This window comes from Pseudomonas sp. XWY-1 (assembly GCF_002953115.1).
Lineage (GTDB): Bacteria > Pseudomonadota > Gammaproteobacteria > Pseudomonadales > Pseudomonadaceae > Aquipseudomonas > Aquipseudomonas alloputida.
This window is the reverse complement of sequence record NZ_CP026332.1, coordinates 3,135,757-3,190,259: the sequence shown is the minus strand read 5'-3', so window position 1 is coordinate 3,190,259 and position 54,503 is coordinate 3,135,757. Positions and strand designations below refer to the sequence as shown.

Here is a 54,503-nt window from a genome sequence, read left to right as displayed (position 1 = left end):
GGGTGTGCGGCGGAATCCAGACAGTGTCGCCCGGCCGGATTTCCTGTCGCGGGCCGCCCTCTTGCTGCACGTAGCCGACGCCGGCGGTGACGATCAGCGTTTGCCCCAGCGGGTGGGTGTGCCACGCCGTGCGTGCGCCGGGCTCGAAGGTCACCGTGCCGCCGCCGATGCGCGCCGGCGCATCACCGTTGAACAAGCCATCAACGCGCACCGTGCCGGTAAAGTTTTGAGCAGCGCCCTTGACCGAGGGCTGCGAGCCGTTCGGCGTAACGCGGATTTCGCTGGCGGCCTGGGATTCTGCCGCCATGAATGACAAAGCAACGAGTGGTGCAATCAATCGGTTCATCGGGTCAACTCCGTTCAGACGCGAAAGTGGCGCCGCACGTGGCGCCGCGTTGGGCAGACTCAGAGTCCGGTCATCTTCAGTGCCGATTCCGGCAGGCGTTCACCGTGCACTTGAATCTGCGCCATCTGTTGGTTGATCTCGCGCAGATCGTCACCGGTCAATTGCAGTTCGACTGCGCCCAGGTTCTCTTCCAGTCGATGGGGTTTGGTCGTGCCTGGGATCGGCACAATCCACGGTCTCTGTGCGAGCAACCAGGCCAGCGCCACTTGCGCCGGCGTGGCGTGTTTGCGTTGCGCGACGGCTTTCACCACCTCGACCAATGCCAGATTGGCCTTGCGCGCTTCAGGGGAAAAACGCGGGACGAAGTTGCGGAAATCGCTGGCATCGAACTGCGTGTGCTCATCGATCTGGCCGGTGAGGAAACCGGCTCCGAGGGGACTGAACGGTACGAAACCGATTCCCAGTTCTTCCAGTACGGCCAGCAGCTCCAACTCCGGGCCTCGCCAGAACAGCGAATATTCGCTCTGCACCGCCGTGACCGCTTGCACCGCGTGCGCCCGGCGAATGGTTTGCACACCCGCCTCAGATAGGCCGAAATGCTTGACCTTGCCCTCAGCGATCAGATCCTTGACGGTGCCGGCGACGTCTTCGATGGGGACCTGCGGATCGACGCGGTGCTGATAAAACAGGTCGATGCAATCGGTGCGCAGACGCTTCAACGACGCCTCGGCCACGGCGCGTATATGTTCCGGGCGGCTGTTGGTTCCACCGCCGCGTGCACCGGTGATCAGGTCGATATCGAAGCCGAACTTGGTGGCGATGACGACCTGCTCGCGGATCGGCTGCAAGGCCTCGCCCAGCAGTTCTTCATTGGCGAACGGGCCATACGCTTCGGCGGTGTCGAACAAAGTGATGCCTTGCTCGTGGGCCGAACGAATCAGCTTGATCATGCCGGCTTTGTCGGCAGCCGGCCCATAGGCCGAGGTCATGCTCATGCAGCCAAGGCCCAGTGCAGACACTTCCAGGCCATTGCCCAACGTGCGGATTTTCATGATGTCACTCCGTACAGAATTCGATTAACGCGTGCTGGGTTGATTGCTCAACCAGCCGTTCACGCGTTCCATGGTCTTGCGCTCCTGCTCACTCTCCATCACAAAACCTTCGAGAACCCTAACCTTCGGCGCGTGCTCGACCAGCACGCTGCGGCTGTTGCCCAAGCCATAACCACCGTGGGTATTGAAGGGGATGAGGGTCTTGCCGGTCAGGTCGTGGGCGCTGAGAAAGGCGCGCACGATGGGCGGGGCGGTTTCACCCCAGATCGGAAAGCCGAGATAGATCGTGTCGTAGTCGCTGAGGGCGTGAACCTTGTTTTGCAGCTCGGGCTCGAAGCCGCTGTCACGCTCCTGACGCGCTTGCTCCACGGTTTGCAGATAGTCCTCAGGGTAGGCGTGGGCCGGGCGAATCTCGAAGAGATCGGCACCCAGTCCACGCTGGATCAGCCCGGCGACCACGCGGGTATTGCCCGAGCGCGAGAAGTACGCGACCAGAATCCGCGAGCCTGAACGCGGTGTTTGACGGACGCCTTGCGTGTCGGCGAGCGACAGCAGCGGGGCGCTGGCCAGTGCGGCGATCACCGTGCGCCGCAGCGGGTCGTGATCGTTGCTCATCGACCGACGCGCGCCTTAAGGGCCTCGGGATAACGCTCGCCTTCGATGCGAATCTGCGCCAGCGCTGTATCAATTGCCTTAAGTTCGAAGGCGTCAAGCGTGATGTCCGCGCCGCCGAGGTTTTCTTCCAGGCGATGCAGTTTGGTTGTCCCCGGAATCGGCACAATCCATGGCGCCTGAGCGAGCAGCCATGCCAGTGCGATCTGTGCGGGTGTCGCTTGTTTCTGCGCGGCGATCTGACGAATCAACACCACCAGTCCCTGATTGGCTTGCAGCGCCGACTGACTGAAACGGGGGACGATGCTGCGGAAATCGTCGCTGCCGTAAGTGGCCTGCGCCGACACCGTGCCGGTGAGAAAACCTTTGCCCAATGGGCTGAACGGCACGAGGCCGATGCCTAACTCCCACAGCGTCGGCAGGATTTCCTGCTCAGGCTCGCGCCACCACAGCGAGTATTCGCTTTGCAACGCTGCGACCGGCTGTACCGCGTGCGCACGGCGAATGGTCTGCGCACCAGCCTCTGACAGGCCGAAGTGCTTGACCTTACCTTCGCCAATCAAGTCTTTCACCACCCCGGCGACGGCCTCGATCGGCACATCCGGATCGACGCGGTGCTGGTAAAGCAGATCGATGTAATCGGTCTTCAGTCGACGCAACGAACCCTCGACCGCGACCCGGATGTGCTCAGGGCGGCTGTTGAGAATTTGTTGTTTATTGTCGTCGCCGAAGGTGAAGCCGAACTTGGTGGCGATGACCACTTGATCGCGCACCGGGGCGAGGGCTTCGCCTACCACTTGTTCGTTCAGGTAAGGGCCGTAAACCTCGGCGGTATCGAAGAGCGTGATGCCTCGGTCAACCGCCGATCGGATCAGCGCAATGGCTTGTTTTGTGTCAGTCGCCGGGCCGTAGCCATGGCTCAGTCCCATGCAACCCAAACCCAGGGCTGACACTTCGAGTGAACTGTTTCCGAGTGTGCGCTTATGCATTTGGATCTCCCGACATTTGTCGTTGGGAGAACAGTAAGCGAGCTAACGAGTGGGGACTAGACGGTTAAATCGGCAAGGGTTCATGAGGTTTGCTCATCAGTCCCAGAAATCGGGAGGTCGCGACTGTGTCCTCATGAACGCCTAGACGCCCTTCGCAAGTGCTCAGAAACAGGCCGTTCGCGTTTAATAGTAAATAATCGAGCGACCGCTTCTGGTCTAGGCTGTGTGAAAACCCCCGCTGCTTTTCGATGATCGCGCTCGTACGTGAAATCTGAAAAGAGATGGCGGCTCAGCAGACCCAGATTTTGCGTAGACGCGCGATTTTTAGGATGTTTTTTGAACAGCCACATCGGTCGGGAGGTTTTCACACAGCCTGGGTCGAAAGCGGCCGGTCGTGAATGCCAATTTACGACCCAAGCCCATCCTTCGCGAAGATAGGCGCGCGGCCAGAGCGGATGGCTTGAATCAGACCTGCTATCCAAGTCGAAACGGGAGCCTGCTTGGCGGGCTTACTGAAACAATCCGCGAACGACTTCCCTCAACCATCGATTTCCATTGTCCTGATGATAGCGGGCGTGCCAATGCTGTTTGACCGTGAATCCCTCCACTTCGAACGGGCAGTCATGGACCTGTAGCCCATGCATATCGGCCAGTGTCTGCCCGATATGCCGCGGCAAGGTGCCCAGTAGGTCGGTAGTCCCGATTATCTTCCCCAACCCGAGAAACGCTGGCAGCTCGAGCATGATCCGCCGTTCGATCCCGGCCCGCGCCAATCCTGCTTCCAGCAGCTTCTGCCCGGTGCCGAAACTGATCTGCACATGCCCCTCGGCCCGATACCGCTCCAGGCTCATGCCATCGCCCAGGCGCGGATGCTGCGGGTTGCTCAGGCACACCCAGTCCTGCTCGAACAGCACCTGCTGATACATCCCCCCGCCCAGCCAGGGCACGAAGCCGATGGCCAGGTCCGCTTCGCCCGATTCCAGCGCGCTCTCGGTATTGCCGTCGATCCGCGCCGCCTCCAGGCGGATGCCCGGCGCATGGCTGCGCAGATGGTTGAGGATGCTGGGCAGCAAGGTGATGTGGCTGGCATCGCTGACACACAGGCGAAAACGCCGCTGCGCTGTGGCGGCGATGAACTGCGGCTCCCAGGCGGTCAGCCGGCGCAGCGATTCCAGCACCTCGCGGCACGGCCCTATCAGCTGATCGGCGCGCGGGGTAGGGGCCATGCCGCCCGGCGTGCGCACGAACAGCGGGTCGTTCAATTGCTCGCGCAGGCGCGCCAGCCAGATGCTGATGGTCGGCTGGCTCTGCCCTAGCTGTTCGGCGGCGCGGGTCACGCTGCGGCATTGGTACAGCACGTCGAACAGCTGCAGCAGCTTGGGTTCGGGCAGGGCCTCCAGGGTAGTCATTATTGAAATTCTCAATAGCTGTATTGAGGCCATTGTATAGCGCAAATAAACCCCGCTGCATAAGGTGATCGCAAATCACAGGAGGTCTGCGACGTGAAAATCTGCATTCTGGGCGCCGGTGCACTGGGGTGCGCCATTGGCGCAGCCCTGAGCGAGGCAGGGCATGAAACCTGGCTGCTGAACCGCGGCCGCGCGCACGTCGAGGCGATGAACCAGCATGGGCTGCGGGTACAGGACGAACGGGGCGAGCGCTATGTACCGGTCAACGCGGCCATCGAAGCCGAAGACGTTGGCGTGACCGACTTGGTGGTGGTGCTGGTGAAGTCGTTTCACACTGCAGAGGCCATCGCCGGTGCCCTCGCGCTGATAGGCCCACAGACGCTGGTGCTGTCGCTGCAGAACGGCCTCGGCCACGAGGACATCCTGGCCGAAGTGGTGGGTCGCCAGCGGGTGCTGGCTGGCAAGACCTATGTCGGCGGCGTGCTACTCGCGCCGGGCTCTATCCGCGCCGGTGTGGCCGGCAAACAGACTTTCATCGGTGAGCTCGACGGCCAGCTGACGCCCCGCGTGCAGGCCATCGCCGAAGCGTTCAACAATGCCGGGCTGGCCACCACGGTCAGCGACAACATCCTCGGCACCATGTGGGACAAGCTGCTGGTCAACGTCGCCACCGGTGCATTGAGCGGCATCACCATGCTCAGCTACGGCCAGCTGTACAGCGAGCCGCTGCTGGAAAGCACCGCCAAGGCCGCCGTGGCCGAGGCCATTGCCGTGGCCGAGCGCGCGGGCATTCGCTTGAGCCTGACCAGCCCCGAGGCTGCCTGGTCACTGGCCGCCGAGGGCCTGCCGGCGAGCTTCCGCACCTCGATGCTGCAGAGCCTGGAAAAAAACTCGATCACCGAAATCGACTTCATCAACGGCTCCGTCGTGCGCTGGGGCCAGCGCCATGGCGTGGCCACGCCGGTCAACGCAACCCTGGTGGCCTGCATCAAGGGTATCGAGCGCGCCATGGCCGATCACCAGAAGAGGGAAACCCCATGAGCCAGTCAAAAGCCTACCTCGAACACGTGGCGTTCTGGGTGCAGGACATTCAGTGGCATATCCGCTTTTTCAGCGAGGTGTGCGGCATGACCATGCGTGAAGTGCAGGGTGACGTCGAGCAACCGGCGCAGTACTGGACACTCGGCGGCCTGCAGTTCATTCACCAGCCGGACTTCGCTGGCCCGGAAGGGCGCCTGGCGCACCTGGGCATCATGTGCGAAGACCTGGAAGCGGCGCTGGCCGCCGCCCAACGCTTTGGCGTCAGTGAGATGCCCCAGGGCCGAAACTGGCTGCGCCTGCCTGATGGCCTGGCGGTGGAGTTCATCCAGGCGCTGCCGCCCAAATGCGTAGCCCAGGCACTGGCCATCGACCCGCGCGCGGAGGTGCAGGCATGAGCGTGATTGAAAAGTACTGGGACGATGCCCGCGAAGGCGATGAGTGCATCAGCCCGACCTACACCGTGACCCGCGAACGCATCCTGGCCTACGCCGACCTCACCGGCGACCACACCCCGGTACATGTCGATGAGGCCTACGCCAACGCCAGCCACTTTGGCTGCCTGGTCGCCCACGGCCTGTTCGGGCTGTCGATCGCCGACGGCCTGAAGACCCAGTGCGAGTACCGCTTCCTACCGGGGATGTCGCTGGGCTGGACCTGGGACTTCGTGCTGCCGATCAAGGTCAACGACGTGCTCCACGTGCGCATGCGGGTGGGGGCGATGCGCCCGAGCAACAGCCGACCTGGCTGGGGCATCGTGGTGCTGCCTTCGGAACTGATCAACCAGCACGGCGAAGTCGTGCAACGTGGCGAGCACCGGTTGATGGTGCCGCGCAGGGCTGCAGCATGAGCCAGGCATTGCCATTGGCGGGTATCCGCGTCATTGACTACAGCCACTTCCTCGCCGGCCCCTATGTCGGCCGTTGCCTGGCGGCGCTCGGCGCAGAGGTGATCAAGGTCGAGCGGCCGGGTAGCGGCGACGCTGGCCGCCAGCATGCGTTCACCCTGGACGACCAGCAGAGCGGCTATTTTCTGCAGCTGAACATGGGCAAGCAGGGCGTCAGCGTCAACATGAAAGACCCGCGCGGCAAGGCGTTCATGCAGCGCCTGACCGATTCGGCCGACGTGTTTATCGAGAACTACCGCCCCGGCGCCCTGGACAAGCTGGGCCTGGGCTACGCCGAGCTGTCGGCGCGCAACCCGCGCCTGGTGTACTGCTCGATTTCCGCCTACGGCCATACCGGGCCGGACGCCCACCGCGCCGGCTTCGGCCTGATCGCCGAGGCCAAGAGCGGGATCATGCAGATGGTGGGCGTGCCGGGCGAGGCACCGCCGCTGCTGCGTATTTCCCTGGGCGACATGTACACCGGCATCCACGCGGTGGCGGCGATCAATGCCGCGCTGCTCGGCCGGGTGAGCAGTGGCCGAGGCCAGCACATCGACATGGCGCTGTACGACACCCTGGTGTCGATGCACGAATACGCGGTGCAGTGTTACACGCTGTCCGGTGGCACTGTGTTGCCCCAGCAGACCGGCCACGACATGCCCACTTCGACCCTGTACGGCGTGTTCCGCGCCACCGACGGCGACCTGGTGATCGCCGCCCAGGTCGACGATGCCTGGCAGCGCTTCGCGGCCATGCTCGAAGCCAACGGCGGCCCGCCCGGGTTCGGCAGCGACCGCCGCTACCACAGCCTCAACGGCCGCAATGCCCACCGCGAGGCGATCCTGGCGGTGGTCCGCGACTGGGTTGGCGCGCGTCGGGTGGCCGAGATCCTCGCGTTGCTCGATGGCATCGACATCCCCAGTGCCAAGGTTCAACGCATCGACGAAGTGCTGGCCGACCCGCAGATCCAGGCACGCAACATGGTCATCGAGCAGCAGCACCCACGCTACGGCACGCTGCGCCTGGCCAACCTGCCGTTCCGCTTTTCCGACTGCGACACCACGATTCACCAAGTAGCCCCGGACCTTGGCCAGCACAACGCCGAAGTGGCCGCCGGGCTTGGCTTCAGCACTGAAGAAATCACAGCCCTGCAGGCGGATGGCGTGTTGTTTACCCACGGAGATGCACGATGAGCGACCGCTACGCAGTGATCGGCCGACCGATCAACCACACCAAGTCCCCGCTGATTCATGGCCTGTTCGCCCAGGCCAGCAACCAGCAGCTGGAATACGGGGCTATCGAGGGCTCGCTGGACGACTTCGAAGCCCAGGTACTGCAGTTTCGTAGCGAAGGCGGGAAGGGCATGAACATCACTGCCCCGTTCAAGCTGCGTGCCTTCGAGCTGGCCGACCGGCGCAGCGAGCGGGCGCAATTGGCACGGGCGTCCAATGCGCTGAAGTTCGAGGATGGCTGCATCGTCGCCGAGAACTTCGATGGCATCGGTTTGCTGCGGGACATCGAGGAGAACCTTGGCGAGCCGCTGCGCAACCGCCGTGTGCTGCTGCTGGGCGCTGGCGGCGCGGTGCGCGGGGCGTTGCTGCCGTTCCTGCAGGCGGGCCCACGCGAGCTGGTGATCGCCAACCGGGACATGGCCAAGGCGCTGGCGCTGCGTAACGAGCTCGATCACCCGCGTCTGCGCATCAGCCGCTACGAAGCGCTGGAAGGGCAATCGTTCGACATCGTGGTCAACGCCACCTCGGCGAGCCTGACCGCTGACTTGCCGCCACTGCCGGCTGATGTGCTGGGTGAGGCGGCCTTGGCCTACGAGCTGGCCTATGGCAAAGGCCTCACGCCTTTCCTGCGCCTGGCCCGCGAGCAGGGCCAGGCGCGCCTGGCCGATGGCGTCGGCATGCTGGTGGAGCAGGCCGCCGAGGCGTTCGCCTGGTGGCGCGGGGTGCGGCCCGACACACGTGCCGTGATCAATCAGCTGACGATTCCCCTGGAGTAGGTCGATGGTCGCCAATGTACTGATGCTGCATGGCATCAACCACAACATGTTCGGCAAGCGCGACCCGCGCCAGTACGGCACAGCGACCCTGGCCGACATCGACCAGGCGTTGCAAGCCCTGGGCGAAGAGCTGGGGGCGCAGGTCGTGAGCTTCCAGAGCAACTTCGAGGGCGCCCTGTGCGAACGCATCCATCAGGCCTATGAGGACCGGGTGGATGCGGTGCTGATCAATGCCGGTGCCTGGACGCATTACAGCTACGGCATTCGTGATGCATTGGCCATTATCGAAGTGCCGGTGGTAGAAGTGCACATGTCCAACATCCATGCCAGGGAGCCGTTCCGCCATCACTCGGTATTTGCCGAGGTGGTGCGCGGGCAGATCTGCGGGTTTGGTGTCGAAACCTACCTGCTGGCGCTGCGTGCGGCGATGAGCATGGTCTGAGCAGGGCGCAGGGGTCGGATCTCCGAGCGCGTCTACCCGCGAAGCAGGTGGCGTGGGGCATGCGGCGACGGCGCCTGAAGTGACCGTAGGTGTGGTGGATGTCGTGCTGCCTACCCATCCAGCATGGATGGAAAGCCAGTAGCGACTTCCGTGACTGCATAGTACGGTCCGCCTTCAACAAGCCACCCGGTTCGTTGCCTCCAACCCCACGGACCGGGGCTCTCATGACCTGGGAGGTCGAATGGACGTCGCTACAACGCTCAGTCAACAAGAACTGGATAACGCCTTGGTCGCGTTTGCACGCTACAAAATCGGAGAAATCAAGATCTTCGATCTGGAGCAGGCAATGAGCTTCGAAGCAGGCCAAGCCTTGTCCCAAAGCGGGCTGGTCCGGTTCTCAATTACCAAAATGGTGTCAGGACGTTATCGCATCAGCGATGAAGGAGAGAACGCCATCACAGAGGCTGGGCGGGATCGCCTTGAGGTGATCCGCGCCTGACCATAGGTCCAGCTTGCGAAGGCCGCAGTCGCGTACTGCGGCCCTGTCGTGTCATATCACTTTCACCGCGCGACCAATGAACTTCACCGGCCCTGTCGGCAGACCGGTCGGCGAGCCACCGGCTTTCTCCAGCGTCAGCTCGAACAGTTGATTGGCCTCCAGGGGTGGCAAACTTTCCAGCGGAACTCGATAGGGTTCGCCCGGTTTGACCAGGCCAAGCGAAACCGGGGCACGCCATTGCTCGCCCTTGGTCCAGAACTGCAGGGCCATGCCGTCGGGGACCTTGTCCTTACCCAGCGGCAGCAGTTCGATCATGTGGCTGTCACTGGCCTGTACCACCCAGCCGGGGGCCTGGCTGTTCGGCGCCACCAGTACCACCAGGTATTCCGTGGTAGGGGGGGGCGTGGTCAGCAAGGTAAACGCCAGCAGCAGGCTTGCAGCCAGCCCTGCGGCGCTGAGCCCTTGCCACAGGCCGAGGCGTTGCCACCAGCGAGCCTGCGTGCGCGGTGCGGGTAGCTCATCGAGGCTGCGCTGGATGCGGCGCCACAGGCGGGGGCTTGGGGGCTGCGGGGTAGACAGCGCGGTCAGCTCCAGCAGCCGGGCCTCCCAGGCATCCACGGCGGCGCGAAGCGCGGGGTCGGTACGCAGGCGTTCGGCCGTTGCGGCATATTGCTCCGGCGACAAGGTCCCCAGCACGTATTCCCCGGCGAGGCTGTCCAGTTCTTCGGCAGAATCGGGCTTCATTCCAGACACTCCCGTAGCGCTTTGAGGCTGCGTTTGATCCAGGCCTTGACGGTGCCCAGTGGCGCACCCAATAAACCGGCTATCTCGGCGTGGCTGCAGCCGTCCACGTAGGCGTGCAGGATGCAGCGTTGCGGTGCGGGCTGCAGTTGTTCCAGGCAACGGTAAATCTTTGCTGAGCCGGACCAGAGGTCAAGGTCATCAACCCTCCCGTGCAATGTTGATGCAGTTTCGGTGTCGGCATCGGTCAGTACAGTTTCACGGCGGGTATCGCGTATCGAGTTCAGCGCCAGGTGGCGGGTAATGCTGTAGATCCAGCCTCGAGCCGAGCCGCGCGCCGGGTCGTAGCTGGCTGCGCGGGTCCAGATGCGGATGATCGCATCGTGGACGATGTCTTCTGCGGTGGCGTCGTCTCGTGCGATACGCCGGGCAACACCCAGCAGGCGCGCGCCTTCGTGATCGTAGAGCGCCTGCAGGGCCCGCCGGTCACCCTGTGCGCAGGCTAACAGGCAGCGGTGGAAGTCGAAGGGAGTGGCCGGCGAGTTCAACGTGTGTGGCTTCCTTGTGAAAGGCAAGTACCCCGGCCATCCAGCCGGGGGGCTTGCCATCGAGCGTAGATCATCACTCGCAGGGCGTAGGGTCAGGTGCGTGTCACTTGGCTGTCCAGAACACATAGTCAGCCTGGTACTGGACGACCTGCCTGGCACCTTTGTTCTGCGCCGTGCAGTCGACTGACGGCGCCACACCGCCGCGGGTAGCCAGGCGCTGGATATAGCTGACCCCCTGCATGGCGCCTTTGCCTTCGGCCGGGTTGGCCTTGACCAGTTGATAGGGGATGGCGCCTTTGTCCGCCGGTGCCACTGCCAGCTGGGTGCCGGTGACTTTCGAGCCATCCTTGGCCTGCCAGGTTGCGGGTGGGCCAAAATAGTCGCCCACCTGTTTACCGGCACGGTCATTGAGCACTGCCTTGGGGCCCACGAAAGTCCATTCGGTCTGACCGGGGGTGTTGGCCTTGTCGCGGCACTCGTAGGTGATCTCGCCGACGCCGACGGTTTCGAGCAGGACGCGATGGCCATCAGGGACTTTGACTGCGTCTGGCAGCGCGGTCTGGGCGAGGGCGGGCGGCAGCGCAAGGGTGAGGCTGCAGGCAAGCAGGCAGGCGGAGTATTTGAAGTTCATGGGCAGTGCTCCTGAAAGTCATTGGGCCGGGCAGTCAAAGGCCGCCCACTAGCAATACCCGCCAACGGGTGGACTGGATGCACGGAATGAAAAAAAATGCGTAGCGAGATGACCCTGCATGTGCTTGCCTACCATCTCGAACGAGCGATGAGCCTCTTCGTCATCGCAGGACTGCTTTAACGCGCGCACCCCGACAACCCCACGAGGACACTGCAAATGAAGCGTTTGTTACTAGGCCTGTTGCTTGCCGCATCGGGCGCTGCCCACGCCGGTATTCCGCTGTTGAACGCAACATGCCCCGGCAATATCGAGGTCCATGCCGATAAAGGTGGGCCTGTTTACATCAACGGCAAGGAAGCCACGCTGAAGAAATTCAATGACAACTATTTCGAGGCCAAAGGTGGCGGGGTAACGGTATCGTTGTCGATCAACCCGGACGGCTCGCCTGACGTCTCGTATACCGGTAAGAACAAAGCCAATGGCGTATGCCAGATCAAGGACTGACTGCGCGATTGCGCGGTTGGGCTGGCGCAGTGTCAGCGGGCTGCATCAGGGCGCTGGAACGGGAATTGCTGTGACCCCTGAGACATTGATCATGCGGAGTACGCAGAAATGACTCAGGATGACCGCTATTACATGATTTTCAGCGTGGTTGCTGTGCTGGTACTCGATCTGGCGGCGACTTATGTGTTTCTCAACGCCATCCCCTGACCCCGGTTATGGGTAGGCCTTACTCGTAATCGGGGGCAAGGCAGGGCGTGAGGGAAACGCCCCGAACCCTATATAGCAAACAAACCTGATGCCCTGTTGTAGTTGAGCAGTAACATGGGCAGGACAAAAACCAAAAAAGGGCAGGCTGCTTGGCAACATTTCCCAGTTTTCGATGGGGCTGCAGGAGCGTGTCGCGTGAAAAACTCAAGATCGCTGGCAGGTGCAATACTGGTAGTCGGGGCAGCCTCGTTGTTCGTCGCAGGCTGCGCACAAAACCCTGATGTGCGTGACAGCCACGATTATACCGCTGGCACTACCGTGAAAAGCCCACCCGCTTATCTGGGCTGCGTCAAAGGCGAGCTACAAGGGAATGTGAAAACCTATGAAGTCGAGGGTGATAACGCGGTCAGGCTTTTCGTCGAAAGCACTGACCCCGACAAGGCAGAGGGTCTTGTAGAGTTGCGGGGCACGGGAAGCGAGCGCCACTTCACGGCCTATCAACGTGATGCCTGGTACGACCATGGCAGGTTGCTGGATGCTGCACTGATGTGTTCAAAAGCGTAATCATCCAACCCCACACCAATAGCCCGCCGTCGAGAGCGGGCTTTTTGTCTGCCCATCGCCTGCCCGGCAACGTTCAAAAAAGCGCGGGTGGAGCCGGTATGGCCTGAGCAGCGTTGCTTTGCATTTGCCGGCCCCGCCCGTAATAATCGTTGTATTTGGATGGAGAGTCGCAGGTGGAAGCAAGAAGCGTAGTTGCCGAAATGTTCATTGGGATTCCGACGCATTTCTGGGTTTTGCCTGTTGCCGGCCTGGTTGCCTACTACGGGCTGAAGTGGTCCGCCAGATCCAGTAATCGTGCCACCCTGCTACAAGCCTCGACTTACCTGTTATTGCTGGTACTGGCCGTTCTGCCCAACGGCTTTTATGCACTGTTTCCTCCCGCGCCCGAGCCGGATGTGCTGTTGAATCAATCACCGTTGCCCAACTATGCAGGGCGTTTCTACCTGGATGCGTTCTATGTCTTCAGTGGCTGGGCGCTGAGCAAAGTGGTCAAGTTGAAGTTCAGCTGAGTCTCAGCTCGCAGTCCTGATGCACTGACTGGATCAGTATTTGCTTACCCCTTTTGAAACCGGTGCATCTGGGGGATACGGCAATGCTCTCTGAAGATCTGTACATCATGTTCGTGATTGTCGGCAGTGTGCTGGCCCTGGATATAGCAGCCATCGTGTTGTATAGGGGAGCCAAGCCCTGAGCCCGCATTTGGTTCGCAATGGTGCCGGAGCATCATGAGGACTTCAGCTTTTCTGCTGTACCTGCAGCACCGAACCCTTGTCGTCAGTTACCAGCAATCCGCCGGCGTCGGTGTCGTCTGATTGTCGCTCGGCAAGTGGTACGTCCGGCGAGCGAAAGATGCTACGGCCTTGTTCACCGGTTTTAAGGGTGACGAGTTTGCCATTCTGATAGAAGAACTGAGTGTGGTTGGCGTTGGTTTGCATGGTCTGAAGCCCCTGCCGAGTCGTGGTGTGATGTGCCGTGGGCAGTTTCACTGTTGCAGCGTGACCTTGCTACTGGCAGAAATATCAGGTGCGCTGCACGAATCCCGCTTGGGCGCCGTCCTGCAGCAAGACTTTGGTTGATTAGTAACGCGGCGTCACCCCCGTTAAAATGCAACCTATCCATAACGGCCGATTGCAAATGCCTGACTTTCGTATTTTTATCGCTACTGTGTTGGTTGCCAGCCTCGCCGGTTGCGCAACCCCCGGCAAACCCACTGCCAGCCAACTGACCAAAAAATCGCCGCAGCAGTACGCCGCCTGTGTCCTGCCAAAATGGCAGGCGCTGGCGCCACAGGCCACGCAGAAGTCGATAGCCCACGGCTACCGGCTCACGGCGCCAAGCGCCGTGGCAAGCGACGATGTGCTTGACGTGGTCGACGCTCGCGAGGGCAGCCGTGCGACCTTCTACAAGGGCAGCTTTCTGTCTGGCGACAAGTTACGCCAGGCTGCCAGGCAATGCCTGGATTGAATCAGTGACCCGAGCGGGTTGTGCCGCCCCGATCGCCTGCAGTTACCCCAACTCATCCCGCTTGTTCAAATGCTCGCACTTCACCTGCGCCTCCATCCGGCTCGGATAGCTGGGCTTGAGCCGCTCCTTTGCCTGATTGTCATAAATGTCGAACCCTCCACACACGGTCGCGGCGTAGTAGCGGCTGCCAACGCGGAACGATTCCTTTTCGATCGGCACAGCGGGAACGATAACGAATCTTGGTTGCATTTTTCGTGCCTCCCCAGGCAGAGATTTAAGTATTAGTCTCGCAAGAGGTAACCATCAAGCAGCCTCATGAATAAAGGCGCTGGTCCGAACGCCGGTGGGTCGACAGTACTGTCATCAAATGAAAACCCGCTGTCGTCCGATGCGAAGCACCCCGCAAGCCAAGGGCATACAGTCCAATCACCAGCACTGACGCCTGACGTCCAGATCGATGATTGGAGAGACAAGCATGTCCAAAGTGGTACGTTTCCATCAGACCGGTGGCCCCGAGGTTTTGCGCTACGAGGACGCCGAGGTTGGCGAGCCCGGCCCTGGGCAGGTACGTTTGCGCCAGGTGGCGGTGGGCCTGAACTATGCCGACACCTACTTTCGTAACGGCACTTACCCGATCACGCTGCCCAATGGCATCGGCGTGGAAGCTGCCGGGGTGGTGGAGGCGGTGGGCGAAGGCGTGACCCAGGTGGTGGTCGGTGACCGGGTCACCTATACCGGTTTCCTCAATACCCTGGGTGCCTATTGCACCGAGCGCCTGATCCCCGCAGCGGCGCTGATCAAGCTGCCGGAAACCATTGCCTTCGAGACTGCTGCCGCCATGACCATGCGTGGCCTGACCTCGGCCTACCTGTTACGCCGGCTGTATGACTTCAAACACGGTGACAGCGTGCTGCTGCATGCGGCTGCTGGCGGGGTGGGCCTGATTGTCGCGCAGTGGGCGCGGCTGCTTGGGCTGAACGTGATCGGCACGGTATCCACCGAGGCCAAGGCCGAGGTGGCCCGCGCCCATGGCTGCAACCACATCATCAACTACAGCGTCGAAGACGTCGCCAGCCGCGTACGCGAACTGACCGACGGAGTAGGGGTGAACGTCGTGTTCGACAGTGTCGGCAAGACCACCTTCACCGGCTCGCTCGATTCGCTCAAGCGTCGCGGGCTGATGGTTTGCGTCGGCACGGCGTCGGGCAGCATCCCGCCGTTCGACCCGCAGTTGCTGGCCATCAAGGGCTCCTTGCAGCTTACCCGCCCGGCACTGGCCGACTTCATCGCCGATCCGGCAGAAAAGGCTGACCTGGCCGGCGAATTGTTCGACCACGTCAGCAGCGGGCGCATTCGTATCGAAATCAATCAGCACTACGCCCTGCAGGACGCGGTACAGGCCCACCGTGACCTGGAAGCCCGCAAAACCACGGGCTCGTCGATCTTCGTCATCTGAAGAGGGCAACAGCATGCACATCGAACAACTGACCTGCGCGATCGGTGCCGAGGTGAGTGGCGTCAACCTGGCCGATGCGATTCACGATGACGAACTGTTCGCCCAGTTGCGTCAGCAGTTGCTCCAGCACCGTGTGCTGTTCCTGCGCGACCAGCACTTCAGCCGTGCTGAGCACGTGGCCTTCGCCCGCCGCTTCGGCGAGCTGGAGGACCACCCGGTGGCCGGGAGCGACCCGGAGCACCCGGGGCTGGTGCAGATCTACAAGCGCCCGGACCAGCCCAACGACCGCTATGAAAATGCCTGGCACACCGATGCCACCTGGCGTGAGGCACCGCCCATGGGGTGTGTGCTGCGCTGTGTGGAATGCCCTCCGGTAGGCGGCGATACCCTGTGGGCGAACATGGTGCTGGCCTATGAAAACCTGCCAAACGATGTAAAGGCCAGAATCGAAGACCTGCGCGCTCGCCACAGCATCGAGGCCAGCTTCGGCGCTGCAATGCCGCTGGACAAACGGCTGGCACTCAAGGCGCAGTTCCCCGACGCCGAGCACCCGGTCGTACGCACCCACCCGGAAACGGGCGAGCAGGTGCTGTTCGTCAACGCCTTCACCACCCACTTCAGCAACTACCACACCCCGCAGCGGGTGCGCTTCGGCCAGGATGCGAACCCCGGTGCCGGCGACCTGCTGCGTTACCTGATCAGCCAGGCCTACCTGCCCGAATACCAGGTGCGCTGGCGCTGGAAGCCCAACAGCGTGGCGATCTGGGACAACCGCAGCACCCAGCATTACGCGGTCATGGACTACCCGCCATGCCATCGCAAGATGGAGCGTGCCGGGATCAAGGGCAGCCGCACGTTCTAAGCCTGCCGCCGTCACTGGCGGTAACCGCACAATAACAATAGCGAGGACTACAGCATGCAATTCTTCGACGATTCGTTGCACCCGGAAAACATGGAAAAGGTGGTCATCACCGTCGCCCCTTATGGCCCGGAGTGGATGCCCGAAGACTTCCCTGAAGACATTCCGCTGACCATGGACGAGCAGGTGCAGAAGGCCGTCGACTGCTACGAGGCAGGCGCCACCGTGCTGCACTTGCATGTGCGTGAGCTGGACGGCAAAGGCTCCAAGCACCTGTCCAAGTTCAACGAGCTGATCGCCGGGGTACGTGAAGCTGTGCCGGACATGATCATTCAAGTTGGCGGTTCGATTTCCTTCGCCCCGGAAGGCGAAGGCGAGGCGGCCAAATGGCTGTCGGATGACACCCGGCACATGCTTGCCGAGCTGACGCCGCGCCCCGACCAGGTGACCGTGGCCATCAACACCACGCAGATGAACATCATGGAGTTGCTGTACCCCGAGTACCTTGAGGGCACCTCGCTGGCCAGCCCCGCAATCCATGCCGCCTACAGCGAAATGACCGTGCCGGCCGGCCCGGCCTGGGTCCGCGAGCACTTGCGCCGCCTGCAGGCCAGCCATATCCAGCCGCATTTCCAGCTGACCGGCATGCATGCCCTGGAAACCCTCGAACGCATCGTGCGCCGGGGTGACTACATGGGGCCGCTGAACCTGACCTGGATCGGTATTGGCGGCGGTTTCGACGGCCCCAACCCGTTCAACTTCTTCAACTTCATCCACCGCGCGCCGGACGGCTGCACCCTGACTGCCGAATCGTTGCTCAAGAACGTGCTGCCGTTCAACACCATGGCGCTGGCCATGGGCCTGCACCCGCGCTGCGGCAATGAAGACACCATCATCGACCAGCACGGCAAACGCTTCACCTCGGTGCAGCAGGTCCAGCAGACCGTGCGCGTGGCCCATGAGCTGGGGCGCGAGATTGCCAGCGGCAAGGAGGCCCGCGCCATTTACCGCATCGGGCAGCAGTACGACAGTGTCGAGCAAACGCTGAAAGCCAATGGCATGGCGCCGAACCGCCAGGCGGGTGAGAAGGGCGTGCCGCAGCGCACTTGATGCGGTTATGGCAGGCCCGGCCTCTTCGCGTGCGTCGCCGCGAAGAGGCCAAAAAACGCAACGTGAGTTCTGGCGGTTACCCATAACAACAAAAACGACACCCACGCTTCACACCCAAGGAGGCAACATGGCCACCTATCTCGTCAGCGCCGAAGACTCCGGCACCGACACTGCCAACAGCATCCCCCGGCGCTATGCCTGGGTCGTCTTCGCCTTGACCTTCGGCCTGTTGATCTCCGACTACATGTCGCGCCAGGTGCTCAATGCGGTGTTTCCGCTGCTCAAGGGCGAATGGGCATTGAGCGACAGCCAGTTGGGCTTGCTCAGCGGCATCGTCGCGCTGATGGTCGGCCTGCTGACCTTCCCGTTGTCGCTGCTGGCCGACCGTTTCGGCAGGGTACGCAGCCTGGTGCTGATGGCCGTGCTGTGGAGCCTGGCCACGCTCGGCTGTGGCCTGGCGGAAAACTATTCGCAAATGTTCATTGCACGCTTCCTGGTCGGGGTCGGCGAGGCCGCCTATGGCAGTGTCGGCATTGCCGTGGTGGTCGCGGTATTCCCCCGCGACATGCGCTCGACGCTGGCCGGAGCGTTCATGGCGGGCGGCATGTTCGGCTCGGTGCTGGGCATGGCCTTGGGCGGGGTGTTGGCCCAGCACCTGGGCTGGCGCTGGGCATTCGCCGGCATGGCATTGTTCGGCCTGGTGCTGGCGATGCTCTACCCGGTCATCGTCAAAGAGGGGCGCATTGCCCCCAAGTGCGCGCAGCAGGCGCTGGACAAGGCCAGCCACCCGCTGCGCACCCTGTACAGCAGCCGTTCGGTCATCGCCGCCTATGTCGGCAGTGGCCTGCAGTTGTTTGTCGGCGGCACCCTGATCGTGTGGATGCCCAGCTACCTGAACCGCTATTACGCCATGGGCACCGACCGCGCCGGGGCGATCGCCGCCGTCATCGTGCTGTGCAGTGGTATCGGCATGATTCTCTGCGCCATGCTCTGCGATCGCCTTGGGCGGCAGCGCCCGGACCGCAAGATCAGCCTGGCCATTGGCTATTGCCTGGGCAGTTGCGCGTTGCTGAGCATAGCCTTTGCGTTGCCTGCCGGTACCGCGCAACTGGTGCTGATCTGCCTGGGCATGATGATAGCCGCCGGCACCAATGGCCCGTCCAGTGCCATGGTCGCCAACCTTACCCACGCTGCTGTGCATGGCACGGCATTCGCCACCCTGACCTTGGCCAACAACCTGCTGGGCCTGGCCACCGGGCCGCTGATCACCGGTCGGGTGTCTGACCTGATCGGGCTTCAGGCGGCGCTGCAGTTGGTGCCACTGACAAGCATTGCAGCGGCGGCTGTGTTCTTGGTTGCCAAACGACACTACCACCGCGACATGGATCGTCTGCGCGCCAGGAGTTGAAACTGTGAAACAGCAATTGTCCATCGAGGTGCTCTTCGATTTCGTCTGCCCCTGGTGCCTGATTGGCCAGCGGCACTTGCAGGCTGCGTTGTTGCTGTTGCAGCGTGAGCAGCCACACGTGCAAGTGCAGGTTCACAGGCAGGGCGTGCAGTTGCTGCCGGGGCTGCCAGCCAATGGGGTACCTTTCAAGCAGTTCTACCTTCAACGCCTGGGCAGCGAGCAGGCAGTGCGCGAGCGCCAGGCTCAGGTGCGCGCCGCTGCCCGCGTGGTGGGGGAGGATATCGACTTCTCGCGCATCTGTCGCATGCCAAACACCGGCAACGCCCACCGGTTGATGCAGCGGGCCGGCAGTCTGCTTGGCGCGTCGCAACAGCAAGCGTTGCTGGAGCGGCTGTTCATTGCCTATTTCCACCAAGGCCGCGACCTCGGTGACAGCCGCACGTTGCTCGGCATCGCCGAGAGTTGCGGGCTAAAGGCCGCGCAGGTAATCGATTGTCTGCGTGATGATGGCAGCCCGTTCCTCGACGGTGCAGGGCGTGCAGGCAGTGCCGTGCCACGTTATCGCTTCAACCTGGGCCCTCTGATTGCCGGGGTGCGGCCAGCCGAGGCGCTGTTTGCCGCGATGACCGACGCCTTGTCAGAGAGGGTGCAGGCATGAGCCTGCGTATCGCCCTGAACCCCAGCCAGCTGCCGGAGCGCAATGGCCGGGTGCTGCTGGCCTGCGAGGGCCGCAGCGTAGCGTTGTTCAATGTCGCCGGTGCGCTCTATGCCATCGACGATAGCTGCCCGCACCAAGGGGCGTCGCTGTGTGGCGGGCGCCTGGAAGGGCGGGTGATCCAGTGCTGTGCCCACGGCCTGCGCTTCGACCTGGCCAGCGGCTACCTGGTCAATTCCAAGGCGTTGAAAGTTGCCAGCTACCCGGTGCAGCAGGAGGGTGATGCGGTGTTCATCACCCTCGATGGTGACGGGCCTGGGGAGCAGGGCTGACGCTGCGTGCCCGCCAGCTGGCCGGCGGCATGCCGTACTGGGCGATGAACCAGCGGGTGAACGAACTGGGCATCGAGTAGCCGAGCATATCGGCAATGCGACCCAGCGAATAGCTGGGGTTCTCCAGGTAGCGCATCACCAGGTCACGTCGCACGCTATTGATCAGGTCCTTGAAGGTCAAGCCGCTGTCTTCCAGCCGCCGCTGCAGGGTGCGTACGTTCATGCCCTGGGTTTGCGCCACTTGCTCGAGGGTGGCCCGACCCATGGGTAGCAGCAGGTAGATGGTCTTGCGCAGCTCCAGCTCCAGCGATGGCTCGCTGCCTGCCGGCAGCGTGTCCAGGTAGCGCCGGGCCAGGCGGGCCATGGCTTCGTTGGCCAGCGGGCTGGCACTGTCGAGGTCGGCGGCAGGGCAGACGATGCCGTTGAACTCGCTGCCAAACACCAGCGTGCAGCCGAAAATGCGCCGGTGAATGGCGGGGTCGGCAGGGGCCGCATGGGTGAAATTGGCGCTGATCGGGTGCCAGTGCGTGCCGAGCAGCGCCGCGCACAAGCGCATCATCACGCCGATAGCCAGCTCGGTGGCCTGGCGGCTACAGGGCGCGCGCTCGCTGATCACCTCTTCGCGAATGACCACGGTCTTGCCAGCTTCTTCGATATGAATGGCCAGCGCGTCATTGAGCAGGTGGCGGTACTGCACGATCACCTGCAGCGCGTCGCGCAGGTTGCGTTGGTGGCTGAGCAGCAGGCTGATTTCGCCGAAGTCCGACAACTGGCGCAGTTCGGCCATGCGCAAGCCGAAGCTCTCGCAGTGGCTGGCGCTGGCGGAAGCTTCCAGCAGGTTGATCACGCTGGCCACCGGGATACGCCGGTTGGGGTCGTCGAGCAACGCCGCGCTGAGGCCCACCTGCGCCAGCAGTGTGTGGGGGTTGAGGCCCAGGTGGCGGGACACTTCCAGGTAGTTGGTCAAGCTGGCGGCGCGGACGAGGGCAGGCATTTTTATTGTTATCCCTATTGTTCAGGCAACCTGGCGCTTTCAGGCAGCAGCACAAGGCTGTTGCGACAAAAAGCACTTGGCTTGCAGGTGCACGGGTTTTATAGCCTGCGTGTCATCAATTGAAAAGCAAAGCCCTGTTCGGGCCATTGTCATCAAATGAAAAGTACCTGACGCCCAATGTGAAGCACCCGGGGGGAGGGCTGTTTACTGTGAACCTCAACAGCTACACCGCACACGAGGTTCACCGTGGAAAAACTGCAAACCACTGCCACCGTGTTGATCGTCCCTGGCCTGCGCGACCACGTCGCCGATCATTGGCAGACGCTGCTTGCCAGCCGCCTGGCGAAGGTGCGCAGCGTACCGCCGCTGAAGGTTGACGGCCTTTGCTGCAACGCCCGGGTCGAGGCGATCCAGCGCGAACTGGAGCAGATCGACGGCCAGGTGCTGCTGGTGGCACACAGTGCCGGCGTTCTGATGGTCGCCCACTGGGCCGCGCGTTACCGGTGGCCGATCAAGGGGGCTTTGCTGGCTGCCCCGCCAGACCTCGACGCCCAATGGCCGGCGCACTACCCAAGCCCAGCCAGCCTGGCCGCCCAGGGCTGGTCGCCGTTGCCAACCACGGCGCTGCCGTTCCCGAGCATTGTCGCGGCCAGTAGCAATGACCACCTGGCCAGCTACGCCGCCGTTAGCGAACTTGCCCACCGTTGGGGCAGTGAGCTGGTCAACCTGGGCGCCGTCGGCCATCTCAACCCGGCTTCCGGTTTCGGCCCGTGGCCGTTGGCCGAGGCCCTGATCCGCCGTCTGGACGCCGAAACCCTGTAGTAACGCATGGACGCCCCAGCCACGCCCGCAACAGACGGGCGGCGTAAAAAACAATAACAATACGTGGAGCCATCGTAATGCCAGAACACCGCATTCACCATGCCGTGAAGCCACAGCGCTGCCTGCTCGCCTGCGCCGTCGCCCTGCTCACGCTGCCCGCCGCCCAGGCCGTCGAAGTCGAGACCGGCAATGAAGACTGGGCCGTGCGCTTCGACAATACCGTCAAATACAATTATGGCGTGCGCACGGAAAGCGCCGACAAGCGCATGCTGGGCACGCCCAACAGCAACGACGGTGACTACAACTTCCGCAAGGCCGGCACCAACATCACCAACCGGGTCGACCTGCTGACCGAGCTGGATGTGGTGTATCAGGGCAACACCGGTTTTCGCGTCAGCACTGCCAGCTGGTACGACAAGGCCTACGACAACACCGGCTCCAACAGCAACCCGTTCGTCAATGGCAACGGTGATCAGTCGGGCATCAGCCCCAGCCTCAATGGCCTGCCGGGTACTGGCACACCCCTGGGCAGCCCGCACCTGAGCAACTACGCCCAGCGATACTACAACGGCCCATCGGGCGAAGTGCTGGATGCGTTCGTATTCATGAGCCGTGATGTCGGCGAAGCGTCGCAGGTCAGTGCCAAGCTGGGCCAGCACAACCTGTTCTGGGGGGAAACCCTGCTCAACCCCGTGCATTCGCTGAGCTATGGCCAGTCCGGCCTGGACCTGGCCAAGCTGGCGGCATCGCCAGGCACCGAGGCCAAGGAGCTGTTCGTCCCCCGTAACCAGTTGTCGACCTCGTTCCTGGTCAACTCCGAACTCACCCTGGGTGCGCAGTACTTCTTCGACTGGGATGCTGCCCGCTTGCCCGAAGCGGGCACCTACTATGGCGGCGCCGATGTGGTAGGCGAGGGCGCGCAGAGCTTCCTGCTCGGCCACACCGGCACCCCGGGCTTGATCCCGGTGCGCGGAGCGCTGACCACCATCCGCCGCGGTCATGACCTGACGCCCGGCAAGAGCGGCGACTGGGGCATCATGGCCAGGTGGTCGCCGCAATGGCTGGGCGGCACCCTCGGTTTCTACTACCGCAAGACGTCCGAGATTCTGCCCCAGGCCTGGCTCGACGCGCGCGGCATGACCGTGGCCAGTGGCCCTTTCGGTAACCCACCGGGCAGCCGCCAGGCGGCGGTCGGCAACCTGTACAACTCGCTGCAAAGCACCACTTACCAGTTTGCCTATGCCGACAACATCGACATCTACGGCCTGAGCCTGTCCAAGGATGTGGGTGGCATCAGCGTCGGCAGCGACCTCAACATCCGCCACAACATGCCGTTGGCGAGTATCCCGGCAATCGTCAGTGCCCCCGGCCAAGGTGGCCTGGGTGGTGGCTTCGGTTTACTGCCGTCGCGCCTGCCCGGCAGCGGGGTGGTCTACGACGTACCCAAGGATGGTGACAGCCTGAGCGCCACTGGCGACACCCTGCATTTCACGGTCAACGGCCTGATGACGATGGGTGACACGCCGCTGTTCGACTCGGCAACCCTGCTCGGGGAGCTGTTCTACAGCAACCTGCTCAAGCTCGATGGCCACAACGAGGCTTTGTACAAAGGCAAGGGCAGCTACCGCGGCATCGACAAGGCGACCCGCGACAACTGGGGTATCGCCGTCAACTTCACCCCCACCTGGTACCAGGTGTTGCCGGGCATGGATCTGAGCATGCCATTGTCGGTCAACGTCGGCCTGGACGGTGTCTCGCCGGTGCAAGGCGGCGGCGCCGAAAACACCGGCAATTACGCGGTGGGCTTGAGCGCTGCGATCTACAACCAGTACTTCGTCGACCTCAAGTACGTCGACAGCTTCGGTGAGACCAAGGCCTGCAAGGACGGCCAGACCGACGGCAGCACCCCCAATGCCCTGGACGGCGAACAGGATTACACCTGCTACGGCGGCGGCTACGCCTCCTTCTCCGGTGGTGGCGCCACCACCGAAGACCGTGGCGCGCTGTACCTGACCGTCAAGACGACCTTCTGAGTCCTGTTTCCTACCGCCTACACAGGAAGACAACCATCATGATCTTCGTACGTACCCTGCTGGCCTCGTGTCTGTCGCTGGCCGCGCTCAACGCCGCCCAGGCTGCCGTTTCTCCTGACCAGGCTGCACACCTGGGCAACAACCTGACCACCCTCGGCGCCGAAAAGGCCGGCAATGCCGACGGCTCCATCCCGGCCTACCAAGGCGGCCTGCTTACCCCACCGGCCAGCTATCAGAGCGGCGCCAGCATGCGCCCCGACCCATTTGCCAGCGAGAAGCCGTTGCTGGTCATCGATGGCAAGAATGCCGATCAGTACAAGGGGCAACTGACCGCCACTACCCTCGAACTGCTCAAGCGCTACCCCAGCTACCACGTTGACGTGTACCCGACTCACCGCAGCGTCGCGCTGCCGCAGGCGGTGCTGGACAACACCCGCAAGAACGCCACCGGCGCCAGAAGCCAGGAGGGCGGCAGCGCAGTGGACAACGTGCTGCCGGGCATTCCGTTCCCCATTCCGCAGAACGGCGCCGAGGCCATGTGGAACTTCCTGCTGCGCTACCAGGGCGTGAGCATGACCGCCAAGTACGACTCCTGGAACGTCGATGCTGCCGGCAAACCGTCATTGTCGACCACCGGCCAGGCGCACATCGGTTACCCGATCTATGAGGACATGACCAAGCCGATCGGCGCCAAGGACACCTATTACCAGATGAAACTGGTGTACACCGGGCCCGCACGCCGTGCCGGTGAAGCAATGATGCTGCGCGACGCTGCCAACCCGCTGGTGCAGCCGCGCAGCGCCTGGCAGTACCTGCCGGGCCAGCGCCGGGTCAAGCTGGCGCCTAACCTGGCCTACGACACGCCCAACCCGGGCACCTCCGGCTCTGGCACTTACGATGACGTGTTCGTCTTCAACGGCGCGCTGGACCGCTACGACTGGACCCTGGTCGGCAAGCAGGAGATGTATGTGCCTTACAACACCTACCGGCTGACCTACAACACCGACGTCAAGCAGTTGATCACCCCCAATCACCTGGCGCCGCAGTTTGTACGCTGGGAAAAACACCGCGTGTGGGTGGTGGAAGGCAAGCTTAAGGACGGCGCGCGTCACATCTACCACAAGCGCCGCTTCTACCTCGATGAGGACAGCTGGATCGCGCTGGCCTCGGACCAGTACGACGCCCGTGGCCAGCTGTACCGGGGTTCGTTCGCCTTCCTCACCCAGAGCTATGACAAGCAGACCCCGGACGCCACGCCGTTCATGATCTACGACCTCATCGGCGGCACCTACAACCTCAACGGCGTGGTCGGTGCCTACGGCGGCATCCGTTACATCGACCCGTTGTCGAAAACCCAATGGTCGCCCGATTCGCTGGCCGGCAACGGCATTCGCTAAACGCACGGAGCAGAGGTTCCAATGCCTGTCTTCAAACGATGCAGCGTGGTGATGCTGGCCCTGGTTGCGCTGCATGGCGCGGCCCAGGCAGCGCCATTCACCGATGTGCTGGATGTGCCCGCCATGCCCAGCGCCCTTGCCAGCAGCAGCGCCCTGCGTGATGTGACCTGGGCCGGGCAGCGCCTGGTCGCGGTCGGCCCGCGCGGGCACATCCTGTATTCCGATGACCACGGCGGGCACTGGCAGCAAGCCCAGGTGCCGGTCAGCGCCGACCTGAATGCGGTGAGCTTCGCCACGCCCGAGCTGGGCTGGGCGGTGGGCCATGACGGTGTGGTCCTGCACAGCCGTGACGGTGGCATGCACTGGCAAAAACAGCTCGACGGCCGGGTACTGGCCGAACAGCTGCCAGGCGCGGGCACCGACAATGCCTTGCTCGACGTGTGGTTCAGCGATACCCGCACGGGCTACGCGGTGGGGGTGTTCAACCTGCTGCTTCGCACCACTGATGGCGGCGAGCACTGGCAGCCGTGGCTCGACCACAGCGACAACCCGCAAGGCCTGCACCTGACCAGCCTGGCCGCGGTGGGCGACGAGCTGTTCATCACGGGCGAGCAGGGCCTGTTGCTGAAGTGGGACGGCAAGCGCTTCGCTCGCGTCGGCACACCCTACGCCGGCACCCTGTTCGGTGCCGTCGGCAAGCCCGGCGTGCTGCTGATATACGGCCTGCGCGGCCACGTCTATCGCAGTACCGATGGCGGCCAGCAGTGGCAACTGATCGACACAGGGATCAACACCAGCCTCACCGCCGCCGGTATCGACCCTGATGGGCAGCTGTGGCTTGCCAGCCAGGCCGGTGACCTGCTGCTCAGCCGCGATGACGGCGCCAGCTTCAGCCCGGTAGCCCACAGCCCCCGCAGCCCAGTCACCGCACTCGTCAGCGATGCCGGTAACGGCCTGGTGCTGGTGGGCGAGCGTGGCGTGCGCAACCAGGCCGGTAACCCCACGCAGCACCCCTGACAAGAGAAGACCCTGATGGCCGCTACCCGCCAAGATACGCTTCCGGTAATCCGCAACCTCGCCGATTTCGACCCACGCTCGGGCAATTGCCTGGAACGCCTGGTGTTCAACCATCGTTGGCCATTTCTGCTGTGCATGCTGCTGGCAACCTTGGTGCTGGGCTTCATGGCGGCGACGCGCCTGGAGCTGCGCCCCAGCTTTGACAAGATGCTGCCGCAGAGCCACCCCTACATACAGAACTACCTGGAAAACCGCGCTTCGCTGCGCGGATTGGGCAATGCGGTCCGGGTGGTGGTAGAGAACACCCACGGCGATATCTTCGACCCGGGTTACCTGCAGACCCTGCGCCATATCAACGACGAACTGTTCCTCAGCCAAGGCGTGGACCGGGCATGGGTGAAGTCCTTGTGGAGCCCGGCGGTGCGATGGACCGAGGTAACCGAGGAGGGTTTCCAGGGCGGCCCGGTCATGCCTGACGGGTATCAAGGCGCAGCCGGTGATATCGAACAGCTAAGGCAGAACATCGAGCGTGCCAACATCGTCGGCAGCCTGGTAGCGCGCGACTTCAAGTCGAGCATGCTGGTGGTGCCGCTACTGGACCAGGACTCAGCCACCGGCAAAGGCCTGGACTACCATGCCTTTTCGCAAAAGCTCGAACAGTTGCGCAGTCAGTACCAGGCCAGCGGCCAGTACCGCATTCATGTGATCGGCTTCGCCAAGCTGATGGGTGACCTGATCGACGGCCTGATCCAGGTGATGGCGTTCTTTGCGCTGGCTGTGCTGACCAGCCTGGTGATCATCTACTGCTATACCCGCTGTGTGCGCAGCACCTTGCTGGTGGTGGTGTGTTCGCTGACTGCGGTGGTATGGCAGCTGGGTATCGTCGCCTGGCTGGGCTATGCCATCGACCCGTATTCGATCCTGGTGCCGTTCCTGATCTTTGCCATCGGCGTGTCGCACGCGGCGCAGAAGATGAACGGCATCCTTCAGGACATAGGCCGCGGTACGCACCGGCAGATTGCCGCCCGCTATACCTTCCGCCGCCTGTTCGTGGCCGGGGTCACCGCACTGCTGGCCGATGCCGTGGGCTTTGCGGTGCTGATGCTGATCGATATTCCGGTGATTCAGGACCTGGCAATCACCGCCAGCATTGGTGTGGCAGTGCTGATTTTTACCTCGTTGCTGTTGATGCCGGTGGCGCTGTCCTATGTCGGTGTGGGCCGCAAGGCTGCCGAGCGAGCGCTACGTATCGATGCTCGCGCGGATCAGCACCGTGGCTTCGGCCGGCTGTGGGCGCTGCTTGACCGATTCACCGAACGCAAGTGGGCCAGTGCTGCACTGCTGGCTGCCCTGGCGTTGGCCGCCCTAGGCACCTGGGGTAGCCTCCAGCTGAAGATCGGCGACCTCGACAGTGGCGCCCCCGAGCTGCGTGCGGACTCGCGCTACAACCTCGACAACGCTTACATCACCCAGCACTACGCACTGTCCAGCGATACCTTCGCGGTCATGGTCAAGACGGCCCCCGAAGGCTGCCTGCAATATCAGACACTGATCCTCGCCGACCGCCTGGCCTGGGAGCTGCAGCAACTGCCGGGTGTGCAGACCACCGTGTCGCTGGCAAACGCGGTGCGCCAGATCACTGCGGGTACCTACGAAGGCAACGCGCGCCTGAACAGCCTTCAGCGCAACCAGGACGTGCTCAACTACGCCGCCCAGCAAGCCTCGGTCAACGCCCCGGAGCTGTTCAACAACGACTGTTCGCTGATGCCGGTGATCGCCTACCTCAAGGACCACCGCGCCGACACGCTGGCCCAGGTGGCTGTAGCGGCTGAGCGTTTCGCCCAGGCCAACAGCAGTGCTGACCACCAGTTCCTGCTGGCCGCCGGCAGCGCGGGCATCGAGGCCGCCACCAACGAGGTGGTGCGCGAGGCCAACCACCGCATGCTGTTGCTGGTGTACCTGGCGGTGACCCTGTTCTGCCTGGTCACCTTCCGCAGCTGGCGAGCGACGCTGGTGGCAATCCTGCCGCTGATGCTTACCTCGGTGCTGTGCGAGGCGTTGATGGTGGCCATGGGCATCGGCGTCAAGGTCGCCACCTTGCCGGTGATCGCCCTGGGGGTGGGCATTGGCGTGGACTACGCGCTGTACCTGCTCAGCGTGCAGTTGCACTACCAGCGCGCCGGCCTGAGCCTGGCCCACGCCTACCAGAAAGCCCTGGCCTTCACCGGTCGGGTGGTGGGGCTGGTCGGTATCACCTTGGCCGCTGGCGTAGCCGGCTGGGCCTGGTCGCCAATCAAGTTCCAGGCCGACATGGGCCTGCTGCTGACCTTCATGTTCCTGTGGAACATGCTCGGCGCGCTGGTGCTGATACCCGCGTTGTCGCACTTCCTCCTGCGCGGCCAGGGCGCCCCGGCAGCTGCCGATGCCCAGGCGCCTGCGCTTTCGCAAACCCAAGAAACCGAGTGCTCGCCTCATGTCTGATTACCTTGCGCCACTGCGCGACATGGATTTTCTGTTCAACGAAGTGTTCGACATCCCGACCTGGTGGGCGCAAACGCCCGTACTGGCCGAGATGGTCGATGGTGACACTGCCCAGGCCATACTCGAGCAGGCCGGTAAGCTGATTGCCGAGCGAGTGGCGCCGCTCAACCGCAGTGGCGACGAGCAGGGCTGCCGCTGGGAGGCTGGCCAGGTACGCACGCCCGACGGTTTCGCCGATGCCTACCGGGCATTTGCCGCTGACGGCTGGGTCGGTGTGGCCGGGGACCCGGCCTACGGCGGCATGGGCATGCCGAAGGTGATCGGCGCCCAACTCGAAGAGATGCTCAATGCCGCCAACCTGTCGTTTGGCCTGTACCCGATGCTGACCGCCGGGGCCTGCCTGGCACTGCTCAACCATGCCAGTGAGGCTTTGCAGGCGCTGTACCTGCCACCCATGTACCAAGGGCGTTGGGCCGGTTCGATGTGCCTGACCGAGCCCCACGCCGGCACCGACCTGGGCCTGATCCGCACCCGGGCACAACCCCTCGCCGACGGCGGCTACCGCATCAGCGGCACCAAGGTCTTCATCACTGGCGGCGAGCAGGACCTGACCGAGAACATCATCCACCTGGTGCTGGCGCGGCTACCGGATGCACCGGCCGGCCCCAAAGGCATCTCGCTGTTCCTGGTGCCCAAGGTGCTGGTCGACGCCGACGGCGTGCTTGGCGAGGCCAACGCAGTGAGCTGCGGCTCGATCGAGCACAAGATGGGCATCAAGGCCTCGGCCACCTGCGTGATGAACTTCGACGGCGCCATCGGCTACCTGGTCGGCGAGCCGAACAAGGGCCTCAATGCCATGTTCACTATGATGAACTACGAGCGCCTGGGCGTTGGTATCCAGGGGTTGGCGCTGGGCGAGCGGTCTTATCAGGGAGCCATCGCCTATGCCCGTGATCGTCTGCAAGGCCGCGCGCCGTCGGGTGTTGAAGCGCCGTCGCAGTATGCCGACCCGATCATCGTCCACCCGGACGTACGCCGCATGCTACTGACCATGAAAGCGCTGAACGAGGGCGGGCGGGCATTTTCCACCTACGTGGCGTTGCAGTTGGACATGGCCAAATACAGCGACGACCCGGCTACACGCGCCAATGTCGAGGCCAAGGTGGCGTTGCTTACGCCGGTCGCCAAAGCCTTCCTCACCGACATGGGACTGGAGACTACCCTGCACGGCCAGCAGGTGCTGGGTGGCCACGGCTATATCCGCGAGTGGGGCCAGGAGCAGTTGATTCGTGACTGCCGCATTACCCAGATCTACGAAGGCACCAATGGCATCCAGGCGCTCGACCTGGTAGGGCGCAAGCTATTTGGTGATGGCGGCAAGGCCTACCGTGGCCTATCCGACGAAATCGTCAGCTTTGCCCAGGCGCTGCCAGTGGCGCACGCCGAGTTCAGTGCGCCACTGCTGGCTGCCGTGCACAACCTTGACGAACTGAGTGCCTGGCTGCTCGACCGCAGCCAAGGCAACCCGCGCGAGCTTGGCGCGGCGGCGGTGGAGTACCTGCACGTGTTTGGCTACACCTTCTACGCCTACCTGTGGGCGCGCATGGCCGTGGTGTGCCAGGGCCAGGCGGTACCTGAGCCGTTCCACCTCAGCAAGCTCGGTACCGCGCGCTTCTACTTTGCACGCCTGCTACCACGCATCCACTCGCTCAGCGCCAGTGTCAGGGCCGGCAGCGATAGCCTGTACCTGCTCGAGGCCGAGCAACTGTGATGGCCGCCAACATGCTCACCACTCGCGTCATGCCCCGGGCCGAGCAGGCCTATGCCTATCCGTTGCTGATCAAACGCCTGCTGCTGTCGGGTGTGCGCTACCAGCCCAACCAGGAAATCGTCTACGCCGACAAGCTGCGCTACACCTACACCACGTTGCTGGAACGCATCCAACGGCTGGCCAACGTGCTGACCACAGCCGGGGTCAAGCCTGGCGACACGGTGGCATTGCTCGACTGGGACAGCCACCGGGCACTGGAATGTTTCTTTGCCGTACCAATGCTGGGCGCGGTGTTGCATACGGTGAACGTGCGGCTGTCCAGCGAGCAGGTGCGCTACACCATGAACCACGCCGAGGATCGGTGGGTACTGGTGCATGACGACTTCCTGCCATTGATGCAGCAGCTATGCGCCGACCTGCCGGCAGTCGAGGGCATCATCCGCCTCAGCGACGGCGATGCTGCCGCGCAGACAGTGCCTTTGCTGGGCGAATACGAAGCCATGCTGGCGGCTGCAGCGCCACAGTTCGAATTTGCCGACTTCGACGAAAACTCGCTGGCCACACTGTTCTACACCAGCGGTACCACCGGCAACCCCAAGGGTGTGTACTTCAGCCACCGGCAACTGGTGCTGCATACCCTGGTCGAGCAGGGCACCTTGGCCGCGTGTGGCGAGGTAGCGCTGCTGCGCACCGGCGATGTGTACATGCCGATCACGCCCATGTTCCACGTGCATGCCTGGGGCGTGCCCTATGTGGCCACGGCGCTGGGCATCAAGCAGGTCTACCCCGGGCGCTACGAGCCCAACCGCCTGGTGCGCCTGTTCCATGACGAGGGGGTGACGTTCTCCCATTGCGTGCCGACGGTGCTGCAGATGATGCTCGACAGCGAGCAAGGGCGCTGCACCGACCTGACCGGCTGGAAGATGCTGCTGGGCGGCAGCGCCCTGACGCTGAGCCTGGCCCAGCGTGCCAGCGGGCGCGGCATCAGTGTGCATTGTGGCTACGGCATGTCGGAAAGCTGCCCGCTGCTCAGCATCACCCACCTGAGCACCGACTTGCTGGCACAGCCCATGGCGCAGCAACTGCCGCTGCGCATCGATGCCGGTGTGCCGATTGCCTTGGTGGACCTGCGTATCGTCGATAGCGAGGGCAGGGAAGTACCGCACGATGGCGCAAGCCTGGGCGAAATCGTGGTGCGCGCGCCTTGGCTGACCCAGGGTTACCTGCACGAACCGGAGCAAGGCGCGGCGCTGTGGCTGGGGGGCTGGATGCACACCGGTGACCTGGCCTGTATCGACTCGCTGGGCGTGGTGCGCATCCGCGATCGCATCAAGGACGTGATCAAGACCGGTGGCGAGTGGGTCAGTTCGGTGGCGCTGGAAAACCTGATCAGCCAGCACCCGTCCGTCGCCTCGGTCGCGGTAATCGGTATTCCTGATCCACAGTGGGGGGAACAACCTTTGGCCTTGGTGGTCTGTCATGACGGTGTGCAGTTGGACCAGCCGGCATTGGCCAGGCACCTGCAGCCGTATGTTGACAGCGGGCACCTGGCCAAATGGGCGATACCGCGGCAGGTGCGGTGTGTGGACGAGATCCCCAAGACCAGTGTCGGCAAGATCGACAAGAAACGCATTCGCCAGACTGCAATATAGAAGTGGCTTGCGATGCCTGGGGGCGCCTTGCGCCCCATCTTGTTGCTGGCGGGGGCTTTGCCCGCGCGCTCAGCAGCCCCAAAACCCCGCCAAACAAGGGAATGGCGGTTGACTTGAGTTCACCCAGGTAAAGTTAGGTAAAAGCGGCCACGGCATATACACGGATCAGTATTGTGGTTTGTACTGTCCAGTTAAAGATGCCATTGATGAACACACTTCCGTCGCAGCCAAGCGCTGAACGCGGGGCGTTCTCCGGTTTCGAGGCGTGTCGCAATTCCCAGCAGGGCCCCGTGGTGATCCTTGCCTCCGGGGCTTCTGCCAAACATTTTCCGCTGGGCGAGTTTGCGCACTTGCCCATCATCGCCATGAACGGGTCGGTCGCCATGACCGCCGAACACGGCATCAAACCCTTCTTCTACGTGTGCACCGACAAAAGCTTTTGCCAGCAACAGCCGGCCTTGTTCGCCACTGCCGTGCGCGACAGCGAACGCCTGGCCCTGTGGCCTGAGCAGTATGCGCGTGCCGATGTGCCAGCCCACACCCAGTGTTATGCCTTGCACAAAGCCGACATGCCGAGCCTGCTGGACGGTTTGCGCGGCCATGGTGACAGTTGCGTGTGCAACCGGGCACTGTGGAGCAAACGCAGCCGCTCGATTGCCTTCAGTAAAGACATGGCCCATGGCTTTTTCGATGCCCGCACGGTGGCTTATGTGGCCTTGCAGTTGGCCTATCACCTGGGCTTCGAGGAAGTGTTGCTGGTGGGGGTAGACCTCGACCAGAGCGTCGGGCGCTTTTACGAGGACGGCCAGGGCCCGTCTTCGCCGTGCGGACTCGACCAGCATTGGGACAGCCGCATCCTGCCGTCGTTGAAGCTGATGGCCAGGGAAGTGGTCAGCGAGCATTTCCACGTCTACAACCTGTCGGCAACATCACGCATTCCCGCTGAGCTGATACCCAAGGTCACGCTCAGCCAGGCGCGGCACATTGCTGGCTGTGCAGTTACCTGAGCAAGAAAGCGGGTGCATGAAAGACTGTGGATGCGTACAGTTGGGCGGTCGCAACTTGCAGGAGCCGGCTATGTCCAGCGCATTCACGATCATGCCATCGCCCGTCGGTATGCTGACCCTTGTGGCCCGTGGCAATTGCCTGGCAGCCGTATTGTGGGAAGAGGAGCGGGAAAACCGCGTACGCCTGGGCGCACTGCACCGGGACGACCAGTGCCCGGTATTGCGGGAAACCGCTCGCCAGCTGGGCGAGTACTTTGACGGCAAGCGCCAGCGTTTCGAGCTGGCGCTGGACTTTGCCGGTACTGAGTTCCAGCGCCAGGTGTGGGCCGCATTGCTGGCGATACCGTTCGGCGAAACCCGCAGCTACAGCGACATTGCCCGGCAGCTCGGCAACCCCAGGGCGGTACGCGCGGTTGGCGCTGCCAATGGCCGCAACCCGATTTCGATCATCGCTCCCTGTCACCGGGTAATCGGCGCGTCGGGCAGCCTGACCGGCTTTGCCGGTGGCCTGGCGGCCAAGCAGTATCTGTTGGCGCTGGAAGGGCGGCAAAGCCTGGCGCTGGACCTGTAAGGCGTCAACCGAACCCGCTGGCGATCAGGCAGGCCAGCACGGCCAGCACCGAACCGGCGATCAGGGTGTATTGCCGCCGGGCCTGACGTGCGCGGGGCCCGACCTCACGCAGGTACTCGCCGGGCGTAGGCGCATCGGGCCGATGGCGCAATCCCTCGGCCACATCGGCAAGTTGACCCTGAATCAGCAAACCGACCAGACAGTAGGTGCAGGCGTAACTCAGTAACGCTAGAAACAGATAGATCATGCAGGGTGCAGGTTCAAGGGCAGGGTGATCGCGCTGGCACTGCGGGTGTCGAGTACGATCAGCCCTTCACTGTGGTCATCCAGGCTGGCCAGCAAGTGCCCCTGGCTGTCCCATGCTGCAGAACCGCCGGCACCGATGAAGGTGTCGGCCGGCCCCACGCAGTTGGCCATCAATACCGGCATGCCCAGCTCGCGTGCCACCTCTGGGTAGTGCGCATATCCCTCGCGGATACCCTTGGCGGTTTTCGCAACGCTGACCAGGTACAGGTCGGCACCGCGCTCGCGGGCCACGGCGGCATGCGCCAGGAACATCGATTCGTAGCAGATCGCCGGTGCCACCCGGTGTTCACCCACCTCCAGCAGCAATGCCTGATCACCTGGGGTGAAGTAAGGCAGCTCATCATCATGCAAGCGCTGCTTGGCATAGGCCTGGCGCGGCGCCTCTGGGCAGAAGATGGGCATGCCGATGCGTATGCCGTCGGGCGTCGGCAATGGCAGGCCCACGGCAACCGTAATGCCCAAGCGGTCGCAGGCTGCCTGCAGCGGGTCCAGGCGCGCGGAGGTGACGGGCAGGGCGGCCTGTCGCGCCACACTCGGCTCATAGCCGGTCAGCGACAGCTCGGGGAACACCACCAGTTCGGCACCCAGGGCCGCAGCCTGCTCGATGCAAACCAGATGGCGCTGGAGGTTGCCTGGCAAATCGCCCTTGAGCGACGCCAGTTGTACGGCGCACAGTTTCATCAGAACCATTCCCTGGTGAAGATTGACGTGCCGAGCATACTATCGGCACCAACGCCTGTTCCAGTGAAGGGTTTTTCAGGAAGCCTGGGATGCGCAGCAAAACGCCCCCCCGACCTGCGCAGCCACGGTACCTTGTGCCATGCTGTCCAGTGACAGCGCCATGAGCACGGCCCGCATGAAGGCGGGCAGGGTGCTACCAGCGGAGGAACACTGTAATGGCACGGTTTCGGCGGATGATCGCCAATATCCGGGGACGGGATCTGGCCGTGGGCGATATCCATGGCCACTTCCAGCGCCTGCAACAATGCCTGGATGCGGTAGGTTTCGATCCGGCGGTGGACCGCCTGTTCAGCGTGGGTGACCTGGTCGACCGTGGGCCGCACAGCGAAGCCGCGCTGGAATGGCTGGCCCAGCCTTGGTTCCATGCCGTCCAGGGCAATCATGAGGCCTTGGCAATCACCCGCGTGCGCGGTGGGCGGCTCGACCTGGGCATGTACCGCGCCGCCGGGGGGGGGTGGTTCCTTGACTTGCCGCGGCGCGAGCAACTGCGTTTCGTGGAGCGTTTCGAGCAGTTGCCGATTGCCATGGAAGTGGAGAGTGCGGACGGTCTGGTCGGTCTGCTGCATGCAGACAGCCCGTTTGCCGACTGGACAGTCTTACGCTCCTGGCTGGAGCTGGATGACGACCCTGACGTGCGCCAAGTGTGCCAGTGGTCGCGTCGGCGCCTGAAAGAGGGAGACACCCAACCGGTGCAGGGCCTGCGAGCCCTGCTGGTCGGCCACACCCCGGTGTTGGAGGCCAAGCTGCTGGGCAATGTGTGGCACCTGGACACGGGGGGCTGGGCCAGCGGCCATTTCACCTTGGTCGACATGCGCACCTTGCAACGGGTCAGCCCCGAGCCAGATGCAGCAACAACGCCCCCGCCAACATCACCAGCATGACCCCCGAGGCCCGCTCCAGCCACGCCAGGCTGCTGGCGAAGCGCCGCAGTACCCGCTGGTTGCCGATGGCCACGGCAACCAGCAAGTCCCATAGCAGGACGATGCTGAACATCCATAGCGCGTAGGCTGTTTTCCAGCCGGGGCTGACGCTGGCGACCATGCTGGCCAGGCTGGCATAGAACAGTGCGTTCTTGGGGTTGAGGATGCCAGACAAGAAGCCCATGCCCAAACTGCGCCACCAGCCATGCACCCGCTGGCTGCCGGCGACTGTGCCCAGGCTGGTTTGCCCGGCATGGCGCAGGAACAGCACGCCGATGTACAGCAGGTAGCTGGCGCCGGCCAGTTGCAGGGCGCTGAACAGCAGGCTGCCCTGCTGCAGTACCGAAAGCCCGGTGAAGGCGATGACGATGAACGCGCCATTGGCCAGCGCTATGCCCAAACAGGCGCCGCTGGCGATGCGCCAGCCGCTGCTGATCGCGTTGCGTGCGACCAGGAAAAAGTCCGGGCCAGGTGAGAGCAGGGCAAGGAAGTGGGCCAGGGCGATGATCATGAATTGTTGCATTAGGGGCTGCTCTACGGAAAAAACCGCAGTCTGCTGCCGGGCCCGTTCTGGCGTATTGAACAATATTGCACCTGCAGCAGCCTTCAGTTTCCGCGGTACTGCCCCGGTGTAACCCCCACATGGGCCTTGAACACCCGCTGGAAATGGCTCTGGTCAGCAAAGCCAAGCTGGTAGGCCACTTCCGCCAGGGCCAGCCCTTCACTCAATAGCTGCCGCCCACGATTGACCCGGGCATTGAGCAGGTAGGCATGCGGCGTGAACCCGGTAGCCGCACGAAACGCGCGGATCAGCTGATAGCGCCCCAGCCCGGCCTCCCGCGCCAACACCTCCAGGCTCAATTGCGCAGGGTCCTGGTGTTCGATGCGTGCAAGCAACCCGTTCAAGGTGGCGGCTTGCAGGGCGGGGGCCGCTGCCAGCGGTGGGTGCGCGGAAAAGTCCAGGTCCCCCAGAAAGGCAATCAGCGCCGCATCTTTCTCGCCATTGCAGGCACTGGAAAACAGTAACCTGTTCAGCGCGCAGAACTGCCGATATACCTCGGCCTCCCTGCAGATGCGCACCGGTTCGCCAGCTTCGATTCCGCCAAGGCCCGACTCCAGGCGTAACTGCGTCAGCCAGTCGGCATCCACATGCAGCATCTGATAGCTCCACGCCAGGCCGGGGGCCGGGTTGCAGGCATGCACGCGGTGGGCCGGAACCAGTACCAGCGTGCCGGGCGCCAAGTGTTGCTGCCCGTCGGCAGCCCCGGTGAAATGGCTGCGGCCAGCATCCACCGCACCGATGGAAAACGTCGGGTGGCTGTGGGCCTTGTAGCAGGCCCGGCTGTGGCAGGCGCGCCGGCTCTCGACATGTGCCAGGGCCGGATCGCGCCACAGGGCGGCGTGGGAACGGGGCATTACAGGCTCCTCGGTATTGCCGGCAGGGTATCAGGTACCGTGAACCCGTACAGTTTTTATCGCTGGCTGTTACTTGACCGCAGGACCCGGAACGCGCCGAAATAGAGGGCTGTTGTCAGAGGAAAACGAGAATGGACCTTTCAAGCCTGCTGCTTTTCATCCCCGCCTGCTTCGCCTTGAACATGGCGCCAGGGCCAAACAACCTGTTGTCGCTGCACAACGCCAGCCGTTACGGCCTGCGCACCGCCTGCGTGGCCGGCGCCGGCCGGATCCTTGCCTTCTGCGGCATGATTGCCCTGGCAGCGATGGGCCTGGCAGTGGTGTTGCATACCAGCGAATACCTGTTCCTGGCCATCAAGGTGGTGGGCGCGGCCTACCTGTTCTACATCGCCTGGCAACTGTGGCGCGCACCCGTGAGCGAGACCGTGGTGGCAAGCGATCACCCAGGCGGCACTTGGCGCCTGGCGCGCCAGGAGTTCTGGGTGGCGGCCGGCAACCCCAAGGCCATCCTGATCTTTACCGCCTTCCTGCCGCAGTTCGTCTCGGTCGGTAGCAGCACCCCGGTGAGTGAGCAGTTCCTTTGGCTGGGTGTGTTGTTCCTGCTGCTGGAATGGGCGGCCATCGCCATCTACTCAGGCCTGGGCGCCTACATGCAGCGTTGGTTCAGCCAGCCCGGCCCACGCCGGATGTTCAACCGGGTCAGCGCGTCCTTGCTGGGTTGCGCGGGCCTCGGTCTGCTGGCTGCGCGCCGCTAGAACTGCCAGCGCACGCCCAGGTTAACGCCGCTGGCTTCCTGCTGGCGGCTGTCCAGGTTGGCGGTGTACTGCACGCCGCCATGCAGGCTCAGCGCTTCGTTGACCTGCGCTACCACACCGCTTTCCAGTTGCACTGAGGTATAGCGGTAATCGGTCTTGATCCTGTCTGCGTCATCGAAGGTCAAGGTGTCGCGCCCACCGTCGCCGTGCCACAGGTTGACCTGCGCATAGGGCTGCAACAGGCGCCCGCTGCTCCCCGTGAACGCACCCTCCAGGCGCAGGCCCAGGCGGCCGGTCAGCTCGACCTGGGCGTCATGACTGATGCGCGAGACGCTGTCGCTGGCGCTGTCCAGCGCGACCTTTTGCGCAATCAGCTGAGCTTGCGGTTCCACGCGCCAGCGCTCGGACAGGGTGATGGGGTAGCCCAATTCCAGTGAAGCTGTCCAGGCGTGGCCGTCGAGGTTCAGCGTGTCGCCACGATCGGAGCGGGCGCGGCCATCCAGGCGGGTGTACTGCAACACCGCGTCCAGGTACGCGCCCTGTGGCCCGACCAGCGTCCAGTAGGTGCCCACGCTATCGCCATCGAGCTTCAGGTCGCCCACCCTGCGGTCGTGAACGGCCAGGGCAAACCCTTTGACGTCGGCGTCCAGGCGGCTATGGCTTACGTAGATACCGACATGCTGGCGGTAACCGTTCTCGCCAACCTTGGCATACAGGTCCTGGCCCACCTTGAAACCGTAGAGGTCGCCATCCAGGCTCGGGCTGACCGTGCCGCTCCATTGCTGGCGCAGCGTGCCGCTGTAGGCTTGCCCCCAGCTGGCTGGCAGGGCGCTTTCACCCTGCAGTAACAGCTGGTCGCCCTGGCGTTGGTGGAAGGTGCCCAATGCCTGACGGGCGATGATCGCGGCACCCCGTGGCGCGGCGGCATACACCGGGACCTCGGGGCGGTACAGCGGCAGGCTTTGGCCCTGCACCGGCGCAGGCAGCTCGGCCTGGCCGGGCGCTGGCGCAGCGACGGGCGGGGTGACGGCCGGGGCGATCACCGGCGGCTCGCCCGGTGCCGGCACAGGGGCTGGAGCGGGTGGCGCAACCAGCGTCGAGCGCAGGTACCAGCTGTTTTCACTGCCGGCAGTGACGCCCCCTTTGAACAGCCGATAGTCGTAGGCACCGGCCGACAGCCTTTGGGTCTGTACAAAGGCGGTGGCCGTGCTGGTGGCGCCGTCACGGGCTTCGACCACCTGGATGCCGTTCTGCGCTGTCGCCGCACCTGCGCCGTTGAGGTTGTTGATGAGCACCTGGGTAGAGCCGGCGATGGCGCCGCGGCTGACCACCAGGCGATCGGAAGCAGCGCCATCGCCGGCCAGCACGCTGTTCAGGCGCAGGGTGCCGTTGTTGCCGGTGTAATCGCCCTCGATGCGCAAGCGGCCCATGGCATCATTGCCGGCGGTGAGGTCAAGTGTGCCTGCGTTGCTGATTGCGGCGCGCTGGCCTGGGGCAAACGCAGTGATCACCCCTTGGCGTGAAGTGATGCTGCTGCTGGCGTCGAGGGTGAGGCTGCCCGTGCTGCTGTCACTGTCGCCCAGTACCAGCGTGTCATCCAGTGCCAGCCGGCTGCCGTTGTTCAGCGCCACGCGCTCCCAGTTCACATAGTGGGCACCGCCTGCCGGCTGGCTGGCATCGAACGTCAGGCTGTCGTTACCTTCGCCGCCGTCCAACGTGATACTCAGCACCTCGGGCGTAAGGCCTTTGAGCAGTGCCGTGTCATCACCTGGCCCGGCATCCACGCGCCCGCCAATACGGCCACCGTCCCAGGTGAAGCGGTCGCTGCCAGTGCTCAGCAACACATCGCCGCCAACCTGGCCACCGTGCACCAGCACCTGGTCGTCGCCACCGCTGACGCTGATGTTGCCGCCGATGTTGCCCTCGAAGACTTCGATGTAGTCCTTGTCGAAGGCCGCGATGACGTTCCGGTCGACGCTGCCGCCACGCATGATGAAGGTGTTCTCGTCCAGCCGCATGTTGACGTTGCCGATACGCCCGTCGTCCATTTCGGCATAGTCGCCGCTGTCGAACGTGCCCTTGATCCAGCCACCGGTCATGTGAAAGGTGTCCAGGCCATCACCCTGGTTGAGGTTGCCTTCGATGACGCCGCCGCTCATGGCGAAGTCATCGATGCCAGCGCCTTGGTTGACGTTTCCGCCGACGCTGCCAGAGGCCATGTCGATGCTGTCTCTGCCGGCGCCGAAGGTTACGTCGCCGGTGATGGCGCCGCTACCGGATGCCGGGAATACCAGGCGGTTATCACCGCTGGTGTCCACCAGCGAGGGCGCAGTGCCGCTGTCACAGGTGTAGGTGTCGTTACCCGGGCCGGGTGAGAAGGTACAAGCCGCGTGTGCAGCGGGCGAGGCCATCCCCAGCAGCGGGAGCGAACCCAGGGTCAGCATCAGGCGTAGACGCATCAGGAAATCCTCCATTCTCCAGGGAGACCTGCGCACCACGCGTGGTGCACAGGGTTACCGGGGTTGTATAGAGGAGTGCGTCACGACCACAACTGGCAAAAATGTCAGGTGGCAAAGGGCTAGCGCATTAGTCGCGGTAGAACGTTTGCACCAGGTGGTAGCCGAATTTGCTCTTGATCGGCCCGTGTACCACTCGCAGAGGCTTCTTGAAGATCACCTGGTCGATGGCGCCGACCATCTGCCCCGGGCGAATTTCGCCCAGGTCACCACCACGCTTGCCGGATGGGCAAAGAGAGAACTTTTTCGCGAGCACGTCGAAAGCCTCGCCGTTGGCGATGCGCTGCCTGAGCTTTTCGGCTTCGTCAGCGGTCTTGACCAGAATGTGGCGGGCTTGGGCTTTCATGGGCTACCTGTGCATCGGGGAAAAAGGCGGCATTATGCCTGATTGAATCCCGTTGAAGCGATCGCGCCCAAATGGCCGCGATGAATGTCAGCTCTTCAGCTCAGCGCGATCGCGAAACTGCTCCAGCGCCTCCGGGTTGGCCAGGGCATCGGTGTTCTTCACCGGCCGCCCATGCACCACATCGCGAATCGCCAGTTCCACCAGCTTGCCACTGATGGTGCGCGGTATGTCGCTGACCTGGGCGATCACCGCCGGCACATGGCGGGGCGTGGTGTACTGGCGTATCACCTGGCGGATGTGCTGGCGCAAGGCTTCATCCAGCTGCAGGCCGTCTTGCAGGCGCACGAACAGCACCACCCGCACATCCCCGTTCCAGTCCTGGCCGATGGCCACGCTTTCCACAACCTGTTCGACCTTTTCCACCTGGCGGTAGATCTCTGCCGTGCCAATGCGCACACCGCCCGGGTTGAGCACTGCGTCGGAGCGACCGTGGATCACCATGCCCCCGCTGGCACGCTGCTCGGCGTAGTCGCCCTGGGCCCACACCCCCGGAAACTGGCTGAAGTAGGCATCGTGGTAACGGCGACCGTCCGGGTCGTTCCAGAAACCGAGTGGCATCGAGGGGAAGTTGCGCGTGCACACCAGTTCGCCTTTGTCGTCCACCACGGGCTGACCCTGCTCGTTCCACACCTCCACCGCCATACCCAGGCCCTTGCACTGGATTTCGCCGCGACGCACAGGCAGGGTCGGGTTGCCCAGCACGAAGCAGGAGACGATATCCGTACCGCCCGACATGGACACAAGCCACAGGTCGGCCTTGATCTTGTCGTATACATAGTCATAGCTGTGCGGTGACAGCGGCGAACCGGTGGACAGCAGCAGCCGCAGGCTGGTCAGGCAGTGGCTGTTGGCAGGTTCCAGGCCTGCCTGCTCCAGTGCCGCCAGGTACTTGGCGCTGGTGCCGAAGGCGTGGATGCCCTCGGCCTCTATCAGGTCCAGAAGGCGCTCGGGGCCCGGATGGAACGGCGAGCCGTCGTACAGCACCAGCGTGGCACCCACCGCCAGGCCGCTGGCCAGCCAGTTCCACATCATCCAGCCGCAGGTGGTGTAGTAGAACAGCACGTCATCGGCCTTCAGGTCGTTGTGCAGGCCGTGTTCCTTGAGGTGTTGCAACAGCACGCCTCCGGCGCGATGGACAATGCACTTGGGCACCCCGGTGGTGCCACTGGAATAGAGGATGTACAGCGGGTGGTCGAACGGCAGCGGGGTGAAACGGGGCTCGCCGCCGGGCTGGAAGAAGTCATCCCACAGGCTGACGTTGGCTGCCTGGAATTCATCGGCACGCGTGCCTTTGCGGGTATGGGGCACCACGATCAGGTGCTCCAGGCCAGGCAACTGCGCACACACCTGGTTGACCTTGGTCACCTGGTCGATGGCCTTGCCAGCATACTCGTAACCGGCGCAGACGATCAGCAGCTTGGGTTCGATCTGGCCGAAGCGGTCGATGATGCCGTGCACGCCGAACTCGGGCGAGGAGGTAGACCAGACCGCGCCAAGGCTGGTGCAGGCGAGCATGGCCACCAGTGTTTGCCAGGTATTGGGCATGATGGCGGCTACCCGGTCGCCTGGGACGATACCTACCGCCTTGAATGCCGTTTGCAGCCCGGCCACCTGTGCGGCCAGTTCGGCATGGGTGAACACTTCGCGCTGGCCGTCTTCGCGTACGGCGACCACGGCTGGGCGGTCGTCGCGGCGGCGCAGCAGGTGTTCGGCAAAGTTCAGGGTGGCATTGGCGAACCACTGCGCATCGGGCATTTGCGGCCCTTCGCTGAGCACCTGGCTGGGCGGGGTATGCCAATGCACGTGGAAATACTCGGCCAGGGTTTGCCAGAAGGCGGGCCGCTGTTCGATGCTCCAGCCGTGCAGGGCCTGGTAGTCGTTGAGTTGCAGGTTGTAGCGCAGGTTGACCCGGCGGCGGAAGGCATCCATCCGGCTGGCCTCGATCTGCGTTGTGGACGGTCGCCAGAGCACATCGTTCATGCCGAATCTCCTTTACCGGAACAAAAGCAGGCTCAGGGCAGGATCAGCCTCGTGTTGCGAAGAGGCTGACCCTGCAGAGAAAGCGGTCCTGCCTACTCTACTTTAGCCTTCTGCACATCCTGCGATGCCGACCACACGCGGTAGCGCACTTCGACATCCTTGGGCACATACACCACCACCGGCAGCTTGCTGTTGTAGCGCAGCAGGAAGCCATCGCCGACCACCGGCACGAAGGCCTCGGTCTTCTTGCCGTCCGGGCAGGCCATCAGCGTGCTGGCCGGGCCGCTGACGTTGTCCAGGCGGTAGTAATTGTAGCCCCAGCCTTCCAGGGTGCGTGCTTCAAGGTTGCCGCCCAGGCGCTGACGATTGCAGTCGACCTGCAGCGTCTTGCCAGCGAGGATTTCCAGTTTATAGGCCGACTCGTCGGCCTGGGCCGGCAGGTGGATAACCTGCCGGGTGAAGCCTTTTTCCGCCTCGGGGTAGGGCGCGATGTCCTTCAGGCTGGCGGCCATCGCAGGTGCGGCGGCGGCCAGGCTCAGGGCCAGAATCGCGGTCATTGGGGTAGGGCGCATAAGGCCTCCTTGCTGATAAACGAATGCGCGACCGTCGCCAGGCCCAGGCCGCCCGTCACTGGGCCAACCAGCCACCATCGACGTTCCAGGCGGCGCCGCGAACCTGGCTACCGGCCTCGCTGCACAGGAAGAGTACCAGCTCACCAAGGTGTTCGGGGGTGACGAAGGCCAGCGACGGTTGCTTTTCTGCCAGCAGATCGTGCTGCGCTTGCAGCCGATCGCCACCCTTGGCTGCACGATCGTCGATCTGCTTTTGCACCAGCGGTGTCAGCACCCAGCCCGGGCATATGGCATTGCAGGTGACATGACTGGTGGCGGTTTCCAGGCCGACCACCTTGGTCAGGCCGATCACACCATGCTTGGCTGCCACGTAGGCTGCCTTGCCAATCGAGCCGACCAGGCCATGCACCGAAGCGATATTGATGATGCGCCCCCAGTTGCGCGTGCGCATGCCCGGCAGCGCCAGGCGCGTGCCATGGAATACGGCCGACAGGTTCAGGGCGATGATCTTGTCCCAGCTTTCTGGCGGGAACTGCTCAACCGGTGCCACATGCTGGATACCGGCGTTGTTGACCAGGATGTCGACGCCGCCGAACTCGCGTTCGGCCAGGTTGAACAAAGCCTCGATCTGGACCACATCCGACAGGTCGGCCGGGTGGTGCACAACCTTCACCCCGTGCCGGGCAATTTCCGCCATGGCGGGGCCCGGGTCACCAAAGCCGTTGAGCACGATGTTGGCGCCAGCCCGGGCCAATACCTGGGCGATGCCCAGGCCAATGCCGCTGGTGGAACCGGTGACGAGTGCAGTTTTGCCTTCAAGGGTCATGCAATGCTCCTTAGACGATGCCAGTGGCGTAGAACGTGGCGATGACCACGAACACCGCCAGGGTCTTGATCAGGGTAATACCAAAAATGTCCTTGTAGGCCTCGCGGTGGGTGAGGCCGGTCACCGCCAGCAAGGTGATCACCGCGCCGTTGTGCGGCAGGGTGTCCATGCCACCGCTGGCCATGGCGGCTACCCGGTGTAGCACTTCCAGCGGGATATCGGCCGCGTGGGCGGCGGCGATGAACGTGTCGCCCATGGCTGCCAAGGCGATGCTCATGCCGCCCGAAGCGGAGCCAGTGATGCCGGCCAGCAAGGTCACGGTGATGGCTTCGTTCACCAAGGGGTTGGGGATGCTGCGCAGGGCATCGGCCAGCACCAGAAAACCCGGCAGCGAGGCGATTACCGCGCCAAAGCCGTATTCCGAAGCGGTGTTCATGGCTGCCAGCAAGGCACCACCCACCGCGCTTTTGGTGCCTTCGGCCAGGCGTGTACGAATGGCGCCAAAGGCGCATACCAGGACCATCAGGATGCCCACCAGCAACGCGGCCTGCACAGCCCAGATGGCCGTCAGCTTGGTCACGTCGCTTTGTACCGGTGCACTCATGCCTGGCAATTGCAGGCTGTGACTGGGGCCGTACCAATGCGGTATCCAGTGGGTGAACACCAGGTTCATCACCCCCACCAGTAGCAGCGGCGACAGCGCCAGCCAAGGGTTGGGCAGGCTCAGGTCGGCAGCGGTTTCCGGTTCGTTGCGCAAGTCGGTGCCATAACCTTCACCGGCGCGCAGGGCCTTGTTGCGCTGGCGCTGCAGGTAGGCCATGCCGGTAAAGAACACGAACAGCGTGCCGATCAGGCCCAGCCACGGTGCGGCCCAGGCAGTGGTGTTGAAGAAGGTGCTGGGGATGATGTTCTGGATCTGTGGGGTGCCGGGCAGGGCGTCCATGGTGAACGAGAATGCGCCCAGGGCGATGGTGGCCGGGATCAGGCGTTTGGGGATGTTGCTCTGACGGAACATTTCGGCGGCGAACGGGTACACCGCGAACACCACCACGAACAGCGAAACACCGCCGTAAGTGAGCAGGGCACAGACCAGTACGATTACCAGCATCGCCTGGCGGGTGCCGAGCAGGCGGATGGCGGCGGCGACAATCGAGCGGGAGAAACCGGACAGCTCGATCAGCTTGCCGAACACCGCCCCCAGCAGGAATACCGGGAAGTACAGTTTGATGAAACCGACCATTTTTTCCATGAACACCCCCGTGAACGCAGGGGCGACGGCGGCAGGGTCGGTGAGCAGGACAGCGCCGAGGGCGGCGATGGGGGCGAAGAGGATTACGCTGTAACCGCGGTAGGCGGCCAGCATCAGCAAGGCCAAAGCAGCGAGTGCGATGAGCACGGTCATCGGGGTGGGTCTCCTGGGTGAGTCTTGTTTTTATCGTTGAGCAGGAGATAGCGGGAATCGTGCCAACTATGTAACTGGCTGATTTGTAAGGGTTAAAGGGTTTTGTTAGAAGTCTGTGTCTACATTCAGAGACGCCATGGGCTGCCTTACAGCCCATCGCTGGCTTGCCTGTGGTTAAGGGCGGAGCTCTGGCGGTAATCTCAAATCAGAAACAAAAGTCTCCAATCAGAGACCAAGTGCCGCCATCTTCTTGTACAGCGTCGACCGCCCCAGCCCTAAGGCTGCTGCTGCCTCTGGCACGTTTCCCCCCTGTTCGGCCAGCGCCCCGGCAATCAGGCCGCGTTCAAAGGCCTCGCAGGCCTCACGGTAGCTCTGCCGCACGGGCGCTTCAGCCAGCGGGCTCAATGGCCCCAATGCCGCACGCAGGTCCGCAACCCCCAACCGGGGCTGATCCGCCAGCAGGGTCGCGCGCTCCAGCACATTGCGCAGCTCGCGAATGTTCCCCGGCCACGCATGCCTGGCCAGCAGTTGCTGCGCTTCAGCTTCCAACTCGTACTGGCTGCCCAGCTCAGCCAATATGGCCTCGCACAGCGCGGGCAGGTCCTCCAGCCGTTGCCGCAACGGCGGAACATCGATCGGCAGCACATTCAGCCGGTAGTACAGGTCGGCGCGGAAGGCCCCGCGGGCCATGGCAGCCTGCAGGTCGATGGAGGTGGCGGCAATGATGCGCACATCGCTGCGCAGCATCTGGTTCGACCCGACCGGTTCGTATTCCTTTTCCTGCAGCACCCGCAGCAGCTTGCTCTGCAGGGCCAGCGGCATGTCGCCGATCTCGTCGAGGAACAGCGTGCCGCCTTCGGCCAGTTGCAGCTTGCCGCTGCGGCCCTTGCGGTCGGCGCCGGTAAAGGCACCCGGCGCAGTACCGAAGAATTCGGCTTCCAGCAGCGTCTCCGGGATGGCTGCGCTGTTGATGCTGACAAAAGCTTTGTGTGCCCGTGCCGACGCTGCGTGAATGGCGTGGGCCAGCAGCTCCTTGCCGGTGCCGGTTTCGCCCAGCAGCAACACGGGCGAATCACTGCCGGCGCCACGCCGGGCGCGTCGTTTGGCTTCCAGGCTGGGCGCGCTGCTGCCTACGAACTGGGCGAAGCTGTATTTGGCCTGGCGGGCGCGCAGTTGCGAGCGGGTCGAGGCCAGTTCCTGCTGCATGCTGGCGTAGCGCTTGAGCAGCGGCGACAGGCTGCGCAGTTCGTCGAACAGGGCAAAGCCAATGGCGCCGATCAGCGCGCCCTGGTCATCGTGGATGGGCAGGCGCATGACCACCAACGGCTCGTTCGGCGTGTCGAGCATGTCCAGCAGGATGGGCCGGCCATTGCTCACCACGTCGCGCATCAGGCTGCCGGGGATTACCGTTTCGCAGGGCTGGCCGATGGCACTGGCAGCGTCGGCCAGGCCAAAGCGTCGGGCGTAGCGTTCGTTCATCCAGACGATGCGTGCCTGGCGGTCGACGATCACCGTGCCCTCGCTGGACTGTTCGATGATCTCGAACAGCGAGCGGATCGCCAGTTGCCGTACCTGGGGGTAGTCCTTGAGGCTGTCGCTGTCGTGCATGGGTGAACATCCTGAATCATGTATTGGCACAAGCCCGCGAAAAGGCCAGGCCTGAAAACTCATCGTCGGGGGTCAAACGCCTCACGCAAGGCATCCCCGATAAACACCAGCAGTGACAGGATCACCGCCAGCGCAAAGAACGCGGTAAAGCCCAACCACGGTGCCTCCAGGTGCTGCTTGCCCTGGGTCACCAACTCGCCCAGCGAGGCGCTGCCCGCTGGCATGCCAAAGCCCAGAAAGTCCAGCGCGGTCAGTGTGGTGATCGCCCCGGTCAGCATGAACGGCACATAGGTCAGCGTGGCATTCATGGCATTGGGCAAGATATGCCGCAACATCACCTGACTGTCCGGTAACCCCAACGCCCGCGCAGCCTTTACATACTCCAGGTTGCGCCCGCGCAGGAACTCGGCGCGCACGACGTCGACCAGGGTCAGCCAGGAGAACAGCGCCATGATCCCCAGCAACCACCAGAAATCCGGCTCGACGAAACCGCTGAGGATGATCAACAGATACAACACTGGCAACCCCGACCATACCTCCAGCAAGCGCTGGCCGAGCAGGTCGACCCAGCCCCCGTGGTAGCCTTGCAGGGCGCCCGCCGCCACGCCAATGAGCACACTGACCACGGTCAGGGCAAAGGCGAACAGCAGCGATACCCGCGTGCCATAAAGCACCCGCGCCAGCACGTCCCGGCCTTGGTCGTCGGTGCCTAGCCAGTTGCTGGCACTGGGCGGGCTGGGGGTGGGCACCTGCAGGTCGTAATTAGGTGTGTCGGCACTGAACGGGATAGGTGCGAACAGCATCCAGCCACCCTGTTCAGCGATCAGTTGGCGCACATAGGCGCTGCGGTAGTCGGGCTGAAACGGCAGTTGCCCGCCGAACTGCTGCTCGGTATAGCGTTTGAGCGCCGGAACGTACAAATTGCCCTTGTAGCCCAGCAGCAGTGGCTTGTCGTTGGCCACCAGTTCGGCGCAAAGGCTGAGCAGCAGAAGGCCGGCAAACAACCACAGCGACACCCAGCCCAGGCGGTGGCGGCGAAAACGTTGCAGGCGACGGCGCGACAGGGGCGATAGCATCAGTGCGCCCTCGTATCGAAGTCGATGCGCGGGTCGAGCAGGGTGTAACACAGGTCCCCGATCAGGCGAATCAGCAGGCCCGCCAGGGTGAAGATGAACAGCGTGCCGAACACCACCGGGTAGTCCCGCGACACGGCGGCCTCATAGCTCATGCGGCCCAGGCCATCGAGCGAGAAGATCACCTCGATCAGCAACGAGCCGGCAAAGAACACGGTGATCAGCGCCTGTGGCAGCCCGGCCACCACCAGCAGCATGGCGTTGCGCAACACATGGCCATACAGCACGCGGCGTTCGCTGAGGCCCTTGGCCCGGGCAGTGACCACGTATTGGCGGGAAACCTCGTCGAGGAAGGCATTCTTGGTCAGCAACGTGAGGGTGGCGAACCCACCGATCACCAGGGCCGCGACCGGCAGCACCAGGTGCCAGAAGTAGTCGGCGACCTTGCCCAGCAGGCTGAGCTCGTCGAAATTGTCCGAGACCAGGCCGCGCACCGGGAACCAGTTGAGCGAAGTGCCGCCGGCAAACAGGACGATCAGCAGCAGGGCGAACAGGAACGAAGGCAGGGCGTAACCGATCACGATCAACGCGCTGCTCCAGGCATCGAAGCGGCTGCCGTGGCGCATCGCCTTGCGGATGCCCAGCGGGATAGACACCAGGTAGGTGATCAGCGTGGCCCAGAAGCCCAGCGACAGGGTGACCGGCAACTTGTCGAGAATCAGGTCGGTGACTTTGGCGCCGCGGAAGAAGCTGTTGCCAAAGTCCAGCCGGGCATATTGGCCGAGCATCAACCAAAGCCGCTCGGGGGCGGATTTGTCGAAGCCATACTGGCGCTTGATCTCTTCGATCAGTTTTGGGTCCAGGCCGCGTGTGGCCCGGGATTCGCCATGGACCACTTCAGCTCGCGCGCCGGGTGCGCCGCCACCGATGCCCTGCAGGCGCGCCACGGCTTGTTCCACCGGGCCACCCGGCGCGGCCTGGACGATGGCGAAATTGACCAGCAGGATTGCCAGCAGCGTCGGGATGATCAGCAACAGACGGCGCAGGATATAAGCGGTCATGGCGAGGCCTTCCGGCGTTCGGCCATCTGCGCGTTGGTCAGCGGGGTAGGGCTTACCTCCCACCAGGTGTCCAGGCCCTCGTCATAGGTAGCCTGGACCTTGGGCAGGCCGAAGCGGTTCCACCAGACGGTGGAGCTGCCCGGCGGGTAATAGTTGGGGATCCAGTAGTAATTCCATTGCAGCACGCGGTCCAGGGCATGGGCGTGACGCAGCATGTCGGCCTGGGTGTCGGCGCGGACCAGGCCGTCGATCAGGTGGTCTACGGCCGGGTCCTGCAGGACCATCAGGTTGTTCGAGCCAGGGTCGTGAGCGGCCGCCGAACCAAAGTAGTTGTACAACTCGGCGCCTGGCGACAAGGTGACCGGGTAGCCGGTGACGATCATGTCGTAATCGCGCGCCATCAGCCGGTTGACGTACTGGGCCGAGTCGACGTTGCGGATGTTCAGGGTCACGCCGATCTGGGCCAGGTTGCGCTTCCAAGGCAGCAGCAGGCGTTCAAGGCCCGCCTGGCCATTGAGGAACGTGAACGCCAGCGGCGTGCCCTGGTTATTGACCAGACGGTCGCCTTCGGGGTGCCAGCCGGCTTGTTCGAGCAGGGCCAGGGCCTGCAACTGCTGTTGACGGATGATCCCCGAGCCATCGGTGACCGGGGCAGTGAACACCGTGGTGAACACTTCATCTGGCACTTGGCCGCGCAAGGGGGCGAGCAGCTTCAACTCGCCCGCATCCGGCAACTGGCGAGCGGCCAACGGCGTATTGGAGAACACGCTTTGCTGGCGGATGTACAGGTTGCGCATCATCTGCCGGTTGCTCCACTCGAAGTCCCATAACATACCCAGCGCCTGCCGCACACGGCGGTCCTTGAACTGCGGCTGGTCGAGGTTGAACACGAAACCCTGGGCCACCTGCGGTTTGGCCGGGCCCAGGTGGGCGCGCTGCAGGCGGCCGTCGTCCAGTTGCGCACCGTTGTAGCCCAAGGTGTAGGCCGTGGCGGAGAACTCACGGTTGTAGTCGTAGCCACCGCCTTTGAGTACCTGGCGCGCCACTTCGGTGTCGCCGAAGTACTCGATGCGCAGCTTGTCGAAATTGTAGCGGCCACGGCTGGCCGGCAGGTCACGCGCCCACCATGTCGGGTCGCGTTCGAAGGTGATGCTGCGGCCGTTGTCGATGCGCCCGATGCGGTATGGCCCGCTGCCAACCGGCTTGTCGAAGCCGGCACCGTTGGCAAAATCGCGGTGCTGCCAGTCGTGCTCGGGCATTACCGGCAGGCTGGCGAGGTCCAGCGCCAGGGTGCGGCCGTGCTCGGGCTTCAAGTCGAATCGCACGCTGTGCAGGTTTTCTACGGTCACGCGGGCCACGTCGGCGAACTGGGTCCGGTACTTCAGGCTGCCCTTGCTCATCAGCAGTTCGAAGGTGAAACGCACGTCTTCGGCGCGCACCGGCCTGCCATCGGCGAAGGTGGCGCGTGGGTCGATGTCGAAACGCAGCCACTCATCATTGGGGCCGCGCTCCATGCGCCGGGCGATCAGGCCGTAAACGGTATAGGGTTCATCGTAAGAGCGTACCGCCAGTGGCGCGTACAACAGACCATCGACTTCGCTGACACCGATGCCTTTGTCGATATAGGGGAGGATGTGGTCGAACTGGCCGATCTCGATGGCCGAACGGCGCAAGATGCCGCCCTTGGGGGCGGAGGGGTTTACATAGTCGAAATGCCGGAAGCTGGCGGCGTAGCGGGGGGCTTCACCGTAGACCGTGAGGGCGTGGGTGGGAGCGGCCTGGACCGTAAAGCCCATGCACGAAAATACAAGCCCCCACCATACTTGTGGGAGCGGGTTTACCCGCGAATGCGTCGGAGCAGGCAACGAGGTTGTCTGGTCTGGCCTCTTCGCGGGTAAACCCGCTCCCACAGGGGGGCTGATCACCGGGAGGGGTGAATCAGTCCTGGCGGCTGGTCACTTCCAGCAGGTGGTAGCCGAACTGGGTCTTCACCGGGCCTTGCACGGTGTTGACCGGGGCGCTGAAGACCACGGTGTCGAATTCCTTGACCATCTGGCCTGGGCCGAACGAGCCCAGGTCACCGCCCTGACGGCTGGACGGGCAGGTGGAGTTGGCTTTGGCGATTTCAGCGAAGTCGGCGCCTGCTTCGATCTGGGCTTTGAGTTCGTTGCACTTGTCTTCGCTGCTGACCAGAATGTGGCGGGCGGTTGCACGGGCCATGGGTACTGCTCCTTGGGGGTAAAAAGGCAAGCCTAGCGCACTTGTCCGGGGTATGTCTCGCCAGGCTTACAACCTTCGGCCTACAGTTTTTGTGCCGCCTCACGCAACAGGGTTTCGGTGGAGGCCCAGCCCAGGCAGCCGTCGGTAATCGACACACCGTATTTCAGTGTGCCCTTGCCCAGCGCCTGGCAGCCATCGAACAAGTGCCCTTCGATCATGACGCCGACCAGCGAACGGTCGCCGGCCAGGCGCTGTTCCAGCACATCATTGAAGACCGCTGGCTGGCGCGCCGGGTCCTTGCCGCTGTTGGCGTGGCTGCAATCGACCATGATCCGTGCCTGCAGGCCGGCCTTGGCCAACGCCTGACGGGCCATGGCGATGCTGTTGGCATCGTGGTTCGGGCCTTTGTGGCCGCCGCGCAGCACAAGGTGTGTGTCCGGGTTGCCCAAGGTCTCGATGATCGCCGGATGGCCCTGTGCATCCATACCGAAGTGGCGGTGCGGGTGGGCAGCGCTGCGCATGGCGTCGCTGGCGATGGCGATGCCGCCGTCCGTACCGTTCTTGAAGCCGACCGGCAGCTCCAGGCCACTGACCATTTCGCGGTGGATTTGCGATTCGGTGGTGCGTGCGCCGATCGCCGCCCAGGCCAACAGGTCGTCGAAGTAGCCGGCGGCCATCGGTTGCAGCAACTCGGTGGCGATCGGCAGGCCGCGTTCGATCATGCTCAGCATCAGCCCGCGAGACAAGGCGATACCCGAGTGCATGTCGTCACTGCCATCGAGGTGCGGGTCGTAGGCAAGGCCTTTCCAGCCCACTGTAGTACGTGGTTTTTCGACGTAGGCGCGCATCACCAGCAGCAGCTTGTCGTTGACTTCGCGGCCAAGGGCGGCCAGGCGGTCGGCGTATTCAAGGGCCGAGCGTGGGTCATGAATCGAGCAGGGGCCGACGATGACCAGCAGGCGCGGGTCGCGGCCTTCGAGGATGTTGCGGATGGCCAGGCGATGGGCTTGGACTTGCTGGGCCAGTTCGCTGGGCAGTGGCATCTGCTGCTTGAGCAGGTGCGGGCTGGGCAGGCGTTTGCTGACAGTGGTGTTGGCCGCTTGCGGCTGGGTCAGGGGCAGGGCGAGGCTGGAAGCGTGCATGGCGTTTTTCCCTGGGCGGACAGCGGGTTCAAGCCCGCATGGTCGGCCCTATCGAGGTGTTCGACAGATCGTTGAATTCGTATTGGCTGCTGCATTGCCACCTGTAGAAGACCGATCGGAGGCGGCAGGCTGGCCCGAACGGGATTGGCTAAATCGCCAGGCGCAGGTGTTTGCGTAGTAATAAGTGGCGTAGTTCATGAATCTGTCCTCAAAGTGAATCGGTGTTGGTCAAAGGTCTGAAAAACAAAACCCCCGGTCGGGAAGCCGACCGGGGGTTTGAGTATTCTCATGTTCGGCGGCCCCTCGAAGGTGGACGCCGGGTGGGTATCGGCGCCTAGTGGCTAAACCAATACCCAAAGTAATAGCTGGCAGGTGCCACGCAGCCGGCAACGGCCAGCACAGGGCGCAGGCTGCGACCGGTGTGGTTGGCGTGGTTGCGGGTGTGTTTCGGCATGTTGCTCTCCAGTGAATGAGCCCGAGCTTACTTCAGTTCGTGCGGGCCATTCAATGGATAAATGCTATGGGGCCGATCATTTATTTTTGTACTGACTGGTTCAATGGCCGTAACGTCCGACCAGGCTCTGCGCCCCCAGGGCGTGGCCTTGCAGCAGTTGCAGCAGGCCGCTGCGGTCCAGCCCCTCGGGCAAGGTACCCAAGGGCAGGTCGGTGGCAATCAGGGTCAGGGCGTAATGATGGGGGTTGTCGCCGGCGGGTGGACAGGGGCCGCGGTAGCTCTGGGTGCCACGGGAGTTGCGGCCCACTGTCACGTAGGGCCCGCTCAACCCCGCCATGCCTTCCTTGAGCCCATCGTGTTCGGGATCGATGTTGTAGGCCACCCAGTGCACCACACCCACGCCCTTGCCACCGTCCGGGTCGAACATGATCAGGGCCAGCGACCGCGTACCTGCGGGCAGGTTGTCCCAGCTCAGTTGCGGGGTCCGCTCTTCACCGGCCCCGCATGCCGGGTCCTGGCCGACCTGTTGCAGGGCAATGACGCCGCCATCGGTGAAAGACGAGGAACTGACCGACATCGCGCCTTGGCCGCCTGCGGCGGCTAACGCTGTGCAGGGCAGCAAAGCAGCGAACAGCCAGTGTCTGAGGTGCATGGTCAATCCTTGGCAGGGCGTCAAGGGCTTAGTCTAGTTCAGGTCTGCTTCAGCGGCTGTCCTGGTCCTCGGCAGTACCTCCGCTGGCCCCGGCACCAGAGCCAGTGGCTTCGCCGGTACTGTTGGAGCCGCCAGTGGCACCGTCGGCGGCATCGGCGTTGCTGCCTGTGTCACTGCTGTCGTTACCTTTGCTGCTACCGGGGCTGTTGACGCTGCTGCCTTCACCGGCGGTCTTGCCGCCGGACTGGTCAGTTTGCGGATGGCTGTCGGTATGGGTGTCGGTGGCGGCGAAGGCAGCGCCGGTGAGGCTGGTCAGGGCCAGCGCCAGGCTCAGGTACAGCGGGCGAATGCGGATCATGGGACTTCTCCTTTGTGCAAGATCTGTCATTCGTTTGGCTGGCAGTTGCTGGCGGGGTGCCTTCTGGGCGACGAGTGGCAATCAACAGGATTCCGAGCGCTGTGCGGTTGCCGGGGTTTCGACCGGCTCCAGCGGCGGATGCTCCTGCGCCGCATGCATCAGGTCTTCGGTCACCCGCAACTCGGCACCGGTTGGCGAGAAGGTGGTAGAAGCGGTGAACGGCGCCGGGTGCTCTGCCGCCGGGCGCTTGCCGCGGCGCCACATGAAGAAGCACACCATGGCCAGGTTGACCACGGCAAACGCCCAGAACAGCCCAGCCTCGCCAAACTCGGTCATCATCGGCGAAATGGCCACCGGTGCCATGGCCGAGCCCAGCGAGTTGATCAGCAGCAGGCCCTGGATCATCGGCACCAGCGCATCGGACGGCGCGCGGTCGGCCGCATGGCTGACCGCCACCGGGTACAGGGTGAACACGCCACCACCCAGCAGGAACAGCATGGCCGGCAGCAGGAACGAGTCCGATGGCAGGAACACCGTTACAAGCGACAGGACAACGCACAACGCGGCCAGCGCGAGCAGCACATCGAGGC

Annotated in this window: 58 protein-coding genes (2 of these 58 only partly in view); 28 read left to right on the top strand and 30 right to left on the bottom strand. The window is 63.5% G+C overall.

Annotated features, from left to right (window positions below; all coding sequences use genetic code 11):
- From PRJ_RS14780 to PRJ_RS14760, 5 genes are all read right to left on the bottom strand, one after another.
- On the bottom strand, positions 1-346 hold the 5' portion of the coding sequence (locus PRJ_RS14780; protein WP_003248227.1) for a cupin domain-containing protein. Its footprint begins 122 nt before the window's first position; the window shows 346 of its 468 coding nt (coding positions 1-346); its start codon is at positions 344-346; its stop codon lies off the left edge, out of view.
- Between the two features lie 59 nt (positions 347-405).
- Complete coding sequence (locus tag PRJ_RS14775) at positions 406-1,398, bottom strand: aldo/keto reductase (RefSeq protein WP_014861121.1); 993 nt, start codon at positions 1,396-1,398, stop codon at positions 406-408.
- Positions 1,399-1,422: 24 nt separating this feature from the next.
- Positions 1,423-2,013: a flavodoxin gene (locus tag PRJ_RS14770; protein WP_014861122.1), complete on the bottom strand. Its 591-nt coding sequence runs from the start codon at positions 2,011-2,013 to the stop codon at positions 1,423-1,425.
- Positions 2,010-2,999, bottom strand: coding sequence for an aldo/keto reductase (locus PRJ_RS14765; RefSeq protein ID WP_104961801.1), 990 nt, complete (start codon positions 2,997-2,999; stop codon positions 2,010-2,012). Before PRJ_RS14765 ends, PRJ_RS14770 begins: the two co-directional genes overlap by 4 nt.
- 509 nt (positions 3,000-3,508) lie before the next feature.
- Positions 3,509-4,408, bottom strand: a complete 900-nt coding sequence (locus PRJ_RS14760) for a LysR family transcriptional regulator (protein ID WP_010953897.1) — start codon at positions 4,406-4,408, stop codon at positions 3,509-3,511.
- 93 nt (positions 4,409-4,501) lie between these two features.
- On the opposite strand from PRJ_RS14760, the gene PRJ_RS14755 reads away from it, so the two are divergent.
- The 7 genes from PRJ_RS14755 (at position 4,502) to PRJ_RS14725 (ending at position 9,281) form a co-directional block, all read left to right on the top strand.
- Positions 4,502-5,449 carry a ketopantoate reductase family protein gene (locus PRJ_RS14755; protein ID WP_104961800.1) on the top strand — a complete coding sequence of 316 codons (948 nt, stop codon included), beginning with the start codon at positions 4,502-4,504 and terminating at the stop codon, positions 5,447-5,449.
- Complete coding sequence (locus PRJ_RS14750; RefSeq protein WP_104961799.1) at positions 5,446-5,844, top strand: VOC family protein; 399 nt, start codon at positions 5,446-5,448, stop codon at positions 5,842-5,844. Before PRJ_RS14755 ends, PRJ_RS14750 begins: the two co-directional genes overlap by 4 nt.
- The gene (locus PRJ_RS14745) at positions 5,841-6,296 is read left to right on the top strand and encodes a MaoC family dehydratase (protein ID WP_004576665.1); all 456 of its coding nucleotides are present in this window, start codon (positions 5,841-5,843) and stop codon (positions 6,294-6,296) included. Before PRJ_RS14750 ends, PRJ_RS14745 begins: the two co-directional genes overlap by 4 nt.
- Entirely contained in the window at positions 6,293-7,525 is a 1,233-nt protein-coding gene (locus tag PRJ_RS14740; protein WP_060537969.1) for a CaiB/BaiF CoA-transferase family protein, read from the top strand. The genes PRJ_RS14745 and PRJ_RS14740 overlap by 4 nt, the downstream gene beginning before the upstream one ends.
- The gene (aroE, locus tag PRJ_RS14735; protein ID WP_104961798.1) at positions 7,522-8,340 is read left to right on the top strand and encodes a shikimate dehydrogenase; all 819 of its coding nucleotides are present in this window, start codon (positions 7,522-7,524) and stop codon (positions 8,338-8,340) included. The genes PRJ_RS14740 and aroE overlap by 4 nt, the downstream gene beginning before the upstream one ends.
- 4 nt (positions 8,341-8,344) lie before the next feature.
- On the top strand, positions 8,345-8,782 hold the full coding sequence (aroQ, locus tag PRJ_RS14730) for a type II 3-dehydroquinate dehydratase (RefSeq protein ID WP_003248245.1): 438 nt from the start codon (positions 8,345-8,347) through the stop codon (positions 8,780-8,782).
- A 241-nt stretch (positions 8,783-9,023) separates the two neighbouring features.
- Positions 9,024-9,281 (top strand): hypothetical protein, encoded by a 258-nt coding sequence (locus PRJ_RS14725; RefSeq protein WP_104961797.1) that lies wholly within the window; start codon positions 9,024-9,026, stop codon positions 9,279-9,281.
- Positions 9,282-9,332: 51 nt separating this feature from the next.
- On the opposite strand, the gene PRJ_RS14720 is transcribed toward PRJ_RS14725, so the two are convergent.
- From PRJ_RS14720 to PRJ_RS14710, 3 genes are all read right to left on the bottom strand, one after another.
- A complete protein-coding gene (locus tag PRJ_RS14720; RefSeq protein ID WP_014591102.1) occupies positions 9,333-10,025 on the bottom strand; it encodes an anti-sigma factor domain-containing protein in 693 nt (230 codons plus the stop codon).
- Entirely contained in the window at positions 10,022-10,570 is a 549-nt protein-coding gene (locus tag PRJ_RS14715) for a sigma-70 family RNA polymerase sigma factor (protein ID WP_104961796.1), read from the bottom strand. Before PRJ_RS14715 ends, PRJ_RS14720 begins: the two co-directional genes overlap by 4 nt.
- Before the next feature lie 103 nt (positions 10,571-10,673).
- Positions 10,674-11,201, bottom strand: coding sequence for a DUF3455 domain-containing protein (locus PRJ_RS14710; protein WP_104961795.1), 528 nt, complete (start codon positions 11,199-11,201; stop codon positions 10,674-10,676).
- Between the two features lie 216 nt (positions 11,202-11,417).
- On the opposite strand from PRJ_RS14710, the gene PRJ_RS14705 reads away from it, so the two are divergent.
- The 3 genes from PRJ_RS14705 (at position 11,418) to PRJ_RS14695 (ending at position 12,985) form a co-directional block, all read left to right on the top strand.
- A complete protein-coding gene (locus PRJ_RS14705) occupies positions 11,418-11,705 on the top strand; it encodes a hypothetical protein (RefSeq protein ID WP_012052457.1) in 288 nt (95 codons plus the stop codon).
- 402 nt (positions 11,706-12,107) lie between these two features.
- Positions 12,108-12,476 carry a hypothetical protein gene (locus PRJ_RS14700; RefSeq protein WP_104961794.1) on the top strand — a complete coding sequence of 123 codons (369 nt, stop codon included), beginning with the start codon at positions 12,108-12,110 and terminating at the stop codon, positions 12,474-12,476.
- A gap of 200 nt (positions 12,477-12,676) precedes the next feature.
- On the top strand, positions 12,677-12,985 hold the full coding sequence (locus tag PRJ_RS14695) for a hypothetical protein (RefSeq protein ID WP_019438490.1): 309 nt from the start codon (positions 12,677-12,679) through the stop codon (positions 12,983-12,985).
- A gap of 225 nt (positions 12,986-13,210) precedes the next feature.
- Here PRJ_RS14695 and PRJ_RS14690 read toward each other — a convergent pair whose 3' ends face one another.
- Positions 13,211-13,411, bottom strand: a complete 201-nt coding sequence (locus tag PRJ_RS14690) for a hypothetical protein (protein ID WP_104887563.1) — start codon at positions 13,409-13,411, stop codon at positions 13,211-13,213.
- A 169-nt stretch (positions 13,412-13,580) separates the two neighbouring features.
- On the opposite strand from PRJ_RS14690, the gene PRJ_RS14685 reads away from it, so the two are divergent.
- Positions 13,581-13,940, top strand: coding sequence for a hypothetical protein (locus tag PRJ_RS14685; RefSeq protein ID WP_104961793.1), 360 nt, complete (start codon positions 13,581-13,583; stop codon positions 13,938-13,940).
- Between the two features lie 42 nt (positions 13,941-13,982).
- Here the strand turns inward: PRJ_RS14685 and PRJ_RS14680 are convergent, their stop codons facing one another.
- Positions 13,983-14,189 carry a hypothetical protein gene (locus tag PRJ_RS14680; RefSeq protein WP_020191128.1) on the bottom strand — a complete coding sequence of 69 codons (207 nt, stop codon included), beginning with the start codon at positions 14,187-14,189 and terminating at the stop codon, positions 13,983-13,985.
- 226 nt (positions 14,190-14,415) lie between these two features.
- Between PRJ_RS14680 and PRJ_RS14675 the strand changes: the two genes are divergently transcribed.
- From PRJ_RS14675 to PRJ_RS14650, 6 genes are all read left to right on the top strand, one after another.
- Complete coding sequence (locus PRJ_RS14675; protein ID WP_064490593.1) at positions 14,416-15,396, top strand: quinone oxidoreductase; 981 nt, start codon at positions 14,416-14,418, stop codon at positions 15,394-15,396.
- Between the two features lie 13 nt (positions 15,397-15,409).
- Positions 15,410-16,258, top strand: a complete 849-nt coding sequence (locus PRJ_RS14670; RefSeq protein WP_012052451.1) for a TauD/TfdA family dioxygenase — start codon at positions 15,410-15,412, stop codon at positions 16,256-16,258.
- Positions 16,259-16,312: 54 nt separating this feature from the next.
- Positions 16,313-17,365, top strand: coding sequence for a 3-keto-5-aminohexanoate cleavage protein (locus PRJ_RS14665; RefSeq protein ID WP_104961792.1), 1,053 nt, complete (start codon positions 16,313-16,315; stop codon positions 17,363-17,365).
- Between the two features lie 127 nt (positions 17,366-17,492).
- Complete coding sequence (locus PRJ_RS14660; RefSeq protein WP_064490592.1) at positions 17,493-18,773, top strand: MFS transporter; 1,281 nt, start codon at positions 17,493-17,495, stop codon at positions 18,771-18,773.
- Positions 18,774-18,777: 4 nt separating this feature from the next.
- Positions 18,778-19,431 carry a DsbA family protein gene (locus PRJ_RS14655; RefSeq protein WP_020191132.1) on the top strand — a complete coding sequence of 218 codons (654 nt, stop codon included), beginning with the start codon at positions 18,778-18,780 and terminating at the stop codon, positions 19,429-19,431.
- The gene (locus PRJ_RS14650) at positions 19,428-19,760 is read left to right on the top strand and encodes a Rieske 2Fe-2S domain-containing protein (protein ID WP_020191133.1); all 333 of its coding nucleotides are present in this window, start codon (positions 19,428-19,430) and stop codon (positions 19,758-19,760) included. The genes PRJ_RS14655 and PRJ_RS14650 overlap by 4 nt, the downstream gene beginning before the upstream one ends.
- Here the strand turns inward: PRJ_RS14650 and PRJ_RS14645 are convergent.
- Entirely contained in the window at positions 19,723-20,754 is a 1,032-nt protein-coding gene (locus tag PRJ_RS14645; RefSeq protein ID WP_064490590.1) for an AraC family transcriptional regulator, read from the bottom strand. The genes PRJ_RS14650 and PRJ_RS14645 overlap by 38 nt on opposite strands.
- A gap of 246 nt (positions 20,755-21,000) precedes the next feature.
- Between PRJ_RS14645 and PRJ_RS14640 the strand changes: the two genes are divergently transcribed.
- The 9 genes from PRJ_RS14640 to PRJ_RS14600 all read left to right on the top strand — a co-directional run bounded on the left by PRJ_RS14640 (position 21,001) and on the right by PRJ_RS14600 (position 33,505).
- Positions 21,001-21,576 (top strand): alpha/beta hydrolase, encoded by a 576-nt coding sequence (locus PRJ_RS14640; RefSeq protein WP_104961791.1) that lies wholly within the window; start codon positions 21,001-21,003, stop codon positions 21,574-21,576.
- Between the two features lie 77 nt (positions 21,577-21,653).
- The gene (locus PRJ_RS14635; RefSeq protein WP_104961790.1) at positions 21,654-23,609 is read left to right on the top strand and encodes a DUF1302 domain-containing protein; all 1,956 of its coding nucleotides are present in this window, start codon (positions 21,654-21,656) and stop codon (positions 23,607-23,609) included.
- Positions 23,610-23,647: 38 nt separating this feature from the next.
- Complete coding sequence (locus PRJ_RS14630) at positions 23,648-25,006, top strand: DUF1329 domain-containing protein (protein WP_104961789.1); 1,359 nt, start codon at positions 23,648-23,650, stop codon at positions 25,004-25,006.
- Between the two features lie 21 nt (positions 25,007-25,027).
- Complete coding sequence (locus tag PRJ_RS14625) at positions 25,028-26,023, top strand: YCF48-related protein (protein WP_104961788.1); 996 nt, start codon at positions 25,028-25,030, stop codon at positions 26,021-26,023.
- A gap of 15 nt (positions 26,024-26,038) precedes the next feature.
- Positions 26,039-28,504 carry an RND family transporter gene (locus PRJ_RS14620; RefSeq protein WP_104961787.1) on the top strand — a complete coding sequence of 822 codons (2,466 nt, stop codon included), beginning with the start codon at positions 26,039-26,041 and terminating at the stop codon, positions 28,502-28,504.
- Positions 28,497-30,275, top strand: a complete 1,779-nt coding sequence (locus PRJ_RS14615; protein ID WP_104961786.1) for an acyl-CoA dehydrogenase C-terminal domain-containing protein — start codon at positions 28,497-28,499, stop codon at positions 30,273-30,275. The genes PRJ_RS14620 and PRJ_RS14615 overlap by 8 nt, the downstream gene beginning before the upstream one ends.
- An 11-nt stretch (positions 30,276-30,286) precedes the next feature.
- Entirely contained in the window at positions 30,287-31,927 is a 1,641-nt protein-coding gene (locus tag PRJ_RS14610) for a fatty acid--CoA ligase (RefSeq protein ID WP_371928123.1), read from the top strand.
- Between the two features lie 206 nt (positions 31,928-32,133).
- Positions 32,134-32,934 (top strand): lipopolysaccharide biosynthesis protein, encoded by an 801-nt coding sequence (locus PRJ_RS14605; protein ID WP_104961784.1) that lies wholly within the window; start codon positions 32,134-32,136, stop codon positions 32,932-32,934.
- A 70-nt stretch (positions 32,935-33,004) separates the two neighbouring features.
- Positions 33,005-33,505 carry a methylated-DNA--[protein]-cysteine S-methyltransferase gene (locus PRJ_RS14600; RefSeq protein ID WP_004576657.1) on the top strand — a complete coding sequence of 167 codons (501 nt, stop codon included), beginning with the start codon at positions 33,005-33,007 and terminating at the stop codon, positions 33,503-33,505.
- A 4-nt stretch (positions 33,506-33,509) separates the two neighbouring features.
- Here PRJ_RS14600 and PRJ_RS14595 read toward each other — a convergent pair whose 3' ends face one another.
- Positions 33,510-33,752 carry a hypothetical protein gene (locus PRJ_RS14595; RefSeq protein ID WP_010953917.1) on the bottom strand — a complete coding sequence of 81 codons (243 nt, stop codon included), beginning with the start codon at positions 33,750-33,752 and terminating at the stop codon, positions 33,510-33,512.
- Complete coding sequence (locus PRJ_RS14590) at positions 33,749-34,492, bottom strand: carbon-nitrogen hydrolase family protein (RefSeq protein WP_104961783.1); 744 nt, start codon at positions 34,490-34,492, stop codon at positions 33,749-33,751. Before PRJ_RS14590 ends, PRJ_RS14595 begins: the two co-directional genes overlap by 4 nt.
- 215 nt (positions 34,493-34,707) lie before the next feature.
- On the opposite strand from PRJ_RS14590, the gene PRJ_RS14585 reads away from it, so the two are divergent.
- Entirely contained in the window at positions 34,708-35,433 is a 726-nt protein-coding gene (locus PRJ_RS14585) for a serine/threonine protein phosphatase (protein WP_104961782.1), read from the top strand.
- Here the strand turns inward: PRJ_RS14585 and PRJ_RS14580 are convergent.
- Positions 35,381-35,995 carry a LysE family translocator gene (locus tag PRJ_RS14580; RefSeq protein WP_020192416.1) on the bottom strand — a complete coding sequence of 205 codons (615 nt, stop codon included), beginning with the start codon at positions 35,993-35,995 and terminating at the stop codon, positions 35,381-35,383. The two genes, PRJ_RS14585 and PRJ_RS14580, sit on opposite strands and share 53 nt — an antisense overlap.
- An 83-nt stretch (positions 35,996-36,078) precedes the next feature.
- Complete coding sequence (locus PRJ_RS14575) at positions 36,079-36,888, bottom strand: AraC family transcriptional regulator (RefSeq protein WP_104961781.1); 810 nt, start codon at positions 36,886-36,888, stop codon at positions 36,079-36,081.
- Between the two features lie 131 nt (positions 36,889-37,019).
- On the opposite strand from PRJ_RS14575, the gene PRJ_RS14570 reads away from it, so the two are divergent.
- Entirely contained in the window at positions 37,020-37,643 is a 624-nt protein-coding gene (locus PRJ_RS14570; RefSeq protein WP_012052432.1) for a LysE family translocator, read from the top strand.
- Here the strand turns inward: PRJ_RS14570 and PRJ_RS14565 are convergent.
- The 15 genes from PRJ_RS14565 to PRJ_RS14495 all read right to left on the bottom strand — a co-directional run.
- Positions 37,640-40,117: an autotransporter outer membrane beta-barrel domain-containing protein gene (locus tag PRJ_RS14565; RefSeq protein ID WP_104961780.1), complete on the bottom strand. Its 2,478-nt coding sequence runs from the start codon at positions 40,115-40,117 to the stop codon at positions 37,640-37,642. The two genes, PRJ_RS14570 and PRJ_RS14565, sit on opposite strands and share 4 nt — an antisense overlap.
- 112 nt (positions 40,118-40,229) lie before the next feature.
- On the bottom strand, positions 40,230-40,505 hold the full coding sequence (locus PRJ_RS14560) for a peptidylprolyl isomerase (protein WP_014860332.1): 276 nt from the start codon (positions 40,503-40,505) through the stop codon (positions 40,230-40,232).
- Positions 40,506-40,592: 87 nt separating this feature from the next.
- On the bottom strand, positions 40,593-42,545 hold the full coding sequence (locus PRJ_RS14555; RefSeq protein WP_104961779.1) for an acetoacetate--CoA ligase: 1,953 nt from the start codon (positions 42,543-42,545) through the stop codon (positions 40,593-40,595).
- 92 nt (positions 42,546-42,637) lie between these two features.
- Entirely contained in the window at positions 42,638-43,117 is a 480-nt protein-coding gene (eco, locus tag PRJ_RS14550) for a serine protease inhibitor ecotin (RefSeq protein ID WP_012052429.1), read from the bottom strand.
- 55 nt (positions 43,118-43,172) lie between these two features.
- Positions 43,173-43,943, bottom strand: coding sequence for a 3-hydroxybutyrate dehydrogenase (gene hbdH / locus PRJ_RS14545; RefSeq protein WP_010953972.1), 771 nt, complete (start codon positions 43,941-43,943; stop codon positions 43,173-43,175).
- Between the two features lie 10 nt (positions 43,944-43,953).
- The gene (locus PRJ_RS14540; RefSeq protein WP_104961778.1) at positions 43,954-45,345 is read right to left on the bottom strand and encodes a GntP family permease; all 1,392 of its coding nucleotides are present in this window, start codon (positions 45,343-45,345) and stop codon (positions 43,954-43,956) included.
- A 225-nt stretch (positions 45,346-45,570) separates the two neighbouring features.
- Positions 45,571-46,953, bottom strand: a complete 1,383-nt coding sequence (locus PRJ_RS14535; protein WP_104887575.1) for a sigma-54-dependent Fis family transcriptional regulator — start codon at positions 46,951-46,953, stop codon at positions 45,571-45,573.
- 59 nt (positions 46,954-47,012) lie between these two features.
- The gene (locus PRJ_RS14530) at positions 47,013-48,029 is read right to left on the bottom strand and encodes an ABC transporter permease (RefSeq protein ID WP_020190943.1); all 1,017 of its coding nucleotides are present in this window, start codon (positions 48,027-48,029) and stop codon (positions 47,013-47,015) included.
- On the bottom strand, positions 48,029-49,087 hold the full coding sequence (locus PRJ_RS14525; protein WP_104961777.1) for a microcin C ABC transporter permease YejB: 1,059 nt from the start codon (positions 49,085-49,087) through the stop codon (positions 48,029-48,031). The genes PRJ_RS14530 and PRJ_RS14525 overlap by 1 nt, the downstream gene beginning before the upstream one ends.
- Positions 49,084-50,883, bottom strand: a complete 1,800-nt coding sequence (locus PRJ_RS14520) for an extracellular solute-binding protein (RefSeq protein ID WP_104961776.1) — start codon at positions 50,881-50,883, stop codon at positions 49,084-49,086. Before PRJ_RS14520 ends, PRJ_RS14525 begins: the two co-directional genes overlap by 4 nt.
- Positions 50,884-51,025: 142 nt before the next feature.
- Positions 51,026-51,307, bottom strand: coding sequence for a peptidylprolyl isomerase (locus PRJ_RS14515; protein ID WP_003248318.1), 282 nt, complete (start codon positions 51,305-51,307; stop codon positions 51,026-51,028).
- Positions 51,308-51,387: 80 nt separating this feature from the next.
- The gene (locus tag PRJ_RS14510) at positions 51,388-52,449 is read right to left on the bottom strand and encodes a 3-deoxy-7-phosphoheptulonate synthase (protein WP_104961775.1); all 1,062 of its coding nucleotides are present in this window, start codon (positions 52,447-52,449) and stop codon (positions 51,388-51,390) included.
- Positions 52,450-53,003: 554 nt separating this feature from the next.
- Positions 53,004-53,555 (bottom strand): YbhB/YbcL family Raf kinase inhibitor-like protein, encoded by a 552-nt coding sequence (locus PRJ_RS14505; protein WP_104961774.1) that lies wholly within the window; start codon positions 53,553-53,555, stop codon positions 53,004-53,006.
- Between the two features lie 49 nt (positions 53,556-53,604).
- Positions 53,605-53,913, bottom strand: coding sequence for a hypothetical protein (locus tag PRJ_RS14500; protein WP_104961773.1), 309 nt, complete (start codon positions 53,911-53,913; stop codon positions 53,605-53,607).
- Positions 53,914-53,994: 81 nt separating this feature from the next.
- A protein-coding gene (locus tag PRJ_RS14495; protein WP_020190937.1) for an MFS transporter crosses the window boundary here: on the bottom strand, positions 53,995-54,503 show its 3' portion. It continues 790 nt past the right edge of the window; only the last 509 of its 1,299 coding nucleotides appear in the window; its start codon lies beyond the right edge, outside the window; the stop codon is at positions 53,995-53,997.

What these genes read in the sequence shown, in the direction of transcription:
- PRJ_RS14615 (WP_104961786.1), top strand. Translation starts at nt 28,497, where the DNA reads ATGTCTGATTACCTTGCGCCACTGCGCGACATGGATTTTCTGTTCAAC.
- PRJ_RS14580 (WP_020192416.1), bottom strand. Translation starts at nt 35,995, where the DNA reads ATGCAACAATTCATGATCATCGCCCTGGCCCACTTCCTTGCCCTGCTC.
- PRJ_RS14505 (WP_104961774.1), bottom strand. Translation starts at nt 53,555, where the DNA reads ATGCACCTCAGACACTGGCTGTTCGCTGCTTTGCTGCCCTGCACAGCG.
- PRJ_RS14620 (WP_104961787.1), top strand. Translation starts at nt 26,039, where the DNA reads ATGGCCGCTACCCGCCAAGATACGCTTCCGGTAATCCGCAACCTCGCC.
- PRJ_RS14645 (WP_064490590.1), bottom strand. Translation starts at nt 20,754, where the DNA reads ATGCCTGCCCTCGTCCGCGCCGCCAGCTTGACCAACTACCTGGAAGTG.
- eco (WP_012052429.1), bottom strand. Translation starts at nt 43,117, where the DNA reads ATGCGCCCTACCCCAATGACCGCGATTCTGGCCCTGAGCCTGGCCGCC.
- PRJ_RS14525 (WP_104961777.1), bottom strand. Translation starts at nt 49,087, where the DNA reads ATGACCGCTTATATCCTGCGCCGTCTGTTGCTGATCATCCCGACGCTG.
- PRJ_RS14625 (WP_104961788.1), top strand. Translation starts at nt 25,028, where the DNA reads ATGCCTGTCTTCAAACGATGCAGCGTGGTGATGCTGGCCCTGGTTGCG.
- PRJ_RS14535 (WP_104887575.1), bottom strand. Translation starts at nt 46,953, where the DNA reads ATGCACGACAGCGACAGCCTCAAGGACTACCCCCAGGTACGGCAACTG.
- PRJ_RS14660 (WP_064490592.1), top strand. Translation starts at nt 17,493, where the DNA reads ATGGCCACCTATCTCGTCAGCGCCGAAGACTCCGGCACCGACACTGCC.
- PRJ_RS14605 (WP_104961784.1), top strand. Translation starts at nt 32,134, where the DNA reads ATGAACACACTTCCGTCGCAGCCAAGCGCTGAACGCGGGGCGTTCTCC.
- PRJ_RS14675 (WP_064490593.1), top strand. Translation starts at nt 14,416, where the DNA reads ATGTCCAAAGTGGTACGTTTCCATCAGACCGGTGGCCCCGAGGTTTTG.
- PRJ_RS14770 (WP_014861122.1), bottom strand. Translation starts at nt 2,013, where the DNA reads ATGAGCAACGATCACGACCCGCTGCGGCGCACGGTGATCGCCGCACTG.
- PRJ_RS14745 (WP_004576665.1), top strand. Translation starts at nt 5,841, where the DNA reads ATGAGCGTGATTGAAAAGTACTGGGACGATGCCCGCGAAGGCGATGAG.
- aroE (WP_104961798.1), top strand. Translation starts at nt 7,522, where the DNA reads ATGAGCGACCGCTACGCAGTGATCGGCCGACCGATCAACCACACCAAG.
- PRJ_RS14515 (WP_003248318.1), bottom strand. Translation starts at nt 51,307, where the DNA reads ATGGCCCGTGCAACCGCCCGCCACATTCTGGTCAGCAGCGAAGACAAG.
- PRJ_RS14560 (WP_014860332.1), bottom strand. Translation starts at nt 40,505, where the DNA reads ATGAAAGCCCAAGCCCGCCACATTCTGGTCAAGACCGCTGACGAAGCC.
- PRJ_RS14670 (WP_012052451.1), top strand. Translation starts at nt 15,410, where the DNA reads ATGCACATCGAACAACTGACCTGCGCGATCGGTGCCGAGGTGAGTGGC.
- PRJ_RS14650 (WP_020191133.1), top strand. Translation starts at nt 19,428, where the DNA reads ATGAGCCTGCGTATCGCCCTGAACCCCAGCCAGCTGCCGGAGCGCAAT.
- PRJ_RS14710 (WP_104961795.1), bottom strand. Translation starts at nt 11,201, where the DNA reads ATGAACTTCAAATACTCCGCCTGCCTGCTTGCCTGCAGCCTCACCCTT.
- PRJ_RS14555 (WP_104961779.1), bottom strand. Translation starts at nt 42,545, where the DNA reads ATGAACGATGTGCTCTGGCGACCGTCCACAACGCAGATCGAGGCCAGC.
- aroQ (WP_003248245.1), top strand. Translation starts at nt 8,345, where the DNA reads ATGGTCGCCAATGTACTGATGCTGCATGGCATCAACCACAACATGTTC.
- PRJ_RS14775 (WP_014861121.1), bottom strand. Translation starts at nt 1,398, where the DNA reads ATGAAAATCCGCACGTTGGGCAATGGCCTGGAAGTGTCTGCACTGGGC.
- PRJ_RS14725 (WP_104961797.1), top strand. Translation starts at nt 9,024, where the DNA reads ATGGACGTCGCTACAACGCTCAGTCAACAAGAACTGGATAACGCCTTG.
- PRJ_RS14705 (WP_012052457.1), top strand. Translation starts at nt 11,418, where the DNA reads ATGAAGCGTTTGTTACTAGGCCTGTTGCTTGCCGCATCGGGCGCTGCC.
- PRJ_RS14750 (WP_104961799.1), top strand. Translation starts at nt 5,446, where the DNA reads ATGAGCCAGTCAAAAGCCTACCTCGAACACGTGGCGTTCTGGGTGCAG.
- PRJ_RS14665 (WP_104961792.1), top strand. Translation starts at nt 16,313, where the DNA reads ATGCAATTCTTCGACGATTCGTTGCACCCGGAAAACATGGAAAAGGTG.
- PRJ_RS14500 (WP_104961773.1), bottom strand. Translation starts at nt 53,913, where the DNA reads ATGATCCGCATTCGCCCGCTGTACCTGAGCCTGGCGCTGGCCCTGACC.
- PRJ_RS14570 (WP_012052432.1), top strand. Translation starts at nt 37,020, where the DNA reads ATGGACCTTTCAAGCCTGCTGCTTTTCATCCCCGCCTGCTTCGCCTTG.
- PRJ_RS14760 (WP_010953897.1), bottom strand. Translation starts at nt 4,408, where the DNA reads ATGACTACCCTGGAGGCCCTGCCCGAACCCAAGCTGCTGCAGCTGTTC.
- PRJ_RS14635 (WP_104961790.1), top strand. Translation starts at nt 21,654, where the DNA reads ATGCCAGAACACCGCATTCACCATGCCGTGAAGCCACAGCGCTGCCTG.
- PRJ_RS14740 (WP_060537969.1), top strand. Translation starts at nt 6,293, where the DNA reads ATGAGCCAGGCATTGCCATTGGCGGGTATCCGCGTCATTGACTACAGC.
- PRJ_RS14600 (WP_004576657.1), top strand. Translation starts at nt 33,005, where the DNA reads ATGTCCAGCGCATTCACGATCATGCCATCGCCCGTCGGTATGCTGACC.
- hbdH (WP_010953972.1), bottom strand. Translation starts at nt 43,943, where the DNA reads ATGACCCTTGAAGGCAAAACTGCACTCGTCACCGGTTCCACCAGCGGC.
- PRJ_RS14520 (WP_104961776.1), bottom strand. Translation starts at nt 50,883, where the DNA reads ATGGGCTTTACGGTCCAGGCCGCTCCCACCCACGCCCTCACGGTCTAC.
- PRJ_RS14595 (WP_010953917.1), bottom strand. Translation starts at nt 33,752, where the DNA reads ATGATCTATCTGTTTCTAGCGTTACTGAGTTACGCCTGCACCTACTGT.
- PRJ_RS14765 (WP_104961801.1), bottom strand. Translation starts at nt 2,999, where the DNA reads ATGCATAAGCGCACACTCGGAAACAGTTCACTCGAAGTGTCAGCCCTG.
- PRJ_RS14680 (WP_020191128.1), bottom strand. Translation starts at nt 14,189, where the DNA reads ATGCAACCAAGATTCGTTATCGTTCCCGCTGTGCCGATCGAAAAGGAA.
- PRJ_RS14685 (WP_104961793.1), top strand. Translation starts at nt 13,581, where the DNA reads ATGCAACCTATCCATAACGGCCGATTGCAAATGCCTGACTTTCGTATT.
- PRJ_RS14585 (WP_104961782.1), top strand. Translation starts at nt 34,708, where the DNA reads ATGGCACGGTTTCGGCGGATGATCGCCAATATCCGGGGACGGGATCTG.
- PRJ_RS14720 (WP_014591102.1), bottom strand. Translation starts at nt 10,025, where the DNA reads ATGAAGCCCGATTCTGCCGAAGAACTGGACAGCCTCGCCGGGGAATAC.
- PRJ_RS14575 (WP_104961781.1), bottom strand. Translation starts at nt 36,888, where the DNA reads ATGCCCCGTTCCCACGCCGCCCTGTGGCGCGATCCGGCCCTGGCACAT.
- PRJ_RS14590 (WP_104961783.1), bottom strand. Translation starts at nt 34,492, where the DNA reads ATGAAACTGTGCGCCGTACAACTGGCGTCGCTCAAGGGCGATTTGCCA.
- PRJ_RS14510 (WP_104961775.1), bottom strand. Translation starts at nt 52,449, where the DNA reads ATGCACGCTTCCAGCCTCGCCCTGCCCCTGACCCAGCCGCAAGCGGCC.
- PRJ_RS14565 (WP_104961780.1), bottom strand. Translation starts at nt 40,117, where the DNA reads ATGGAGGATTTCCTGATGCGTCTACGCCTGATGCTGACCCTGGGTTCG.
- PRJ_RS14540 (WP_104961778.1), bottom strand. Translation starts at nt 45,345, where the DNA reads ATGACCGTGCTCATCGCACTCGCTGCTTTGGCCTTGCTGATGCTGGCC.
- PRJ_RS14695 (WP_019438490.1), top strand. Translation starts at nt 12,677, where the DNA reads ATGTTCATTGGGATTCCGACGCATTTCTGGGTTTTGCCTGTTGCCGGC.
- PRJ_RS14630 (WP_104961789.1), top strand. Translation starts at nt 23,648, where the DNA reads ATGATCTTCGTACGTACCCTGCTGGCCTCGTGTCTGTCGCTGGCCGCG.
- PRJ_RS14530 (WP_020190943.1), bottom strand. Translation starts at nt 48,029, where the DNA reads ATGCTATCGCCCCTGTCGCGCCGTCGCCTGCAACGTTTTCGCCGCCAC.
- PRJ_RS14610 (WP_371928123.1), top strand. Translation starts at nt 30,287, where the DNA reads ATGCTCACCACTCGCGTCATGCCCCGGGCCGAGCAGGCCTATGCCTAT.
- PRJ_RS14690 (WP_104887563.1), bottom strand. Translation starts at nt 13,411, where the DNA reads ATGCAAACCAACGCCAACCACACTCAGTTCTTCTATCAGAATGGCAAA.